This window comes from Gracilimonas sp. (assembly GCF_035704785.1).
In the GTDB taxonomy this organism is placed as follows: Bacteria; Bacteroidota; Rhodothermia; order Balneolales; family Balneolaceae; genus Gracilimonas.
On the sequence record NZ_DASSWP010000030.1, the window covers coordinates 1 to 57,671 of the forward strand.

Consider the following 57,671-nt stretch of genomic DNA (forward strand, 5'->3'; position numbering starts at 1 on the left):
GCGTTATCGAAGAGGGTTATTCGGCTCGGATGCTGTGAACGAAATGCTGGAGATCATCAAGAATCACGAAACGGTGACGATGGTGTATGCCTCCAGAGATGAGGAATATAACAGCACGGTTTTGTTGAAGGAATTTTTGGAAGATTTGTTAGACAAGTAGTTTTTAATAGCCTCATAATTCAGTAAGGGCGCATCGCAATGCGCCCTTACTGAATTATCTCAGACTTGTTCAAGCGTCTCGCTAGATTTTTAATGATACTTTACTTTGACTGATTGTGCTTATCAAAACACCGCACAAACGAGACGCCTGCGCTAGATGTTTGGGATGATTTATTATTCACCGTAGGGGCAATTCATGAATTACCCCTACGGTAGTAATTTCTCAGTTTCGCGATTTAGCATTTCTATTATTGAGCCGGGGATACTTCCGACGGGGTAATCGGGGATCTCTTTCACTTCTCCCACCAAAATTCGTCCGGCATGCCCCATTCGTTCATGGGGAAGACAGAAATAATCGTACATACCGGCCTCATCTAATGTTAAGAACCAGGTTTGTCCGGAGGTGAGCATTCCTGAATCAAAAGATTGGGCTGTTTCAGGAATTCGTTGTGGACGACGATTATCAGGATGATAAGCTGTAACCGTATGTAACCCCTCCACCACTTCAAACCGGATCACATCTCCCGGCTGAACCTGCAATACAACCGGCTCAAAGCGGGCATCTTCTGCTGTTCCCAACACTTTTACGGTGAGGGTGTCCGTCGGTAGCGCATAGGTTGAAAATGAAATTCCGAATACAAAAATCAGAAATACGACATTGAAGAGTTTCATGATCTCATCATTTAAATTTTACCGTAGGGGCAATTCATGAATTGCCCCTACGGTACTACATATTCTTTAGCATGGCTTCAATAATATCTACTGCTTCATCCATGGATTGATTTAAGCCCTCCACCCTTTTGGCAATTTTACCTTCGGTATCCAGAACCGTAACCAGGTTGGAGTGGGCAAAATGTCCGTCACTCGTTTGTTGGTATTTTACGCCCATCATAGTGGCCAGCATTTTTATATCTGTGTGTTTGCCGGTGATGAAATGCCACTCGGGGAGATCAAGCTGTTCATATTCGGCATATTCCTTCAACACTTCGGGCGTATCGTTTTCGGTATCAAAAGAAACAGCTAGTACATTTGTTTTGGCCTGGGCTGATTCATCCAGAGAGCTGAATAATTTCCAGGTATCCTGAATTAAGATCGGACAAACCTGAGTGCAATTTCCGTAAAACAGCACCACGATCACCGGTTCACCCTGAAAATCACTGAGCTGAACCAAATTGTTTCTGTGATCAACGAACTCAGAATCCAGGTGATACAGTGAATGATCTGCGTGGATCGCTTCTGCTTTTAGGGCTTCCTTTTCAATTCCGTGGTTACCATGTTGTGCAACTGCTTCAAGAGATAAAATCCCCAAAAAAGCCAACGTATATGCAATTACTGATTTCATAGTGTTTCTCCATTGATACTTGTTTGGGAGGATGATATCGGTTCATTATAAGCACAGCGAAATCCGACCATCCCGGTTGTTATTTTTGGATTGAAGCTCATCCTGGTAATATATCTTATGGAAGCAGCATAACTGTACACGCTTCCGAGAGTATTCATTCTTCCCACCGTACCACAATCCAGCGAAAGTTCATCAGCAATGATGGGTCTGAAATCCTCCACCCATTCCATGACCAATCCAAACTGATCTTTAATGCCTTCGGTATTTTCAATTCCTGTTGATCCGACTTCAGCCAGGTTCTTTACATCTATTCCGGAGTACCAGTTGATAAGTCCGCTGCTGAATTTGTTCATCTTCGCTTCGGAATCAAATTCCATCAATTGGGCTGAGTATTCCCATTCATTCAAGGTTGGTAGTCGTCCGCCTCGCTCGGCACAGTAGGCATTGGCCGTATACCATGAAACTCTTGTTACGGGTCGATTCACACCAACATTTTCATATCCCGGATCCAGGTCAGATCTCCATTCTCTTAAATATCCTTTATTAGTAAAAATGGGTGGAATTTCAGAACGCCTCCATTTGGGATTATTTTTTAAAAACTCAACGTATTGCTCGTTGGTAACGGCTGTCTCATCCATGTAAAAAGAATCAACAGCAACCTGTTCGCCTTCAACTTCCGGTAAAACAGAATGAAAAGATCCCGCCGGAACAAGCACTCTTGCCGTTTGTGAAGACGCAATCTCAGGCATGAAGACCATCATCACAGCGATTGTGATAATGGAAAAAGTGAATATGTTCGTTTGGGATCTCATCGTTGTAATATTATTTCCTTGTTAAACCATCGGGGCGAATGCGATTCGCCCCGATGGTAATTTTATTCAGATTTTCAAATCTAATACTGGTTCAAGCGTCTCGCTTGGACGTAAACCTGGCACAAGCGAGACGCTTGTGCCAGATCTTTTTCAATTACCTAATTCTTACGAGGACCAGCTTTTAGCGTACCGGTAGCACCTTTTTCAGCGTCCACGAATTCATGATCGATCAGGATGTATTTACCTTCTTCAGGCACGATCATATCCATGGTAGCTGAACCGGATGCACCCAAAAGTACGGTCTGCATTCCGCGCATTTCGTTGAATGGGTGTCCTTCTAACCACACTTTGTCAAAGATTCCGCCAATTACATGGAAACTTGATGTTCCGCTCGGGCCGTTATTGCTAACGTGAAATCTCACACGTTCGCCTGCATTTGCTTTCAGCGGCTGGTCGTGGAGTATAGTTTGGTGTCCGTTGAATACTACATGTGATGGATTGTTATTAGAAGCCGCTTCGAAATCGTAAGTATATAATTCACCTGAACCTTTTGTAAGGTAATACTCACTTTGAACGATCACATACTCGCGATCCACTTCATAATCAGTTGGATATCCGTCTTTTGGTGATACGACAACCACACCGTGCTGGCCCATGGCAGTGTGCATCAACACACTTGGAGTACCGCAGTGATAGATGTAGGTACCGGCATAGTTTGCGATCCAATCAAATTTGATGGTTTCGCCAGGGCCAATTGTTCTCCATTTGTCATCTTTAGCAACGGTTCCTGCATGAAAATCCATAGAGTGAGGCATCGGCATGATGGCGGATGAGTTTTTCTGATAAGGATTTGCAGCTACCTGATTCATAAATGGAGAACCGCCTTTCGCTGGATCTGTGATAGTAACTTCTTCATCCGAACGATTTTTCATAGTAAAAGTAATTCGGTCTCCTTCACGAACATGAAGCACCGGACCGGGAACGGTTCCGCCGAATGTCCATGCCTGATAGCGTACCCCTTCAGCCACTTCAATTTCCTGCACGATAATATCGATGCGGACTTCGTGATGTTTGTTGCCTTCATAATCCAGCGGGGCCAGATTTGGCAGTTGAGTCAGGTAATCTCCTACTACTGGAGGCCCATCATAATCTTCAGTGTAAACTTCAGCTTCGGGCATGCCGAAAGTCATTCCGTCTAATTTGTACTCTTTGGTTTGAGCGAACAACATTGAGCTCATTCCAAAGATAATCATTCCGACCAAGAGGGTGATTTTTGAGATTGCGCGTTTCATAATTTTTGTATTTAGTTAATTATTAGTTTTAAGAGAATTTTATCTTAAATAAGATCAAAACATTTATTTGCTACTTTTGAGATTAAAATAAACCCACATTGTGAATTTAAGATGAAGATGTCTTAAATATTTTCAATGCATTCCCTGCCATTAGAATGCCGCGTTTATGATTCTGCTTTCAAGATATTTATTCATTCTATATTAGCTTTGATGGTGGCAGAAAAAATCTTTCTTTTAATTAAAATGTAACCCAACTATCCCAAATGGTATCTAATCCATAAAGCTATTTAAGAATTAATATCATGCTTAAATCGATAAAAACAGGTTCTTCTTTTAAAGAGTATTCATTTGTTAGTGCACAGAAATTCTCTGATGTATCAGATTCAGAGATCATTAAGCGGGTTAGCTCAGGGGAAATTCATTTATTTGAAGTGATAATGAGACGGTATAACCAGCGGCTCTACAGGATTCAGCGTTCATATATTTCGGATGAAGAAACCATTAAAGACATCCTTCAGCAAACTTATATCAACGCATTTGAGAACCTGGATTCATTTCGTGGAGAATCACAATTTTCAACCTGGCTAACCCGAATTGCCATTAACGAGGCATTAAAGTATTTAAATAAGGAAAAACGCTATTCAAAACTCCAGCTTTTGCATGAGAAAACCTTGAAGAAAGAAGATTTCCAAAACCTGGGTCCCACCCCGGAAGAAGCTGCTATTCAAAATGATTATAAGGAACTATTGGAAGACGTTATTGATACACTGCCCCCAAAATACCGCTCTGTATATATAATGAGAGAAATTGAGGATATGAGCACAAAAGAAACCGCCGAATGCCTCAACATTTCGGAATCTAACGTGAAAGTAAGGCTGCACCGAAGCAAGCATTTGATTCAGGAGGCGTTGAACCAAAAACTAAGCGAAACCGAAATCTTTGATTTTATGGGCAAACGATGCGACATGCTGGTTTATCAGGTTATTATGCAGATTTCACGCCATATAAATAAAGCGTAACTGAACTTGTAAACCATCCCTTATATTTCACTTTCCACTTTTTCCATATTCCGATGGAGCGCCGTCATAAACCGATCTATTTCTTCCAAGTGAGTACGCACGGAAAGTACAGTGAGCCTGAACCAGAATTTGCCTTTTATTTGCGTTGTGGATAAAAATATCTCCCCTTCCTCCAGTATCGAGTAATGCAGCTTCCTATTAATTTGGTCAAAGTTTTGTGATTTCAAAGTGGGCTTCCACCGAAAGGTAAAAGTAGTTAATTCCGGCTCAGGACTTACCTCGATATCCTCAAGCTGCTGCAATTTATTCCAGGCATATCTTGTCAGTAATAGTTTTTCCTGAAGAGCACTTCTGAAGGCGCTTATCCCATGCAATTTCAGAGGAAACCATAATCGCAATGCCCTAAAATGCTTACTTAATTCGGGAGACACATCGGCCGGAGAATATAATGTCCGTTCCGCTGTTGTATCTTGCATGTAGTTAGCTTCAAAGTGATGAGCTTTGATCAAGTGATCTACATTTTTGACTACCAAAGCTCCTGATCCATATGGCAAGAATAGCCCTTTATGAGGATCCAAAACCACTGAATCGGCCGTGGAAATCCCTTTCAATTTTTCTTTTCCTTCTCTTATTAACAGAAAGAATCCGCCATACGCTGCATCCACATGATACCATATTCCCTGACGGTGCGCAATGTTTCCAATCTCTTCAAGAGGGTCAATAGCTCCCATATCGGTAGTTCCCACTGAAGCTACTATAAGCCACGGAATCAACCCGTTTGCTTTGTCTTTCTTGATAGTTTTTTCAAGCTCATTTGCCTTCATTCTGAATTTTTCATCCAATGGAATATGCCTTTTTTGGCACTCACTAAGCCCACAAATTTTTAATGCCCGATCCACACAATGATGAGTTTGGTCACTCATATAAACTACTGCGTTTGAAATATCTGATGCCTTCAATCCGGCTTCCTCTCTGGCTGCGTGTACCGCTGTTAAATTGGCCATGCTTCCTCCCGATGCCAAATATCCGCCTGCCCCTTTTGGATAACCAATCATGTCAGACATCCATTTTATAAGCCTGTTTTCCATAGCTACTGCTCCCGGCGAAGCGAAAAACACTCCTGCATATCTATTCGTAACAGCAGCAATATAATCTCCAACCGCACTTGAGAATAAACCGCCTCCGGGTATATATCCAAAATGATTCCCTGATGCGGGATTGAGTCCCTGCGGCAGCACCTTTGATTCTACAAAATTCAGGATTTCATCTATACCTACCCCTTCTTCACTCAGAGTTTCGTTCAATATTTCTTTTATAGTCTCAGGATCGTGTTTCTTGTATGCTTTTTGTGAAGAGAGGGATAAATAAAAATTTTCTGAAAACTTATTGCCGGCCTTATTGATTTGCGCTTGCTCTTCCCGTGTTGTTTCGAGCACTCCTGATTTCTCCTGTAATTCCCTGATCCGTTTTTCCATGTAATTTTTTGTGATGAAATTTCCCCGCTAATATATAAATGAAAATTTACAACCGATTTAAAGACATATAAAAACCCCGGATCTTATTATAACCCGGGGCTTAAGTAATAAGTCAGTATTTTGACCTTAGGCACCCGGTTCTGCTAAATTTGTGCCTGATTTTAACTCGGTAAGTTTAGCCAATACATAAGCGGAAATAGCCATCACGATATCCCGAACAGCTACATCTGCATGGTGCCATGTGAGCAGCAGGCTTAATGCTATCATCAACAGCCAGGCGGATACAATGTATGCTCCCAGGCGGGTATTCGTAAAAACAATAATACCGGCTATGATCTCTATCACTCCCACAATCATCATGAATGTAGCAGGCTCAAAAGGCAGTATCCCCGCTATTGATGGAGAAAGATAGGCGCTCCAATCTGCCAGTAAGTTCAAAAACTTATCTGCCCCGGCAGCAATGGGTACTATGGTGAACGTATATTTAAGTAATAACTGAAGATTTACGACGCTGTTTAATTTGTTTTGATTAGTCATAGTTCTTTATTTAGGTGAAAATTTCAGGTATTAGATCATTCCCAGGCGGGTTTGGTTACATTTTTCAAAACACACAGTACTATCATTATGAATAAAGATTTACCTGCAGAAGCTATAGCCGAACAAATTAGACAAGCCTGCATCAAGGCTGCACAAGAAGGATTTATGGATGCATCCATGAGTGGACTTTGTACGGAAGGTGCTATGGAAGCAGCAATAAGTGCTATGCAGTCCCTTGATCTGGAAAAAGTTCTCAGGCTAAATTCATGAAACAACCCATCATCGGATTTCACAAAGATGAAGTTGGAGACTGGGTGGCCGATCTGAAGTGTGGGCATACGCAGCACGTTCGGCATGATCCACCCTGGCAAATACGGCCGTGGGTAATTACTAAAGAAGGACGTAAATCAAAGCTGGGCATGGAATTGGACTGCAAAAAATGTGACGATAATTAACTATTTTTTGGCCTTTAAATCTCTAAAACACGAAAATGAAATACCTTCTTTTAAACTTTCGTGTTTTAGTGGCAAATGAACAACAACACCCACACTAAAATGGTGACATTATGAGCTCTTCCGTTTTCTTACGAACCGTTGTATGCGGATTTATCGCAACGTTTGTCATGGCTATGGTGGCTTTCTTGCAGGGTGCCATCGGCATGCCCGTTATTGATGTAGGACACATTCTCACTGAAAGCTTTAATCATGTTTATGAATCAGAACCATATCACATTATTTTTGGGAACCTTGCTTTTAACATCATCGGCATTGGACTAGCTATAATCTGGGTGGTTTACCTGCAAAAACGAATTCCCGGGAACTGGCTGATTCAAGGTATAATATACGGGGTGATCATTTCTGTGATCGCCGGATTGATTGTTTCTCCCGTAGTTTCGATTGCAGCCGGTGAATCCTTTGGTATTTTTTATTCTGAAACCTGGGTACCGGGTAAGCTCATTCTTGCCGGGTTACTGATGCATGTTATATATGGATTAGTTCTTACTCAGTCGCTGAAGGTTGCGGGAGTTGGAATCCAATCTCCCTCCTAAGAAAAACAAATTCCAGCTGTCACACCATCTATGCTTTCCGACAGTTTTGACAATTTCAGGAAAACTTTGCTTTTCTGAAGCGACAGGATATGAAGAGGGAACGTTCCTTCACACCCAAATAGGATACAGTCCATTATTTATAGGTCACCAAACTTAATTACCGCCTGTTTCTGAGAGATTTGACACATCCTAAACTCCTATTACAACCTGTTATAACAACTGATATCTTTCTCCCAAATACCGTTAACATACTCTTCACAATAAAAGCGTATGTATTAGTATGATATCTACGAACAAAACAACATTATTATCGAATTGGCATACCATGCACTGGGTAGGATTATCCAAGAGATATTCCTGGCAGTTATGGCTATTTGGTATCAAGCTATCGTAAGCGGTTGTTTTATGACCACATTTACGACTATAGCAGAATACTCAAGACTAAAATATGAAGAGCTTTCTGTACCGGCTACCGGAACTATGAGTAACGAATCCGACAAGTTTGCCATGACCGAAATTATCCTTCGCCCCAAATTGGTTATTATGGATGAGAATCAGAATGATAAGGCACTTCGAATTTTAGAGAAAGCCGAAGAAGCCTGCCTGATCACCCGCTCCATAAAAACTGAAGTAAAACTGGAGCCCGAAGTGCTGGTTGCCGTGGGTGGGTGAATTAACAACCTTGGAGCGTGCGGCAGCTCCTCCAAACGTTGGGAATGCCCTTGTAGCAAATACCCGAACGCTGCGAGGTCCGATGGACGCTCGCAGGTTCTACAATTTATGCCACGAAATCATAAAATGAAAAATACCTTTTTTGTGCTTTCGAGTTTTAGTAGCAAATCAAAAATCATCAATCTTAAATCAAAAATCCCATGTCATACCATTTTAGTAAAACATTAGATCTTGGCTTTGATGAAGCCATTGAGAAAACCACTGCAATTCTTAAAGAAGAAGGCTTCGGTGTGCTAACCGAAATTGACATCAAGGAAACGCTGAAGAAAAAGCTGGATGTGGATTTTCGCAAATATCGGATTTTAGGAGCATGTAATCCACCTAATGCATACAAGGCGCTGCAGGCTGAAGGTCATATTGGATTGATGTTACCCTGCAATGTGATTGTTCAGGAACATGAAGACGGTAAAGTAGAAGTCTCGGCTGTTGATCCGGTCGCCTCCATGCAGGCTATCGATAATGAAGGGCTTGGTCAGGTTGCTCAGGATGTTCGTAACATGCTCAAAAATGTGATCGACCGGTTATAAGTGCTTTCTGAAATTGCCAAAAATACCCTGCTATTTTCTTTTCAAAGAGATACATTCATCAGAATTGTATCTCTTTTTAATTTAAAATCAGCTCTCTGCTTGTGAACACTCTTGGAAATATTGTTTGGTTTATTTTTGGCGGACTTTTCGTAGCCATTGAATATGTAATTTCGGGCGTGATTCTATGTCTCACCATAATCGGAATTCCTTTTGGAATACAAACTTTCAAGCTGGCTAAACTTTCCCTGTTCCCATTTGGTAAAAAAACGATCCTCAATGAAAAAGCCGATGGCTGTCTTTCACTCACCATGAATATCCTTTGGATACTCATCGGGGGAATTTGGATCGCTGCCACTCATCTCATTTTTGGGGTGATATTATTCATCACCATTATTGGAATTCCATTCGCTAAACAACACTTTAAACTGGCTTCGGTTGCGTTGCTTCCTTTCGGGCGTGAAATTGTGAAGCTTTAATTTAGTCCTGTTCTAAATATCAGCATTTATAATTATTTACAGACCATTGATTCCTTTTTATGATACATTCCAAAAAAAGGAGTAATTATGAAATCTCTCTCATCTAAAATACTGCTTGGGTTGGCCCTTCTTTTGATCGTGTTGCAGTTTTTCGGTTCCGATACTTCTGTTCCGGAATATGACGGTTCAAAAGACTTCCTGACGATTCACCAGCCTTCACAAGAAATATCGACCATCATACAAAGTGCTTGTTACGACTGCCACTCCTATCAAACCAATTATCCGTGGTACTCAAATATCGTTCCTGTTTCATGGTGGCTACAGGATCATATTGATGAAGGGCGGGATGAATTCAACTTATCGCTATGGGCAGATTACCCCGCCGATCGCGCTGACCACAAATTAGAAGAAGCCATTGAATTGGTGGATGCAGAAGAAATGCCCCTTCCCTCCTACACGTGGATTCATTCTGATGCCCGGCTAAGTGATCAAGAGCGCCGGGAATTATCCGCGTGGTTTACTTCTCTGAGGGATGAGTTACAGGATCAAGCTGATTAGTATTTATCTCTTGCTTCTAAGATGTTTGAAGTATAATCAGGTACATCCATCAGACGGCTCTTTGCAGGATTTAATTACCTGATCCTTAAACAGCCGTCAGATGGAGCTTTGTAAAACTTGCTAGGCCATCAGGTTTTAGCCTTTGTTATACGTGACCACTCTTTTCCAGTGCAGCGATATGAACAGGCAAACCGCCAGTATTTCGAGTATCCTGCCGGCAAGGGCAAAAGAACTCCCTAATCCATATCCCGAAAAAGCGACCGATAAAATTCCGGTATTCAGGAAGAAAACCATTAGCCAGGCAACGTATGTGTTACCTCGGCCTTTTGATTCCAGGAATCGCGGCAATATCCAATAGGCAACGCCGAGGGTGAACTGGATGATCCATCCAAAGATCAGAAACTCAATGTGGATTGGGAGAATGAACCAAATGATCGGACTGATCAGAAAGGCTTTGTTAATGAGCATTAACGCGCCAATGCTTACCCCGATTAACAGGTAAATCAACGACAATCGGATCATAAATCTCGAAATAAGTGGCATGTCAATGGTCAGCTTTTCGTTGTTGACGGCGCTGTTTTTTGGAAAGCACACGCGGCCAGATCTCGATCACATAACAAAGAATTCCAATGAATTGTGTCACTGCAGATACAACCAGCAGGTATTTCCACATTGCCAGCTCTGAAGTATTTACAAAAGGCTCAGAGATGATTCTCAATACCAACCCGACATTCAAAAATCCATACGCCATCCACGACCACTTTTGATGCTGAAGCGATTCCTCTTTCACTCTCCCTGGGAACATCCATACAGAAACACCCATAATTGTTTGTGTGATCCAGCCAACCATAAGGCTATGCCAGAATAACACAGAGAGAGAAGGAAACGTTAGCGCATTGATCTGCTGAGCAACACCAAATAAAAGTGCGATCAGAAACCAGACCATACCGGTTTTAAGAAAAATTCTCGTGATTAAAGGCATGAATCAGATCGGTTAATCTTTTTAAACATTCAACTTCTGTTCAATTGCATCCAAAATATACTGACAGCAATTATTGGTAAAATTGCTGTAACAGTCAATGCGGTATATATCCAAATTCCGCTGAGTGATTCCGGCCATAAGCTCGTCATAAAGATCAAACTAAAAAGCAGAACAGAGACCGCTAATAGCACTCCGTAAAAGTATTTCTTTGGGAGACTTTCCTTTTCACTTAGAAAGGCAATTAATCCGGTAGTTAAAGCTCCCAATAAAGTTACATGAAGATAAAATATGCGGATGCCATGGTCGGACAGCCATAGATCGGCCGGTGAAACTGATGCAATAAGCTGCATTATGCCTTTCAATGCAAGAAATCCAAGTGGCCAGATCCAGAGCGATAACTTCCCACGCTGTGTTTTCCAGGCAGAATAAACGAACAGTAAAACACCTTCAGCGATCAGGATCCCACCCATTCGGGCTGCCACCGACATATTGATACTGACAAACGATTCCGGGATGCCATATGGAAAAGTGAGTGGTGCTCCGAAAGCGATCAAACCCACCAAAATACATGGAGACAATGCAAAATCATCGGCTTGCATTTTCAAAGATCTTGCGATCAAACCAATAAGCACTAACAATACCCATCCCTCCACAAAAACAGCCAGAAAGAAATGGGTAAGTGCTTTTCCAAACAGTGGGCCGCCAATTCCGACGATCTCCACGAATCCAACTCCCCATGCACCCAATGAGCTAATGAATAGCATCAGCAATGCAACTTCAAACCAGACATTTGGATTAAAATTGTGTTTGTTTTTTCGCGTGATAAGGTATCCGGCTATAAAGCCATACCAACCAATCATCACTATGCCGGAAATAATGGCCGATAATGGAAGATTTGCACCTCCGATCTCCACAGGCTGATAGCCCCACAGCAAAAATGCCGGAAAAGACAGAAAGCCAAAGATCAGGGAAAACCACAGGGAGCTTTTCATGAACCTCGCTCCAAATGCGGCATGGTAACCGGGTACAGAATCCAATTTTATGAAATACATGGGAAATAAGGCTGCCCAGCCAAAAAACATTAAATGCGAGTGAGCATAACGAATATTCTCCAGGTTCAGATCCAGAGGAAGCGGCACAATAAATCCCAGGCGATAAAGGAATCCGGTCAGGCCTGCCAGCACAAAACTGAACATCGCCCATTGCCAGATCCCCGAATCTTTGATCAGCAATTTCATGGACATAATTTCTTTAAAGTTGATTTGCTGACCAAAAATACCTGTTAATCATAAAGATTGAATGAAGATTCAACCGACTACCATGAGTTTGTGTTCAAGATCTTCGAAAAATGTTGCTAATCTTGTCTTCTGAAGTTCTACGGCCTCTTTTATTGAGTTCAGATTTTCATTAGGATAAGCTGTTTTCTCTGCAATTTCGAGACAGTAATTCATTCCATCCTCAAGGTTATTCTTGAAACGTGTCAGTTTCTTGAATTCGGATTCAGGATCTTCACATTGGTTGATTAATTCTTTAAAGTAATCCACATACATCACCAATTCTTTGGCAAACATGTGGGGGCGATCTGCCGGAACCAATGCTTCACTTCGTCCGTAAATATGATCGATCATTTCCCGAAGAGAATACTGCCGATCAAACCAGGCGATATTGGGCCCGGGACAAATTGCCTGAGGGGCACGATGTTCTTTCAAAATTCCCAGGCTTATCAGCGCTCCGTTTCCAAGATGATCACAAAGACATGCTTTTTCTAATACTTTGCCGCGTTGCTCCTCTTTCTTTTCATCCGGCAACTCACTTTCGTTGATCTGACTGATCTTGAGCAACTGATACTGACTGGAAGCTGTACAAATAGGACTTTCCGTAAATTCTGTGTTTGATTCCAAGAATCCCTTTGGACAAGGCGATCCGGGTTTTCCTTTTTCAATACGCTCTTTATGCCATTTTTCAGAACCCGTGTTTCTCACGTTATTAAATGGAACGCCTAATGGGGATACTCCACTCAAGTACAGATCTTCTTCCTTGGCATCTTGTAGAAGTTTCATGGTAGCCTCATCCACCGTAGTTGCTTCGGGAACCATTAAAAAAGGGCTGCCCCATCCGGTGGCATCCATTTCAAAATCTTCCAGTAGCCGGCGTGCTTCACCACTGGTTCCAATTCCTCCCTGAACGGTAAGCCGCGGTTCATTTAGAATCCATTTCGACTTAAATCCACCTTCACGATTTTCTTCATAAAAACCCTCAATCAAAGGTTGTATGGCAGAACTCAGCATCTCCCGCTTTTCTTTGAATTCCTTGAGTAAAGAAGGCAGTAAATAACCATCTGATGCAAAAGCATGGCCGCCACAATTCAATCCCGATTCAATACGATATTCAAACACTTCCAATCCCTTTTTAGCCAGATATTTTCCCTGTATCAAAGCTGAACGGAAGTCACTTACCTTAAGGATGATCTTTTTCTTGATCTCACCTTTTACATCCCGGTAGAAATCTTCAAATTCAGATAAATAATTATATAGTCTTGGATTAAACCCCGCTGAAAGGATCAGACTGGATGAAAGCTTACTGTTCGCATATCCTCGTAAAGCTGCACTTCCATCACTGAATTCCGATGTCATAGGCTGACCATTATTGGTATAACTGAATCCATCCACTTTGGCCATGATGTTAACATCGATGGAACCTGGCTTCATTCTGGCAGTAAGTACTGCCGCTAATATCTGTTGTTCTTCCTTTCCTGATATTTTTATCATTCTCTGATAAAGCTTTTTCAGCTCCGAACTGTCAGGCAACATCTCAAAATATTTTGTCTTCTCATTTTGCTCAAAGAACGACTGAGACTTGAGCTCCTCAAACTTTTGTTGAACGATATCCTGAACCATATTTAGATATGCGGTAATTCTCTTTGCCCTGCCGTCCACAGCTTTCCGAGAAATGTTTTTGTATGGAAACTCAAACAGGTTTGAATAATATTTCCTGATACGCTCAACAAGCAGATCATCCACGATCGATATCACCGAGTTGATCCCATAGGGTGCCACGCGGATTGGGGAATCAATAGAATGCCCGGTCCCCATTACCGGAATGGAAAAAGTGTGAAGTGAATTTTTCATAGAATTGTATTAAGTGAAATTTCGGGCAAAGAAAAACGACCTGCCCAAATTAATATGGACTGAATTTGTGAAGGAGTAATAAAGCACATCTTAAAAAAATAAGACAGGCCGACTCTTCTTCTAACCAACTGGAAGTTCAGACTGCCTTATTGAAGTCAATTAGTTTAAGCTTTTCTCAAGCTTAAGGGCTTTAGGGAAGAGAATGTTGTTCTCCAGGTGAACATGCTTGTGCAGGTCTTCCTGAAAGCCTTCCAGATTTTGGAATAACACTCGGTACGAGGCACAGGCATTTTCAGGAGGATTGAAGCCATTGGTTAATTCTTCAATCTTGGCCATCAGCTCTCCGGCTTTATCGTGCTCTTCTTCCAGAGCTTCGACAATGGCCGCTTTTACTGAACCGGTTTTTTTCTGAGTAACCAACTCTTTGATTTGGGGAAACAATTCTTCCTCTTCTTTCTGAAGGTGCCCCATCATTTCGCTTCGTAACAGACGAACATTCTGAAGTATATCTAATAATTCCGGATCCCTTTCTCCATGAACCCGGGCTACTTTCTCGGCATAAAAGCTGATCTCGGGGAGCATTTTCCGCACAAAGCTGTGGTGATTGTTCACGATGTAATCGGTCAGAAAATCGAGCGACCATTCGTTGTAGTTATCTTCGGTGTTGTCCGCCATATCCAAAGCGGCCAATTCAGAAACAACCTCTTCCAGATCGATCTTTTTAGAAGCGCATGCTTTTTCAAGGGTGCGTCCTCCACCACAGCAAAAATCTAATCCGTGTGAACGAAGAACCTGTGCTGTTCTATAATCTCCGGCAACGATCTCTCCTACCGGTTTTTGGGATAATGTTTGAGTATTCATAATGTTTTAAAGTTTTAAGAGTATTTTATCTTTTATTGAATTAAATTTTTTTACTGCCAGGAAAACTGTCCTTCTGCAGTTAGCCTAAAGTGTTTTTCTTTTCCTTCTTTTGCGATCCCGATCAGTGAGGTACGCTTAAGCATTTTCTCAATGGATGATCTGGTCTCGATCCAGCTTTCGTGAAGCGGGCAAGGCTCTTGCGATCCACATCCGGGAAGTCCCAAGGCACACTGTGTAAAAAGCCCGGGGCCGTCAATCGCTATCACCATATCATAAAGAGTTGCTTTCATTCCCTTATCCGAGAGTCTGACCCCACCATTCGGACCTTTATAGGATTCCATCAATCCATCGGCAGTAAGCTGTTGCAAAATCTTGGTCAGAAAATGGAATGAGATGTCTAACTCTTCACTGATCTCTTTCAGGGAATAAAACTCTCCCCCACTTTTCGAGGCCAGGTACAGGGAAGCACGCAATCCATACACGCAAGATTTTGATAGCAACATAACTAAAATCTATTTAAGAGTAATTTGTCTTAATTTAAGAATTATTGCTTTAAACCGCAGAATCTTTTTCGGTCATCAAACTGTTTGTGAAAACAATTTTTCCTTCGCTTTATTTCGGTGCAATTTCAGGTCAAAGGCCATACATACATTCCTTACAAATGGAATCCCGGCTTCCGTTACCTTTATCGTTCTTCCTGAAATTTGGACCAACCCATCTTGCTCAAGTTCTGATAAGCGGTCTTTGATTTGCATGAATACTTGTTCACTACCGCCAAATTCTGTTTTGAAACTACACATAATATTCAGGATCTGTTGCCGAATCATAAGGTCTTTATTATTCAGCAGATGGCCCCTGAATATGGGAATCTCTCCTCTTTCAACTCTTTGCTCGTAGCCCTTCAGGTTCTTTTCATTTTGAGCAAAACTGTACCAGCTGTCACTGATAGCTGACATTCCTAAGCCGATCATCGCCTTCGTAGTTCCGGCAGTGTAGCCCATAAAATTCCGATGAAGATCTCCATGCTGCATGGCTTCATACAATCCATCAGACCTCAAGGCAAAATGGTCCATCCCGATCTCCACATAATCATTCTCGTAGAACATGCGCTTGCCCAATTCATAAAGGGCTCGTTTTTCATCATCTTTTGGAAGATCGTCATCATTAAAACCCCGCTGACCATTCCCCTTCATCCATGGCACATGCGCGTAGCTATAGAAGGCGATGCGGTCGGGCCGTAGTTCATTGGTCTTGTTGATGGTGTTCTCAATGCCCTTTAAATTTTGATGTGGAAGCCCAAACACAAGATCGTGATTTACCGAAGTGTATCCGATCTCCTTCGACCAATCATGTACCCGCTTCACATTCTCAAAAGACTGAATCCGGTTGATGGCAAATTGCACGCGCGGGTCATAATCCTGAACACCATAAGAAACCCGCCGAAACTCAAGTTCATACAAGGCCTCCAGATGCTCTCTGGTAGTATTATTGGGGTGGCCTTCAAAACTGAACTCAACCTGTTCTGCTACTTCAGCTTCATCCAAAATTCCGTAGATGAGTCGCTTCAGGTTGTCGGGACTAAAGAAGGTCGGAGTTCCACCTCCCAAGTGAATTTCTTTTATGATCGGAGTAATGGGTAAAAAATCCGTGTAAAGTTTCCATTCCTTTAGCACTGTTTTGATATATGGGGATTCGACTTCATGCCTTTTGGTAATTTTTTTATGATATCCGCAAAACGTACACAGGCTTTCACAAAACGGAAGATGTATATATAATGAGATACCTTCATCGTACGATTCTGCAAATGAACTTATGAGAGTGGATTCCCAATCCTCAGTCTTAATCCCTGATTTATTCCAATACGGTACCGTCGGATAACTGGTATATCTCGGTCCCGGCACATTGTATTTTCGGATCAATTCGGTATTCATCATGCCTCATATTTTTTGGATAAGCTATGATACCAGATGTTTGTTAAGATTTGGTGAAAAAGAAATTTTGGATTTGAAATTTTGAATATTGAATAGATGAGCGAGGACGGATGACGGCGGACCGACGACTGGGGAAATGATTTATGATCATCTTGTAAATCCATTACAAAAGCGAAGGATTTGAAAAAATCTATATGCATGATGATGCACTTTATCAATCATTCGCTAATTCAGGCAATCGAGTTTGATTAAGCAATGGGACTAAGTGACCCCAACGGAATCGTCGGGAACGATCATAAATTACTTACATTGCTTGAATAAAATTAAAACAGCCCAACTCATTTACAGTTTTTCTTAATGAATTTACTTTTTAGCCTATTCCTTTCTGCCATGAATACTATGAGCGTTGAGATCATGATCCTCTTGCTCATCATTGCGTTGGTGGGGGGAGTCTGTATTACTACTATTGGTCCGGGCGGTATTTTTGTAACCATCGCCCTTTTTGCCCTGCTCCCCCTTAATCCAAGTACCGTAGCTGGTACTGCAAGTGCTACTCTCATTGCCACGGGTATTGTAGGAAGTTTGGGATATCTGCGTTCGGGTGAATTGAAAGGGAAGATTGCCGGAAAAGCAGCCGGTGGTTTGAGTTTGGCATCTGTGATCGGTGCTTTTGCTGGATCTCAGATCAATACCTTATTAAATGCTTCTACTTTCGCTGTACTGTTGGGACTGTTTGTGTTATTCACCGGAATTTTGATCCTCTACCGACAGAAGAAACAGCTTAAACCTGATAGCCGGCTACAGATCGATTCTTCCAAAGGTCTGGCATGGCTGGGCGGAGTAGGTATTGCCGTAGGATTGCCGAGTGGATTGCTTGGCGTGGGTGGACCTGTTCTCGCAGTTCCGTTGATGGTAGTACTTGGTGTACCTATGTTACTCTCTGTTGCCCTTGCTCAGGTTCAATCCATTTTCATCTCAGGCTTTGCCACAGCTGGATATATGATACATGGCGCAGTGGATTGGTATCTCGCTCTCTTCCTGACGGTGCCTTTATTGATAGGAACCATCTCCGGGTGGTATATTGCACAGCGCATTAAAGCCAGCAGGCTGAAGGTATCACTAGCGATTGTTCTCATCGCCCTCGGAATATATCTCGTAGCCGGCGGTGCTACTCCGGGTGGGGCTTGACTAGCCATTGGGACCGGGTGGTCTCGACTAGCATTCCCAACGGGGTCGTTGGGAACGAGGGAAAGTCATCCTCAGGGTGAAGCTTGATCAAATCCTTCTCCCTTTGATGTACCTTGTTCGATGTTGGAAGTTCCTACCCCCAGATCTTCAACATAAAGAAAACTATTACGCCAGTTACCGAAACATATAACCAAATTGGAAAAGTCCACCGGGAGACTTTTTTATGGGTTTTAAATTTCCCGCTCAAGGAAAAGTAAAAACTGGCCAGCACCAGCGGTACCACAAAAACAGAAAGAATAATGTGACTTATCAATATTATAAAGTAGACAGGCCTTACAAATCCCTCTCCCATGAACTTAGTATCTCCAACAAAATGATGATACACTACATAGCTCACCAGAAATAAAGAGGAAGTCACAAAGGCCGCCAGATTGAAACGCATGTGCTTCTGGAAATCACGCCGTTTGATCTCACGAAAGGCAAGCAGGAGAAATATGGTACTCAATGAATTCAAACCTGCATTTACTGCCGATAGATTTTTGATCCAAGGTACAGGAGTTTCAGCTCCCTCCTTAAAATAGATAAGCCAGAACAAGAAAAGTACAGCAATAGCGCTGATCCCTATTATTAAAGACAAGGCTTTTTTCGCACTGATCTGTTCTAATATTTTGGAAGATTCAGGAAGAGTATAATTTTCATTCATTGTTTTTTGCTTCTATATGGTTGCTAACCAAAGGTAAGGCAACAAAAAGAGAATTCGTTAATTTTTCGTTTCCTTTCTCGGCATTTTTGTCAAATGTGTACTATCTTTTCAGCCATTGAATCCCACGCGGATTCTCAAGTCACCGCCAGCCTATTTAGAATTGTTTTAAATAATAGGTTGTTTGTCCTTTTTGTTCAATTTCCATTGAAAAAATTGATAGATTTGCGCGGCTTCTGAACTGGAGCTTTATTGCTCTATACGTAAACCTAAATAAGCAATCTTTATGGCGCAGATTTTCCCCAAGTGGACAAATCAGGTTCCCCGAAAAATTTTAATTGGATTAATCGTTGTACTTAACGCACTAATTTTTGGTGTTTGGTATTTCTTTTCCCCTGAATACACTGACGTTGGCTATGCTCCGGAACAACCGGTTCCTTATAGTCATAAACTACACGTAGATCAGCTTGGGCTTGATTGTCAATATTGTCATACAAATGTTTTTGAATCAAAGTTCGCGAACATTCCTGCCACTCAAACTTGTATGAATTGCCACAACCAGATCAAAACAGATAGTGATAAACTTGAATTGGTGCGCGAAAGTTGGGAGACTGGTAAATCCCTCGAATGGGTCCGGGTGCATAACCTTGCTGATTATGCCTATTTCAATCACTCTGCTCACGTTACTGTAGGTGTTGGGTGTGAAAGCTGCCACGGCAGGGTCGATAAGATGGAAGTTGTGTATCAGGCTGAGCCACTTAGCATGAGCTGGTGCCTGGATTGCCACAGGGAGCCCGAAAAATATATACGTCCCGTTGATGAAGTTACCACCATGGGATATGAAGTTGAAAATCAGCTAGAGCTTGGAAGAGAATTGGTAGAGAAGCAAAATATTCATGCTCCAACCTACTGCCAGGGTTGTCATTATTAATAATGAAGGATTCAGAAATTACAGATCAACAAATGAGCGAAGAAGTCAAAGAAAATACATATTGGAAGAGCTTAAGCGAATTAGCCAATAATAAAGAGTACCAAAAATTTGCTGAGCGTGAATTCCCTGAAAATGCCACTGAACTGACCGATGGGGTTTCCCGCCGCGGATTCCTCCGTGTTATGGGAGCTTCCGTAGCTTTGGCAGGATTGGCAGCTTGTCGCCGTCCGGTTCAAAAAATATTGCCATACTCAAAACAGCCTGAAGATGTGGTGGAAGGTGTGCCTTTATTCTATGCAACCGCCATGCCTGTTCAAGGTAATTTGGTTGGATTGATCGCTGAAAACAACGAAGGACGCCCAACCAAGCTTGAAGGAAATGACCTTCACCCTGCCAGCAAAGGCGGAAGCAGTATTTACAATCAGGCGGCCATTCTCGGCCTTTACGACCCTGACCGCTCTCGTTTTCCCTTATATAATGGGAATAAAGCTTCCCTAGAAGATTTTGAAGCGTTCGCAAGTTCTCATTTTGCAAATACCAGTCAGCGGATCGCTTTTATTTCTGAAGCCAATTCCTCTCCTACCTATAATAGTATAAAGGAGCAGGCGCTTTCGAAATTCAACAATGCTACCTGGGTTACTTACGAACCTTTCGGTGAAGATAATGTACTTGAAGGGAATAATATTGCTTTCGGAAGCAGGTTACGCGCTTATTACAATTTTGAAAGTGCAGATGTCATTGTCTCCCTGGATGATGACTTCATGAGCTCGACACATCCAAACAGTGTTGACTATGCCAAGCAGGTTTCGGCTCGCAGAAAGGTGACCGATACCAATGGTGAAATGAATCGTATCTACGCCGTAGAAGATTCTTTCTCCCTCACCGGTTCTTATGCTGATCATCGTTTAAAGATCAAGGCCAGCCAAATGGAGGGATTTACCTATGCTCTCGCTGCCGCGCTTTCCACCCGAATTAATGGGTTAAATACTTTCAACGGATATAGCAACGAATTTTCTGATCATCGATGGATCACCGTTCTTGCCGATGAGTTGGCAGCAAACGCCGGAAGTTCTACTCTGTCAGCAGGAGCTCAGCATAAACCTGAAATACACGCCGCAGTGGCAGCGATCAATCAGGCCTTAGGTAATGTTGGAAACACGGTTAGCTACCTTGAAATTCCTTATACCGATGCACAGAGCAGCACCGCAGCTTTCCAAGAGGTGGTAGCTGAAATGAAAGCCGGCAATATTGATACGGTTGTTATGGTTGGTGTGAATCCTGTTTACACCGCTTCTGCTCTTGATTTTGGGAGCGCCCTCTCCAATGTTGAAACCGTGGTCAATCTTTCTGATTACGTAGATGAGACTGCCAAGAAATCAAACTGGCACGTAAATCATGCCCACTTCCTGGAAGCTTGGGGTGACGGATATTCTTATGGCGGAGCGCTTTCAGTTATACAGCCTCAGATTCAGCCTTTATTTAATGGGCTGAGTGGCATCGAATTTTTAAACACTATTGTAAACGGGTCTTTGGAGCAGGGTTATTCCCTTGTTCAGGATACCTTCCGCGGATTTTTCAGCTCCGGTTTCAACAACCGCTGGACCAACATCCTGCACGATGGTATTGCCACGACGAATAATTTTAATGCCGTAAATGTACGGATAAGCTCCGATTTTGCTTCTGCAATGAATCGGGCTACATCAAATATATCTTCAACTTCGGGTATTGAAGTTGTTATTCGCCCTGATGCTACTTTATATGACGGGCGTTACGCAAACCTGGGCTGGCTTCAGGAACTTCCTGACCCCATGACCAAGATCACTTGGGATAATGTGGCCCTTATGAGTCCTGCAATGGCAAAACGATTAGGTATAGAAAAGCCGGGTCCCGGAAATGATGCCTTTGATGTAGTTGAGATTACGGTTAATGGAAAAAGTATTGAAATTGCTGCCTGGATTCAGCCCGGTCACGTAGATGATTCCATCACTTTAACAACCGGCTATGGCCGTAAGGGAATTGGTCGCGTTGCTAGTTCTTACATTGATTACACCGCTGGCGGCGTTGATGTGTATCCGTTGAAAGCAACTTTAGATATGTTTTTTACAGCTGCTGAAGTTTCAAAAACCGGAGAAACCTACGAAATTGCCTGTGTTCAGGATCACCACAGTCTTGAAGGCCGCGATATGTATCGTCAGGCCTCCCTTTCTGAATACAAAGAAAATCCGGACTTCGCCTCTTTTGAATCGGTTCATACTTATCCCGTTCCGGGAATGAAAGAAGCGGCCGAAATGGGTGAAGATGAGCCTATTTCACTCTTTGACGAGCAAACCTTCCCTGATTACGAACCACAATGGGGAATGGCTATTGACCTGAACTCTTGTTTTGGTTGCGGAGTGTGTGTGATCGCTTGTCAGTCAGAGAACAATATCCCTGTGATAGGCAAGAAAGAAGTTAAACGCGGCCGTGAAATGCACTGGATAAGAAATGACCGCTATTACGTTGGTGATGATCCAAATTCACCGCAAGCCGTTCACCAGCCGGTCCCTTGCATGCACTGTGAGTTGGCTCCTTGTGAGCAGGTTTGTCCTGTTGCGGCAACCACCCACAGCCCCGACGGCATGAACCAAATGACGTATAACCGCTGTATCGGAACTCGTTACTGCGCTAATAACTGCCCGTACAAAGTGCGTCGTTTTAATTTCTTCAACTATCCCAAAGAATATTTAACCACCGGTGACGATCCCGATATCATCCAAATGGCGATGAACCCGGAAGTTACCGTACGTTTCCGCGGTGTAATGGAAAAATGTACGTATTGCGTGCAGCGTGTTAACCGTGCTAAAATTAAAGCCAAGATAGAAACCGGTTCAGTAATACCGCCGGACGGTGCAGTTAAAACAGCTTGTCAACAAGCTTGCCCTGCCGATGCCATATACTTTGGTGACATATCCGACGAAGATACCGAAGTTGCCAAAATGAAACGCAATCCACGAAACTATCAGATGCTCGAGGAACTCAATACACGTCCGAGAACATCATATGTAGCTAAACTTACGAACCCGAACCCAGCTTTGGCTTAAGATATTAATCAGGAATACATCCAAAACATGAGTAAATACCAATACGTACCGGAACCCACTCTTGTAAAAGGCGATCACGACTTTGCGAGCCTTACACGACTGGTTACTGATATTAATTTACGACCCACTCCCAAAGCATGGTACTTATGCATGATCGGGGCTAATGCCCTGCTTATGGTTATGGTTGTGGCCATTGGGTATCTAATTTGGGAGGGAACCGGAATCTGGGGCCTTAACAATCCTATTGGTTGGGGTTGGGCTATCATCAACTTTGTATGGTGGGTTGGTATTGGCCACGCCGGAACGTTGATCTCAGCTATCCTTTTCCTATTCCGACAGGACTGGCGTACTGCCATTAACCGTTTTGCGGAAGCGATGACCATCTTTGCGGTAATGTGTGCCGGAGTATTTCCGGCCATTCACGTTGGACGTATCTGGGCTATCTACTGGGTATTCCCAATTCCTAACCAAATGGCTATGTGGCCCAACTTCAACTCTCCCCTTCTTTGGGATGTGTTTGCCGTTTCTACATACTTCACCGTATCCTTTTTGTTCTGGTACGTTGGCTTGGTTCCCGATCTTGCTACCATCCGCGACCGTGCCACTGATAAGGTTCGAAAGGTTGCTTATGGAATCTTCGCTTTAGGCTGGACCGGCTCAAACCGCCACTGGTGGAATTATGAAAAAGCATACATGATCTTAGCCGGATTAGCTACTCCACTGGTACTTTCTGTTCACACTATCGTATCCTTTGACTTTGCTGTTTCTTTGATACCGGGCTGGCACACCACCATCTTCCCTCCATATTTCGTTGCCGGGGCTATTTTCTCCGGTTTTGCAATGGTGCTTACGCTGATGATCGTTGCCCGCAAGATCTACGGAATGAAGGATATCATGACCGATGATCACATGGAGAAAATGAATATTGTGATATTGGTTACCGGCTCCATGGTAGGTTTTGCCTATATGATGGAATTCTTCATCGCCTGGTATAGTGGCGTTGAATACGAAAAAGCTATTTTTATACTGAGAGCAACCGGTCCTTATGCATGGGCTTACTGGGCTATGATGACCTGTAACGTGCTCTCTCCTCAGTTCTTCTGGTCTAAGAAATTACGCCGCAGTGTCGGGTTCACTTTCTTTATCTCTATTGTGGTAAATATCGGTATGTGGTTTGAACGATTTGTAATTACAGTTACTTCACTGGCAAACGATTACCTGCCATCAAGCTGGGGTTATTATTCCCCTACTATCTGGGATGTTTTGACTTACGTTGGAACATTCGGCCTCTTTTTCACCATGTTCCTGCTGTTCCTGCGCTTCCTTCCAATGGTTGCACTTGCAGAGATCAAAGCGGTAATACCACAAGCCGATCCTCATAACTATGATGAGGAAACCGGTGAATTCCATAAGCCAAAAATAGAAGTACCGAAACCTCAATCTGGGAAGGTTTAACAATTATGAGTACGACTGATCAAAATAATTTATACGGAATTGTTGCTGAGTTTAAAACTCCTAAGCAACTTATTGATATTGCCAAAAAAATGGTGGAATCAGGCTACAACAATTTTGATACCTTCAGCCCTTTCCCCATTCATGGAATGGATAAAGCCATGAAACTTAAAAAATCGAAATTGGGCTGGATTGTACTTATATGTGGTTTAATCGGTTTTACCGGTGCTATCGCCATGATGTATTATATGGCTGTAGTTGACTATCCGATGAACATTAGCGGTAAGCCATTTTTCAATGCACCCGCCTGGGTTCCCATCACTTTTGAATTGACCGTATTGCTATCATCTTTTGGCGCTGTATTTGGGATGTTTTACCTGAATGGGCTTCCAAAGCTTAACAATCCTCTTTTTAATGTAGAACGCTTTAAAAAAGTAACTGATGATAAATTCTTTGCCTGCATCGAAGCTGACGATGATAAATTTGAAGCTGACGAAGTAAAGAAACTGTTTAAGGAAGCCGGAGCTACCCATATCGAGGAAGTTTATGAATAAAAAGAACACGCAAATATCATTTCCAGGAATGAATTTTAAAGGAATGTTTAAGATTGCGGGCATTGTTGCGCTCGGAGTCTCCCTCTCGGCTTGTCAGGGGCAGCTTTCAGAAAAGCCGCCTATCCATCCCAATATGAACATGGATCAACAGCCTAGAAAAGAAGCTCAGGAAGTTAACAATTTCTTTGCAGACGGCCGGTCCATGCGCCCCCCTGTAAAAGGGACTGTTGCTCGCGGATTAGCAAAATTAGATACCGAATATTACGAAGGCGTTGATGAGAACGGAGAATATATCGAACGTATTCCGGTTGATCTCACCCGATCTTTCCTATATCGGGGTAAAGAACGCTATGAAATTTTTTGCACTCCTTGTCACGGCCAAACCGGTGCGGGTAATGGTATTATCATGGAGGGAAATTATGGATATGTTCCGGCTCCTTCCTACCATGATCAACGTGTGAGAAACCTTTCGGATGGCGAACTTTATTCCGCTATTTATAACGGTGTGCGAACCATGCCTTCTTATGCTAGCCAAATTGATGTTGAAGACCGATGGGCCATTGTAGCTTATATCCGTGCGCTTCAGGAAAGCCAGAATATCAGTGAGGAGGAACTGCAACAGTATGATGTTGATATCGCTTCCCTGAATTCAAAAGCAGCTGAAGAACAAGCAGTAGCTGATTCTATTGCAGCTGCCCGGGAAGCCAGTTCAAAAGGACAGGAACCGACTATCGAACTTGGGCAGGAAGCTATAACAGCCAATGCCTGTGGAACCTGCCACAGTGAAGACGGTACAGCCGGCATCGGACCAACATGGGCCGGATTATTCGGAAGTGAAGGTGAGGTTATCACCGAGGGTGGTGAAACCATTACTGTAACAAAAGATGAAGACTACATTCGGGAATCGATTGTTGAGCCGAACGCCAAGAAACCTGTTGATTTTGCTCAGGGCGTGATGGCCTCCTACAGTTACCTATCTGATGTTGAGATAGAATCCATTATCCTGTACATAAAAAATCTTGAAAACTAAGAACTTTGCTTAATTCACTTACACAATGAGTCATAAGCCTACAATAACAGATTCTTTACAATTTCCAGCTGACAGCAAAGTTCCTCGTGCCTTATTTGGGATCGGTACAGTTGGTCTTATTGCTACCATTATAGGTTACTTCTTTGATGCCAATCAGTTTTTCTTTTCGTACTTAGTCAGCTTTACTTTTTTTACAGGCATAGCATTAGCCGCATTGATCATGGTTATGCTTCACCATATTACCCGTTCCAGCTGGGGAGTTCTTTTTAGACGAATTGCAGAAACTTTATCCGCCAATTTATGGATATGGGCTATTTTTATCCTTCCGGTGATTCTCGGTATCCATAATCTATACCACTGGAGTCACCCCGAACTGTTGGACTACTCAAGCTCCGAGTTTGACAAGATCATATCCGGTAAATCGGCTTACCTGAATTCAACTTTTTTCATCATCCGCCAGGTCATCTATTTTGTGATCTGGGGATATTTGGGCTATAAGCTTCACAAGGTATCCGTTGAAATGGACAAAACCGATGACTGGGGTCTGACATATTTACTTCGAAAAGTAAGTGCCCCCGGCATCTTGCTATTTGCACTTACTGTAGCTTTTGCAAGTTTCGATTGGTTGATGTCGCTTGATCCCCACTGGTTCTCTACCATGTTCGGCGTGTATTTCTTTGCGATCAGCTTCCAGGCATTATGGCCTGTAATGATCTTACTTGTGTTTTATATGCAGCGGAAAGGACTTCTTGCCAATACTATTCGTCAAGTGCATATCTACGATCTGGGTGCCTGGTTCTTTGCCTTCACCATATTTTACGCTTATATCGCTTTTAGTCAGTTTTTACTTATTTATTACGCGAATATTCCGGAGGAAACCATTTGGTATTTCCATAGATTGGAAGGCGGATGGGAGTTTATAGCGTACAGCTTGTTAATCTTCCGCTTTGCCGTGCCTTTCCTGATTCTCCTGAATCGTGAGGCCAAAAAGAATAGAACCATTCTTGGTGGAGTTTCAGTATTGGTACTCATTATTCACTTTGCAGAAATTTATTGGATAGCGATGCCGGCTTTGTACGACCATGGCATTAGCTTCAGTTGGATGGATATCACAGCCTTTCTTGGATTAGGAGGCCTGTTCTTTGGATTATTCTTCCATACTTTCAAGAAACACAGCATGGTTCCAGAAAATGATCCTAAATTGGATGACTGTCTCTCTAAATCGTATCATCAATAATCGAATTACCGATGTCAGAAAAGTATAGTTCAGAATTTAAAGCTAAAGTAGCACTCGAAGCCGTATCACAGAGTCGTTCTGTAATTCAGAAGATCGCTGAAAAGCATGACATATCTGAAGAAGAGGTGATCTCCTGGGCAGCACAATTAAATGAAGATGCTGCCAGTTTATTTGGTGCAGAAACAACCCATGTTGATGACGGCGGTGAAGTTGAAGATGTTGACATCACTACTAATGATGAGGAATTTGCCGCAGCTGTTTCCCACGGAGTGATGAGCGATAACCTGAATTACGGTAAACTCATTTTCTGGTCTACCCTTGGAGCTTCTCTTGTAATAATTTTTGTTATAGGATTGGTTTATTTTTCTCAGTATAGCTTATTTGAAGCACAAAAAGAGGCTTCTTCAAGAGTAACATATTCTGATTTCAGTGCTTTAGTGGCTGAACAAAAACAAGAATTAAACAGTTTTGGTGTAGTTGACCTCGAAGAAGGTATCTACAGAATTCCTATTGACAGCGCTATTAACAGAATAGCCATAGAAGACTAAAATAATCATGAGACTTTTTACACTGTTAGCTCATATGTTGCTTGCAGTGTTTCTGACTTCACAGGCTGCTTTGGCGCAGTTAAACCGTGAACAACCGGATGCATTGCAAGATCTTGGCATCGATGAACATTTGGGAGATATCATCCCTCTTGATGCCAAATTTGCAACTTCAGAAGGTGACAGTGTTCTTTTAAATGAACTTCTTGAAGAAGGTAAACCGATTTTATTGAATCCATTGTATTACGAATGCCCCATGTTGTGTGGGTTAGTTTTGGATGGAACAATCAACGTAATTGAAGAACTGGATTGGAAACCCGGTAAAGATTTTATTGTTATATCTGTCAGTATTGATCCGGATGAAGATACTGAACTTGCGGCTCGGTCTAAACAAAATTACCTGAGCCAAATGGATTCAACCACCAAAGCAGGGTGGTATTTTTTGACCGGCAACAAGACACAGATTGACAAAGTAGTTGAAGCCGTTGGGTTTCGATACAAAGAAATTGAAGGCACAGGTGAATATGCCCACAGTGCAGCAATTATACTCCTGAGTCCTGATGGGAAAATAACCCGTTATCTGTACGGTATTTCCTATGATGAATTTAATGTTCGCAGTGCTCTATATGAGGCCGCAGATGGAAAGATTGGAAACACCATAGACAAAATTGTCATGTACTGTTATCAATATGATCCTGATTCCGGTAGTTATACGCCGGTAGCAATTAATATTATGAAGCTTGGTGGCTTGGCTACGCTGATATTTCTCGGTATATTCTTGGGTTCGCTTTGGCTTCGCGAAAAACGCAAAAAACAAACCTCAAAAACTGATATTAACTAATGGGCAGTTTATTCGATTTTATGCTTCCGGAGCTTAAATCTCCATTAACAGGAGCAAGTACCGATGCAGTGATGGCTTTCATCCACATTGTAAGCTTCATTATTCTTGCCGGTGTCACGATCGCATTGATCTATTTTGCGATCAAGTATAAGCGCAAGTCTGAAGACGACGAAACGCCACTGATCACCCACAACAATAAGCTTGAGATCACTTGGTCAGTAATACCCCTTCTTCTGGTATTCATCGTATTTGGATGGGGATATAAAGGGTGGCTGAATCTTAAAACCCCTCCTGATAACGCTTACGAGATCCATGTTTCTGCTTACAAGTGGGGATGGACCTTCAGCTATGAAAATGGTGCTCAGGTTGGAAATGAAGTTCATGTACCCGCAGGTCGCCCCGTTAAATTAGTGATGCAGTCAGAAGATGTATTGCACTCCTTTTTTGTACCGGCCTTTCGTATTAAGCAAGATGTGCTCCCTAACAGGTATACCACAGTATGGTTTCAGGTAGAAGAGCCGGGTGAATCTCAGGTTTTTTGTACGGAATATTGCGGAACCTCTCACTCTGATATGTTAGCCACTGTAGTGGCTCATACTCCAGATGACTTTGAAAGCTGGCTTTCAGAACAAGGTTCAGGCAGTGGAGGAACACCCGTAGAAAGGGGTGAAAACCTGATTAGTATTCAAGGGTGTGTAACCTGTCATTCTGTTGATGGTTCAGAGAAAATTGGCCCAACTTTCCAGGGACTATTTGGCCGCGAAGAAACGATGACCGATGGAACTACTCTGACCGTTGATGAGAATTACATTAGAGAATCTATTTTGGATCCCGGAGCAAAAATTGTTGAAGGATATCAAAACCAGATGGTTAGTTACGAAGGTCGCTTAAGTGACGAAGACATCTCCGATATTATTGAATACATTAAAACTTTAGAAGATTAATATGTCAACAGCTGAAGTAACTCCGGAATCTACCGGAACAAAAAAGACATTAAAAGTAAAACGGTACAAGCCGTCCGAAGACCCCAAAAATACCTATTTAACCGATGAAAAAGGTCTATGGGCTTGGATGACCACTGTAGATCATAAAAAGATCGGGCTCATGTACCTGGGCTCAGTTACTTTCTTTTTCTTATTAGGCGGTATTTTAGCACTTCTTTTAAGGACAGAACTTTTAACACCTGCCAAAACCTTCATTGAGGCCGATACCTACAATCAGTTCTTCACGCTCCACGGAGCTATCATGGTATTCTTTGTGCTAATACCCTCCATCCCTGCCGCGCTTGGAAACTTTGTACTTCCTATGCAGCTTGGAGCAAAGGATGTAGCGTTTCCGAGGCTCAACCTCGCCAGTTTCTATATCTATGTTATTGGAGCCATTTTTACATTCATTGCTCTTGCAAATAATGGATTAGACACCGGCTGGACCTTCTACACTCCTTACAGTACCGAATCTTCATCGAGTGTAATATGGGTAACGCTTGGGGTTTTCATACTTGGATTTTCATCCATATTAACCGGTACTAACTTTATTGCCACCATTCACAAGTTACGGGCACCCGGTATTACCTGGGGTAAACTTCCTTTGAATTTATGGGCATTATATGCCACAAGTATTATTCAGGTACTTGCTACTCCTGTATTAGCTATTACAGTTTTGCTTCTTACTATGGAGCGTGCTCTTGGAATAGGAATTTTTGATCCGGCTCTTGGCGGTGACCCGGTTTTATTCCAGCATTTCTTCTGGTTCTACTCTCACCCCGCTGTATATATTATGATCGTGCCTGCCTTTGGGATCATCTCTGAAGTGATCACTACCTTCTCCAAGAAACATATTTTTGGATATTGGGCGATCGCACTTTCATCCCTAGCCATTGCCTTTATTGGATTCCTCGTATGGGGACACCACATGTTCACCTCAGGTCAGTCGGCTGTAGCAACCACCGTTTTCTCATTCCTAACTTTCTTAGTGGGAATCCCGACCGGTATTAAGATCCTGAACTGGGTTGCTACCTTATACAAAGGTTCTATTCAAATGAAATCTCCGATGATCTATGTATTCAGCTTCTTGTTCATATTCTCTATCGGTGGATTTACAGGGATCATGCTTGGAGCACTTTCAGCCGATATTCACCTTCACGATACCTATTATGTGGTAGCCCACTTTCACTATGTGATGATGGGTGGTACCCTGATTTCATTTCTTGCCGGACTCCACTATTGGTGGCCAAAAATGACAGGGAAGATGTACAACGAATTTCAGGCTAAGATTGGAGCTGCTTTAATTTTCATCGGCTTTAACACGACCTTCCTTCCGCAGTTCATTATGGGATCGCAGGGAATGCCTCGACGATATTATAACTACATAGATCAGTTTACCATATTCCACCAAACTTCAACTATCGGTTCTTATATACTTGGAGTTGGATTCTTACTGATCGCTTACTACTTAGCAAAATCATTAATGAGTGGTGAAAAAGCCGGTTCAAATCCATGGGGAAGCCGTGGTTTGGAATGGCAGGCAACATCACCACCTGATTTCCACAACTTCGATCACACTCCGGTGATCATTAATGGTCCTTATGACTATCACAGGCCTATGGAAGAATTCCAGCTTGGCTTGGCGAATGAAGACAAAGATCACTGATGAAAATTGAAGCTCGGAAAAGAGTAGAAAACAAAAAAATGCAAACCAACAAAACACAACTCGGGAAGTAAATGGCGAATCATTCGACTTCACACCCTACGCATGTGCATCATCACTTTGTTGATTCCGATCAGCAATTTGATACCGCAAAATTGGGTATGTGGGTGTTCTTAGTAAACGAAATCTTATTTTTTGGCGGGTTATTCTGTGCCTATATCGTTTATAGAGCATGGTATCCGGAACTATTCCAAATGGCTGCACTTGAGCTCAATACCTTTTGGGGAGCAGTAAACACTGTTGTTCTTATCGGTAGTAGTTTAACGGTAGCTATGGCCATACGGTCTGCCCAGAAAGATCAAATGAAAGGGTTAAAAATAAACCTTCTCATAACTATTGGCCTTGCAGTGGTATTTATGGTTATTAAAGGCTTTGAGTATGCCCATAAGTTTGAGCTTGGCATTTTCCCGGGTGAGTATTACACCTATGAAGGTCTTGATCATCCACAGGCAGCTATTTTCTTTAGTATCTATTATATGCTGACCGGTGTTCACGCTTTGCACGTTTTGATCGGTATCGGCTTGATCTACTGGATCTACCGAAGAGCAAAGAAAGGAGAATTTAGCAGCGAGTACTATACTCCTGTTGAGATTACAGGACTTTACTGGCACTTGGTTGACCTTATATGGATCTTCCTCTTCCCGCTACTTTACCTCATTGAATGACAGACTTTATCCTAAACGATTTTAGACTATGAGCACACATAATCACGAACATCATATTTCTACAGCAGGCCAGCTTTGGGCCGTTGGAACCGCACTGTTGATCCTGACCATCATCACGGTGGTAGTCGCAAAATTTGTTGCGATTCCCCCACCCTTTGATGTGGTCACCGCTATATCCATTGCTTTGATAAAAGCATTTTTGGTAGCTGCATTTTTTATGAATTTATATTGGGATGTAAAATTCAATGCTATGCTTTTAATCACGGCTGTAATATTCTTCCTTTTAATGATCTCCATTACATTACTTGATACATTGTATCGAAATGATGTAGTGCCTTCATTTTGATCAAACAGATTTATAATCAGTGTAAAAGCCCTTCAGAAATGAAGGGCTTTTTTTATGCCTTTTAATACCCTCTGTTCTGAATCCTGTCTGCTGATTGTTATATTCTCAGTGAACCAAATCTTTACTATATGAGCTTATCAAAAACAACCTTAGGACCTTTTGAATTATTTACCATTGAAACCGGTGATTTCCGCTTAGATGGAGGCGCCATGTTTGGGGTTGTTCCAAAGACCCTTTGGTCTCGAGATCTTCCTGCAGATGAAAAAAACCGAATTCCAATGACCATGCGTTGTCTTCTTATCAGATCAAAAAATACCGGTAAGTTATACCTTATCGATAACGGAGCCGGAACTAAGTTCAATGATAAAATGGAAGACATCTATCAGCTTGATCAAAGCAACAAAAATCTGGAGAATTCATTTAAAGAACATGGATTCTCTTTTGATGATGTAACCGATGTTATTTTTACCCATCTTCATTTCGACCATTGCGGAGGAACCAGCTTCTATAATAATAGTGATGAACTGGAGCTGACTTTTTCGAATGCAACCTACCATGTTGTTGATACTCATTGGAAAAATGCTAACGCTCCGAATGCCCGTGAAAAAGCCAGCTTTCTTCCGGAAAACATTACACCTATCAAGGAATCCGGAAAGCTTAACCTTGTTAAAGAAAACCATGAGTATGAGCCGGGATTATCTGCTGTAGGTGTTAATGGCCATACCATTGGGCAGCAACTCCCAAAAGTTGAGGTAGATAGTGAAACTCTGGTTTTTGTAGCTGACTTACTGCCTACCCATGTACATGTTCCTATTCCCTGGGTTATGGGTTACGATATGTATCCTGTTCAAACGTTAAACGAAAAAGATGCGTTTTTAAAAATTGCAGCCCAGAAAAACTGGAACCTTTATTTAGAACATGATGCTCATAAAGAAATAATTCGTATTCAATATGAAGATGGTCGGTTTTCAGTCTCAGATAGTTTAACACTTAGTGACCTTTAAGGCGCAATAAATAATATTCAACGGGGTTTTACAACACCCTGTCTCGCTTATAGCAATCAATGGAAAAAACCGGACCACATAACTCAACCGATAAAGTTCAGAAGCTACTTCATTCAGCTTTTGATACCCTTCTTTCTAAAAGAAGCGGGACCATTTTGCTTCGGTCATTTCTGATACTATTTGCCGGATTTACAGCCTTGATCATTGCCGAGAATGTTATCTACCTTTCTATTGTCACAAAGACCACGCTGCTATTTTCGATCCTGATCGCTTCGATTACCTCCTACCGGATGGGAAAGAAGGCTTCCAAATCGCTTGAATTCACTGAATTTTATCGTGAATTCAGCCGGAAAAGCAAGCTTCCTGAACTCAAGGATACTCTTGATCTTGAAAAATCCGGTGGCGGAAACCGCGCGCTGATTGATGCTGCTGTTTTACAGAATCTTAGTAAAATTAAAACCGACAGGCTGGAGAATTCTCTCTCTGAATACCTAAGGTCCTCCGAAAGTTATAGCCACTATAAACAGTTTTTGAATTTAGGAGTTGCTGCATTTATAATTTTAGGGATCACTTCTTTTAATTTTAATAATGCTGCCCAAAGAACTTTTACGTTTTGGAAAGGCTATGAAAAACCTAATCCATTCAGCTTCACTATATCTCCCGGTGATATCACTTTAGAACAAGGAACTCCTTTTAAAGTTGATATCGCATTCAAAGGAGAGCTTATTCCCGAAAATACAGTGTTAAGGATTAAGACCTCGGTTGAGGAAGAATACCGAACCCGTGTTATGGAACATTCTGGAACCATCTTCAGCTCTATTCCTCAGAAGCTGAATAATGATCTGGAATATTATATAGAAATGGATGGCTATAAAAGTGAAATTTTCAGTGCCAATGTGCAACTCAGGCCCAGATTCACACAACTTCAAGCTGCTATAATTCCTCCGGTATATACCGAACTCGATTCATCTATGATCTCTTATCCTGTTTCTCAGATCAGGGCATATCAGGGTTCAATATTAAAGCTTTCCGGTGAGCTTAATAAGGAAATTTCATCTCTACAATTATATTCAGGAAATGAATTTTTAGATCTACCCACCAATCAGGACAGTACCTTCACTTACGATCTGGAAATTGAAGATGCCGATACCTTAAGGTTCTATATTGAAGACAAAAAAGGGCTTACAAACAAAAACCCTTTCCAGATAATTGTATCTCCACAGCCTGATGAATATCCCCTGGCAGAGATAATAGAGCCTGAACAAAATCTACAGGAAGTTAATCCCGAAGAGATCAACCTCCTTTATCGAGCTACTGATGACTTTGGACTTACTGCCGCAGCTTTGAGTTATGAACTCAGAAGAGCTTATACGGAGGAACCCGTAACGGGTACAATATCGCTCAACACTCCTTCAATAGGTAGCTTGAATTCCTACGTTTGGAATCTGAACGAACTTAATTTAAAACCGCTGGATGTACTTACATTTTCGATTACTGTTCAGGACAATGACGAATACAATGGATATAAATCTTCCAGTTCACAGTCCATCATTCTCGAAGTACCTTCACTCGTTGACTATTTTGAAGATATCGATCAAAAAGAAGATGAGATTGAAACAGATCTGACTGACATCTCTAAGGCTTTTGAACAGACCCAGGAGCAGTATGAACGCTTTAAAGAACAGATGAAGAATGATCCTGAAAGTACAGGATATGAGGAAAAACGAGAGCTAGAACAGGTTCAAAAGCAGCAGGAAGAGGTTCAAAAAAGAATTGAAGAACTGAACCAGAAATTTAAAGAGCTTAAAGATGAACTAAATAAAGACGATATGCTTTCTGAAGAGACTCAAAAAGCATACGATGAGCTTCAAAAGTTAATGGAGGAAATTGATGACCCTGCTTACCGGGAAGCCTTGAGAAAATTGCAGGAACAGATGGCACAAATGAGTCCTGAGCAGATGAGAGAGGCCATGGAGAACCTCGAGTTTAACGAAGAACTCTATAAAGAACGACTGCAACGAACCATTGAATTATTCAAGCAAATAAAATTAAACTCTGATTTGGACAAACTTGTCAAGTCTTTTGAGGATATGGCCCGAAAAGAAGAGGAACAGGCCCAAAGCGATCAAAATCAGCCCACTGAGCTAATAGATGAGCAACAGAAAAGGTCGCTTGAAGAGATTGAAAAACTCAAAGAACAAGTAAATTCTCTTTCTGAAAATACTACAGAGAATAATCAACAAGCAGTTAACGAATATCAGCAAAATACCAATGAAGAGTTAGATCGTTTATCAGAAGAAACAAAAGAGGATAACGAATCAGCATCAGAAGCAGAAAAGCAAGAATCTGAATCAGATTCTGCAGATAAAAATAATTCGGAAGAACAAGAAGGAAACCGACAACAGAGATATCAGAAATTGGCTGAAGACACTCAAAAGCTCATGGACAGTATATACCAAAACCAAATGAATATTAATATTGCAGGACTGCGATATGTGTTGTATTCCCTTCTTAATTTGTCGCTTGAGCAGGAGGACCTGACAACGCTTGCTTCTTCCACTGAAAACCGAAGTCAGGCATATGTAACTTATGCCCGGGATCAAAGTAATGTGGAAGGTATTTTTACTTCCATCTCGGATTCCCTTTTTCAATTGTCATCACAGATCCCGCAATTCTCAAATGACATCAACAAAAAGAAACTTGAAGTTAAAGAACGACTTCAACGATCGCTTGAACAAATGTCGGAACGTAACAGGAGTCAGTCATCTGTTGCATCAAGGCAGGCTTTAGGTGGAATTAATGAGATCTCATTCATGGTAGCCAATCTGTTGGAACAGCTTCAAAATTCTGAAGGTGAAGGCGGAGGTGGTGCGGGAGGGATGTCGATGCAGCAAATGATCGAACAGCTTCAACAATCCGGAGAACAGCAGCAACAGCTAAACCAGATGATGCAGGAAATGATCAATGATATTCAGGGAGACCGGCTTTCTCAGGATCAAATGGAAAGACTGGATCAAATCGCCAGACAACAGAATCAAATTCGAAAACAACTGCAAGAGCTACAGCAAAACGGTGATTTTAGCGGAGATAAAATCGGCAGTGAGCTAGAGCGAATGATCGAAGATATGGAGGATACTATCAATGACTTGCGGGGTGGTGCTACCGATCCAATTTTGATCGAAAGACAGCAAAATATTCTATCCCGTATGCTTGACGCGGAACAAGCAATGCAAGAACGTGATGAAGAAGATAAAAGAGAGGGATCTATAGCTGAAGATCTTAATAGAAGCACCCCCCCTGAATTGACGCTTGAAGAACTCGAAAAGCAAATACAAAATCGCCTTAATGATCCAAATTTCACTAAATATTCTCCGGATTATCAGCGTTTGATCGAAAACTACTTTGAACTGTTGAAACGACTTCAAGAACGTGAGATCCAGTAAAGGCTTTACCGTTTTATTCGGTCTTTTTTAAATAAAAATTACAAACCTCTGTTATAAGCGATCAATTGCTCGTACACCTCAAGCACCCCTTCAGTCGCTTCTCTTGTGACAGTATCTACTTTATCTCTAATAAAGCTTTTAGCATTAATTGGCGCAAAAGATTTACCAACTATACTTAGACCCGGTATATCTCCACTGCTATCGCCTATATAAGCTATTTCATTTAGATCAATTTCTAATTTCTCACTGAGAAACCGTATCCCTTCTCCCTTATTCGCTTTCTTTAAAATGATATTGACAGAAACATCGGTAGCGTGGACCTCAAACATGGGATATTTATCACCAACATGGTTCAGAACTTCCTGATGCATTAGCGTAATTTTTGATGTATCAGGGTTAACTAATCCGGCATCGGTATATTTGGCAAACTCAGGATAAGTACCCTTATAATTTTTAATAAGCGTTCCTTCTAACCATTCCTTGATCTCTGCAACTGCCTGTTTAGCCTCATTATCAAAATGCGGATTCCAGGTGATCTCGTTGGTTTTAATATCATATATGCCTCCTCCACTTTCGAATAGCATTGGGAGATCTACATCAAGCCACTGCCCTATAGCTTCTACATATGGAAAAGGACGCCCGGAACAGATTGTTAGTGCAGGAATATTTTTATCCTCCTTACTCAGGCGGCTCAATTCTTTAATACGCGTAACCGCCTTCCAATCAGGACTGAGAAATGGATGTGTTACACAACCGTCTAAGTCTGTAATGAATAGCTTTATCATAGAAAAATATACCTATCTCCCAAAATCATCTTCAAGCCGCACAATATCTTTCTCATTTGAGGGGTGGTCAGCATATATATGTTGCCATATTTCAGCAATTACCCCCCAATTTTCAAGGCCTACCAAACGATGACGCTCTCCTTGCTTCAAGGTAATACGATCACCTGTATTATATTCCTTCACTTTCTTTTGCTCGTCCGTAATACTTCGAATTACTCCCACCGGACCGTTTAGAACCTGCCACAGTTCTGCCCTGCGATGATGGTATTGCCAAGACAATCTCTTTCCCGGTTCTACCAATAAGATCTTAGGGCTTAATCTTCCTGAAATATTGATCTCTCCCATTTCAACATCATTGAAATATGTTTCTATGAATTTTTTAGCCTGACTGTCATCAATTACAAAAAAGCCACCCCAGGGGCGATCAAAGTCCTGATCTGTAATTTTAAAACCCTGCTCTTTTAATTTCTCTTCAATTCTTTGAAACTGCCTTTCCTTTTCTGACATGCGTAGTTTATATAAAAGTTAATTAATCTGTTATTCTTTTCTGGAAGAGTATGAGGGAATGATCATTGAAATTACAATGAATAAAAGAGCTAATGCTCCCATCCATTGATATTGGTTTTTATAATCTGCGTATTCTTGAGATGCGAATTCACCTTTTTCAAGGTCATCCATGCGTGCTAAAAATGCATCGATGCCATCATTTCCCCGTTCTATGGAATAGTATTCCCCATTACCTTTTTTAGCTATATTTCTTAAAGTTTGGCTTTGAAGCTGGGTAGTTACAACCTGTCCATTATTATCTCGTTTATACCCAATGATCCTGTCGGTCCCTTCTTCGTATAAAGGTATAGTCGTTCCTTCATTTGTTCCTACACCTAAGGTATATATTAAAATATCTTCCGAGATCAATTTTTCAAGTGCCTCATCATAAGATTGCCCATGATCTTCACCATCAGAAATGATCAACAAGACTTTAGCGGCATCAGTCCCATTTTCTTCAAGCGCTGAAAAAGCCTCAAGAGATGTTTCCATCGCAGACTTAAAATCCGTTGCTGAACTTGGCATTTGTTCAGTATCCGCGATATCTAAGAACAGGCGTAATGCAGAATAATCAAGGGTCATAGGACTTTGGAGGTAGGCCTCTCCGGTAAAAACGACTAGTCCAACCCGGTCTCCATGAAGCCTTTCGATCAAACGATTTATCTCAAACTTGGCCTTTTCCAACCGGCTGGGGCGTACATCTTCTGCATTCATGCTTGCTGACAAATCAAGTGCCACCAACATATCAATTCCCTCCCTTTTGATCTCACGAACTTCAGTACCAATTTTTGGACCGGCAAAAGCCACAATTAGAAAAAATAAACCCGCAAGCATCGAAATATTTTTAAGGCGGTTCCCTAATGACCAGTACCCTTTTCTTAAGGAATTGAAAAGTTCAGGGCTAAAATACTTTTTCTGTAAATCCCGTACCCTAACCGATTTCCACCAAAGCAGTACAATGGCTACAGGTATTAATGATAACAACCAAAGATAAAGTGAGTTTTCCCAGATCATATTTTACTTTATTAAGCTATACTTAAGATAGAGATTTTGCGGCCTTAGTTGCAGTAATAAATTGATTAATAAATCAATGGTTTAATAGTCGCATCCTTTCTAAAGTTTAGGTCAATAAACTGGTCTACAAATTCTCAAATATCCAATCCTGGAATACTTCTTTAAATCGAAATGAAAAGTTGCGCCCGACATTTGAGCTCTCCTCATCATAGTCATAACACGGAGAGACAACATGAAAGTAATGGTTAGCTCCGGCTATGCTATAAGTAGTAAAATTTGAAGGTAAAGAATCCGGGAAAATCATATTTAACTCTTCCATAGCCCAGGATGGATATACACTTCCATCGCTTTCACCAAAAAGGAATAATGTAGGAATGGTTATTTCTTTAAGATATTGAGCAGGGTCAAAACCGAGTTTCATCTTCATATGACGCCATTTCTTGGTTATAGCTATCATTGAAACCCAGTTTTGATGCGATTGAGCTTTCTGTACTGCCTTATTATATGCTAACGTACTGTCCGCTCCATTGCACACGTACTCACTGTGATATTCATTAATAAGCTGCCGGGTAGGATCAAATGTAGGCCCTGCAACAGAGACCATAAATTTAACGTCTTCGGGTGCTGTTGCCGCAACAATTTGTGCAACCCATCCATCTTCACCATGTCCAATGATTCCTATACGGGTAGGATCAACTTCTTTACGTTGCTTTAAAAATGAGACAGCAGCCAATGCATCTTTTGCAAAATCACTCAAAGTAGCACGACTCCATCTGCCTTCGGAATCTCCAACTCCTCTGGGATCATAATAAAAAACACCTACTCCTGCTCTTGGAAAAACCGCTTCCAGGTTTTCCTCAATAAAAATTTCTCGCTGTGGATGAAAATCACCCCATTCATACATGCCTCCCATAAAAATAATAATGGGCACATTTTCGGCAGAATCAGGAAGAACCAAAGTACCACTTAATACATTTTCACCACTTCTGAATACTATCTGCTCTCGGGATATATTTTGTGCGTTTAATCCACCCTCCCAGAAAATCAGTGTCAATAATACCAATGAAATGCTGCTTGCTATCTTCATTTTGATAAATAGTCCTTATTAGTTGTACTCATTTTATTCAAAAATTCAATTTAGCTGAGAGAGGATTCTCTTGATCTGTTTAATATGACGCCGGGTGTGGATTATGTTAAAATGAACCCATTCCAATCGCGTTAAAAATCCATAAACAGGATGCTTAAATGCGAGACACAATTCACCGGGATCTAATTCCTGGCTCAATTCTGCTATTTTTTTTCGGTTTTCATGAAATTTAAAAATAAGATCCTCTTTTGATTTTTCTCCCTCGGTGGGAAGAATAACTCCGGAAGCCTTCATTTTCGTATCCGATTTCAAAAACTGTTCCCTCATCAACTCAAGATTGGCATCAACAGCCCGATCAATTTCTTTTGTTGTTTTACCGGTTAACAAGCGGGGTATCCCATATTCTGAACGATAAAGGTGTTCGAATACATCCGCAACCGACCATGTATCCTCTTCAGCCTTCATATTGAATTGCGGATCTGGAATCGGCTTAGTGATTCCGATCAAGTCCTCTGTATTTTCTAAAAGCTTATTTTTTAAATCCATGCATACTTATATGGAAATTGCCTGCCTAAGGTAATTGAATGGAAGCAAAATTTCAGAAAAAAGATCCTCTAATATCTTGCCTCTTAATCATTTCCTTTAGGAGTGAAGGCCTGAATACCGGTGATCTCACGGCCCAAGATCAGTCCATGAATATCGTACGTGCCTTCATAGGTATTCACAGATTCCAGATTCATAACATGATGAATTACACGGTATTCCCCAACAATACCGTTTCCGCCATGCATATCTCTGGAGATGCGTGAAATTTCGAGGGCTTTTCCACAATTATGGCGCTTTGCAAGGGAAGTCATTGAAGGATGGTCACGCCCTTCATCTTTCAGCTTGCCTAATCTTGAAACAAGCATTTGCATGGAAGTGATGTCGGTAAGCATGTTTGCCAGTTTCGTTTGTATAAGCTGATTGGCAGCTAATGGCTTCCCAAATTGCTTGCGGTCTAATACATATTGACGTGCCCGCTGATAACAGAACTCAGCAGCTCCAACTGTTCCCCAGGCTATTCCGTATCGAGCTGAATTCAAACACATGAACGGCCCTTTAAGTCCTTTTATATCAGGAAACGCATTTTCATCGGGTACAAACACATCATCAAAAACCAATTCACCGGTCTCAGATGCTCGCAAACTCATTTTGTATTTGGTGTGCGGAGCTGAAAATCCTTTCATGCCTTTTTCTACCAAAAAGCCTCTTATAACACCTTCTTCCTTTGGGTCTTCTTTTGCTTTCGCCCAAACTACAGCAACATCCGCTATGGGTGAATTAGTGATCCACATTTTGGCTCCGTTCAACTTCCAGCCTCCATCAGTCTTTACAGCCGTGGTTACCATAGAACCCGGATCTGAACCGTGATCAGGTTCTGTCAATCCAAAGCAGCCTATCATTTCTCCGGAAGCCAGTTTTGGAAGGAATTTTTGCTTTTGTTCTTCAGTACCAAACTCTGAGATCGGGTACATCACCAATGACGATTGCACGCTCATAAATGAGCGGTAACCGGAGTCGACTCTTTCCACTTCCCGGGCGATCAAACCATAAGCCGTATAGCTTGCTTCCGATCCGCCGTACTCTTCCGGGATCGTCACGCCGAGCAATCCCATTTCTCCCATTTCACGGGCAATACTTTGGTCAAAATATTCTTCGGTATTTCCTTTGAGTGCTCGCGGCTCCAATTTCGATTGGGCATAATCACGAGCCGTTTCCATGATCAGGCGGTCTTCTTCATTTAATTCTGATTCAAAAAGAAAAGCATCGTCGATGTTGAATAGATTTTTAGGCATGGGTTGATTTTTTTATCTATTTAGATGATGGTGAATAGTAAGAAAAATATGGTTCATGCAGAAAATGTTTGTCCGGATTGTATCATCACATGATAAAGTAAAAGACAAAAGCCTGTACCTCATTTGAAATACAGGCTTTTGGGTCTCCAACAACAAACACCGGAGAAATATTATGCGAGTGTCTTCTTCAACTCTCGTGCAATGATCAAGCGCTGAACTTCTGAAGTTCCTTCGCCAATCGTCATAAGCTTGGAGTCTCGTAGAAAACGTTCAACATGGTATTCTTTGGTATATCCGTAACCACCATGGATTTGAATAGCATCAAGTGCAGCCCGAACAGAAAGCTCGGAAGCAAACAACTTGGCCATAGATGCTTCGGTGGTGTAAGGCTTGCCAGTGTCTTTGAGCCATGCTGCTCTAAGTACTAATAATCTGGCTGCTTCAATTTCAGTGGCCATGTCCACCATTTTACCTTCTATGTACTGGAAATTACCTATTTCAGTACCAAACTGCTTTCTTTCCATAGAATACTTCAGCGATTCTTCCAATGCGCCTCTGGCTATTCCAACTGAAAGGGCTGCAATTCCAACACGACCCCCATCCAAAACTTTCATTGTATCAACAAATCCCTTTCCTTCATCGCCAAGCAGATTTTCGACAGGCACTTCCACGTTCTCAAAAACTACTTCCGTTGTGTCAGATGAGTTCATTCCAAGTTTATGCATACCAGGACCCGGATTTACTCCATCCCACTCACGCTCTACTATAAATGCAGAAATTCCTTTGGTTCCTTTGTTGGGATCGGTTTTGGCAAGTACAACATAGGTATCTCCCACAGAACCTTGAGTGATAAATATCTTTGAGCCATTCAGAATATATTTATCTCCTTTTTTTATAGCCGTCGTTTTCATTCCCGAAGAATCACTCCCTGAGCCTGGCTCTGTCAAACACCAGGCTGCCAGTTTTTTACCAGAAGTCAATTCTGGCATGTATTTCATTTTCTGCTCGTGGTTTCCTGCCAAAGCAATATGCCCGGTTCCAAGTGAAGTATGAGAAGCTACCGTTAGTGCCAGAGAGGCATCCCATCGGGCAATTTCTTCAAGCACCAGGCAGAAACTGACCACATCAAATCCGCCGCCTCCGTACTGTTCATCATGGTAAATCCCAAGCATGCCCAATTCACCAAGTTGCTTAACTATTTCATGGGGAAATTCTTTGCTGTTATCTCTCTCCATAATGGTAGGTGCTACATTGCGCTCAACGAATTCCTTAACGCTGTCACGGATCATTTTTTGATCGTCTGTAAGCTCAAATGATAATTCTCGGTCTAAAACGGTATCCATGTTCTTATAATACTATCTATTTATAATTGTTTTGTGGAAACGCTTCCAAGATAACGGTTTGTTTATCTAAAATCGTTCAGAAATGTGTAAAATTGTACTCTGCCCAAGTTTTAACCTGAGTAATGATCTGTACCGGAAAAGATAAGGCGTTCAGTGAATTAGATTTTTTTGCTTCAAAAAAGGTCATTCATCCAAATTTTGCTGCCAGTACGCCTGAACAACTTTATCACCAACTAAAATTTGATCCACTACCTCCATTCCCTCAATGACCTCTCCTATTATGGTATATCCCGTATTTAAGTGAGGTTTCCATTGATGCATTACAAAATACTGACTCCCTTCTGTATCTCTTCCTGCACTTGCTATACCTACCCTTCCTCTTTTATACTCTTTTTCAGAAGCTTCAGTAGGGACAACATAATCAGGTCCGCCAAAACCATCACCGGTTTCTACATCTCCACCCTGAATTACAAAATTTGGAACAACCCGGTGAAAAGCTATTCCATCATAAGCTCCGGCAATGGTAAGGCTATCCATCCCTGAAATGGTTGCCGGTGCAGAAAGTACATCCATTGCTATTTTAATAGTGCCTTTTTGGGTTTCTAATACCCAGACCGGCCCGTATTCAAGTTCAGCAAGTCTTTGCCAGTTAGGGTTTCTGAAATCTTTGGAGATACTTTCCACCTCCGGAATCTCCCATCCTTGCTGGCGGAAAGTACTGTTTAGGGCTGTATTTCCAATTTTTGCTAATGAATCGATAAGTGGCTTAGACTGCTCTTGAAAATGATCCCTCAATAATTGTCCAAAAGCCTGATATACTTCCACATCTTCCGGTAATTTATACGTATTAATCAGTGCCTCCAATTTAGAATAATCATTGTCATCAACTAAGTTTGATTCCCTTAATAGTCCTGTAGTCACATAGGTGATGGATCGATCTCCCTTCTCCAAAAGCCTGAAGGCCAGTTCTTTTACTCTTTCAGAATCTATCATAGCTCTTTGATCCTCAGTCAACTCTCCCCACCAACCGGATAAAGATTGAGCAGCAAATAAGGTCTCCATTCTATTTTCACTGGAAAAATATGGCTCTAACTCATTCAGATACGTTTCAGGATCATATTCCTCTTTATAAATGTCCAGTTTCTTCACCAGTAAATATTCATTTCCTTCAGAGAGCGAATCAGCCAGCTCCAGATAATTGGACCTTTCAGTTAGTGCGATTATGCCCGAAAGCCGAATCGAAGCCTCCTTCTCCTCATTATCGACCACGCTTGATATAATTACCTGATCAAAATCACTCGTCTGTTCGGGATGATCCTTTATTTGGCTTAGGGCTACTTCATTAACAACAGGATTTGAGTGCTCTAAAAGCTGACTATACAGACCTTCTAATTTCTCACTCCAGCTAAGTTTACCGGAATGTTGAGCAAGCTCAATTGCCAATTGAACGTTCATATTTGATACTTCATCAATAGCTAAGCGTTCGAGAAACCATTCAGCATCCGTATTAAATAAGATCCCCGCTGCATATTGCTTTATAGCAGGCTGATCGGTCCACTCATAGGTTTCCCAAAGAGTTTGCTGCATTTCCGTGCTCTCTAATGCCCTATTATTTCTGTAATGCCCATAAAAATAAGCTCTGAATAATTCAGGCTCATCGATCACTGCAGCATAACGAAACAAAACCTTTTGAGATGAATCGTTTACTTCATGCTCAGTCATCAATCGACTAATGGCCAGTGCAGTTTCATATTCAAAATCTGTGTCGATAAAATTTTCGAAGTTTCGTACTAAAAAATCCAATGAAGCCTGATCTCCTTGTTTACCTAATACCAAACTGATTCCATTTCGAAGTGAAGCGCGGGTATTCCAAAGATCTCGCAGCCTCGATAATTGATCCTCTGAAAGCTCCTGATTACTTAGAGCACTCCATGCAACAGGGGTATTCTGATACTGCACTTGGGTTATTAAATCATCAATATTGTCCACCGGAGTACTTATTAATCCCCGCCAAGCTTGCTCACGAACAAAAGAATTTGGGTGGTCAGTGAATGTTAAAAGAGAATCAGCATTTCTTTCAAAGATGTGCGTATATAATTCCGGATAATCTTCAGTTAGTAGCGTGGCATAAGCCGATTCCCTTTCGCAACCTAAAAACACTGTAAGCATGCTACACACCATAAAAATAACACACATATTTTTTACACATTCACTATTGAACTTCATACACAAACTCCTTTTATTACACATATATTTTACATTAAATACAGACGACCATGGATAATGCACATTTAACCCGAAAGCAACACGAATTTTTCAACTTCATTGTAGATTATAAAAAAGAGTACGAAGTATGGCCAACTTACCGTGAAATTGCAGATCATTTTGGATATGCATCACCAAATAGCGTTACCCAAAATATACAGGCGTTACTCAAGAAAGGCTATTTAGTTAAACGCAATGATGAAGAATACGATCTGCCTGCGGAAAAGAAAAGTCTGTTAGGTGAATCTGAGGATCAGGAAGGAGGTATTCCTGTTCGAGGCCTAATCGCTGCCGGTTCATTGCAAGAAGCCGTTGAAGCTAACCTTGGGAGCATCACCATGGAAACTCTGTTTCCCGACCTGGAGGACTTATTTGCTCTCAGAGTCACCGGTTTTAGCATGAAAGATGTTGGGATATACGACGGAGATTTTGTTCTTCTCATGGATACAGATGTCAAGAATGGTGACATCGGTGCAGTCTTATATGATGGAGAAACAAGCCTGAAGAAAATCTACTGGGATGATAATGGTTTACGGCTTGAGCCGGCAAATCCCGAATATGATGATATTTTTATTGAACCGGATGTATTTGAAGAAGTTCGAATTATTGGAAAATACATCGGACACGTTAACCGCCAAGGGTTCCAGCGAGCGGTCCCTAAAGTGGCTTAATGCTTAAGATCAACTGCAAGAGTTAAGGCAACGGAGAATCATCTGGTATATGGGTAGATAGATCTTTGTCATCTAAAATAGTCGTTTTCTTGTGAGGCACTTTTAGTCCTTCTTTAATAGTTAAAAAACGGCCATTTGCACCATCTCTGGCCTCATAAAGCTGAGAGTCTTTTATCCATGCACGTCCGCCGTCATGCTGCAGTCTTTTTGTATTTTTATATTTAAAAGCCTGTTCGTGTAAAGATGGTAATTTTTTCATGATCTGTGATTTATTTTCTTTTCCATACAATTTAAGTGAAGTTTATGAATTAATCAGTTCATATTTGCTTTGTTTTGTACCAAGTAACCCTTATCTTTTCAAGCTCTGAATCAAACGCAAAAGAAAGAAATTAAACAATTATGTACGCTATAGTTGAAATCGGCGGACACCAATACAAAGTAGCAGAAAACGACGTGCTGTTTGTTGACAAACAAAATGCCGACGGTAAAAAGCTTACATTTGATAAAGTGTTGCTGATAAAAGATGACAAAGGAAATGTAAATGTTGGGACTCCGGTTGTAGAAGGAGCAGAAATTTCCGCCACTATTTTGGATACTGTTAAAGCTGATAAAGTATTAGTGTTCAAGAAAAAACGTCGCAAAGGATATCAAAAGCTGAATGGACACCGTCAGGTAATGTCTCAAATTCAAATCGAGAGTATTTCCGCATCCGGTGGTTCCAAAAAGAAAGCAGCTAAAAAAGACGAAGCACCTGCGAAGAAGGCAGAAGCTAAAAAATCAGCCCCTAAAAAAGAGGAATCTGCTGATTTGAATTCAATGACTGTAGCTGAACTTAAAGAACTTGCTAAAGAAAAAGGCCTTACAGGATACTCAAGTTTGAGAAAGGCTGAACTCATTGAAGCTTTAAAATAATTATCACTACTAAACTCTTACTGTTATGGCACATAAGAAAGGTCAAGGTTCTACTAGAAACGGACGTGATTCCAACTCAAAACGACTTGGTGTAAAAAAATTCGGCGGAGAATTTGTTCGTGCCGGTGGTATCATTATTCGCCAACGAGGCACTAAATTTCACCCGGGTGAAAATGTAATGCGCGGTGGAGACGATACACTTTTCGCAACATCTGATGGCACCGTAAATTTTGCTGTTCGCGCAGGTGGCCGTAAGCACGTAAATGTAGATCCTGTAAACTGATCCTCATTTTAGAAATTTAAGAGCCCCTCATATAATTTATGTGAGGGGCTTTTTTTGTATCTTAGATCTATGCAAAATCCAAAGATTCCAGGTTTCGATATCCCGGTACATAATATTTATTGTATTGGTAGAAATTACGAACAGCATGTAAAAGAAATGGGAAGCCCCATTCCAAAGATGCCCTTGGTTTTTGTAAAACCTTTAGGCACTATTTGTTACAATGACACCACTATTTCTCTTCCCATACAAAGTAATGATGTTCATTTTGAAGCTGAGGTCGTAGTTGCGATCTCCAAATCCGGTAAAAATATATCCCATGGTTCAGCCATGGATCATATTGCGGGATACGGCGTTGGGATCGACTTAACAGCTCGGGATATTCAGAAACTGGCCAAAAAACAGGGGCACCCATGGTCTATAGCAAAAGGATTTGATGACTTTGCACCTATAAGTGAATTTTCCCCTGTCTCTGAAATTGAAAATCCGGATAACATGGATATTAAACTTTTCCAGAATGGATTTGTTAAACAACATGGCAATACTTCGGAAATGATCTTCCCTATCCCGAATCTTATCACTTTCCTTTCTAAGATATATACGCTCCATCCCGGAGACCTTATTTTTACAGGTACACCTGAAGGAGTTGGCCCTGTCAGCTCAGGAGATAAACTCGAAGTACTCCTGAATAATGGAGTGAAATCTTTAACTGTTAACATCGGGTGAATCTTGCGGCTGTTTCTGATCCTAATAATTTTTCTTTTTTCATATGTACCAAATGTCTGGTCACAAGAATATCTCTGGCCAACTGACTCCGGACAGTATCTTAGCTCCACCTTTGGAGAAACCCGGTCTGCCCATTTTCATGCAGGATTAGATATCAAAACATGGGGGCGTGAAGGTTACCGGGTTTTCGCCTCAAGAGACGGGATCTTATATCGGTTACTGGTAACCGAACGGGGTTACGGGAAAGCCATCTATTTAAAACATGCAGATAACACCTATACTGTATACGCACATCTTCAGCGATTCAATGATGAATTTCAGGAGATCGCAGATTCGATCCGCCTAAAAGATTTTTCTTTTGAGATGGACGCTCAACTGGATTCTCTTGGTATTTTTATAGAACAAGGAGATATTATTGGTTTCACGGGCTCCTCAGGAATTGGACCACCACATTTGCATTTTGAAGTACGTGATTCTTTAGATAACCCAATTAATGCACTTACCACAAATTTGGCCGTGAAAGACGATCTGTCTCCCATCTTTTCATCTTTAATAGTTGAACCACTTACTGAAGATAGTCGGGTAAAAGGAAAACCTGTTTCACAATACATCCGCTCTCAAAATAATAATGGTGACTATGATTTCGGAGAAATTGATATTTCAGGAGAAGTTGGATTAGCCGTTAATGTATACGATAGAGCAAACGAAGTTCACAATGCTTACGCTGTACATTCACTCACCCTGTTGCATGATTCGGACACTCTTTTTTATCAAGAACTCAATTCGTTTAATTTTTCTGATGACCGTGAAATGTTCTTAGATCGTATTGCTCCATTTGGTTCTGACAGAAGAGGTCATCAGCGACTTTACGGAAAAGAGGGTCATAACAATCCCTTTTATTTGATCGACAAGCCACAAGCACAGATTCTGCCGGCTGATACAGCTAAAAACTACACTATTGTTGCTTCAGATTATTTTGGAAACAGATCAACAGCAACCTTAAGAATTTCACCTTCTACAAAGGAAAACACGGCTTCACCTGTCACCTATTTACCAATTGAAAATTGGTATTGGCATGAAGATTGGGCATCACCTGATCTGATCCATACCATTGACCTCAATGAAGATCTGAAAGGATTAAAATGGACTGATTCCCAAATAATAGTACAAAAAGATGAGTCACCTGATATTCAGTTTTCCAGACTAAATCCTGAACAAGCTCAAAAGATATACACTCCAGGTCGGAAATTATCCCTTCGGTTTAGGAAAAATGCTTTTTTTGACACTCTCACAATTGCCACTTCTTACTCTTTGATGAACGAAGAAATACATATTTCAATACAACCGGAAATGCTTGCTACAAAATCAGATTTTCACGTGGCCTTTTATTTGGGGGAAATGTTTCAAAAAGAAAATAAATATCGTTTATTCAGAAAAAAACGCTCAAATGGTGAGCTGTCGTATATAGAATCAGAGCTGCGTGGGAAAACAGTTCACGCCTATCCCTCTGAACTTGGAGAGTTTATAATAATTCCTGATAACGAGGCGCCAAGTATCTCAAACTTGAAGATTTATCAAACAGAATACGGTAAATGGCTCGCCACTGTTGATGTAAAGGATGAGCTTTCAGGTATAAATTCAGCTTCAGCCGTATTTACCATCAATGGCATGCGAGGAATTGCTGAATATGATTATGAGGAGGAACTACTTATTTATTACCATCCCGATTTTACACCTAATAGCATAAATACGGTTCTCATAGATGTTGAAGATAAAGCCGGAAATAACGTTTCTTTTTCACAAGAGCAGACTATTACCGGCTTTTAGCATACCTACAAATAAGCTATACAGCTGATCTCAACAAGCACATTTTTTGGTAAAGTTTTAACAGCTACTGTTTCTCTTGCCGGAGGATCTGTTTCAAATCGTGCACCATAGACTTCATTAACTGCCGCAAAATCTCCCATATCTGCTAAAAATATGGTGCATTTTAAAACATTGGAAAAACCAATACCCGCTTCAAGCAATACAGCCTCAAGATTTTTCATTACTTGTTCTGCCTGTTCTGCAGCCGTATTACCCACCAATTCCATCGTTTTGGGGTTTAATGGGATTTGCCCTGAACAATAAAGTGTCCCATTATAAGAGGTTGCTTGGCTGTAAGGGCCGATTGCTGCCGGAGCTTTGTCTGTTGAATGTATTTTTTTCATCGAAAAATTCTATAAGTTTAGTTCAAATTATTAATCAAAAGCATGTTTGCTAATAAATTGCAGAAAGCAACACATATGATTATTTTCATCAACATATAAATTTGTTCTGATTACAACCAAATTCAATCTATAAACAAAATGAAAAAGCTACTTAGTAATTTAATTCCCGTAATCCTTTTCTTTGGGATACTTTCAGGTTGTGAAACTTCCAGCCCTGCTATTGACCAAGCCCAGGTAAATATTTATACCCAAAATTTTGACAGTGCCCATGCCGGACTCGATAGATTCATTGAGCAAAACCCCAATAGTGGTATTGGTTTTTACTACAAAGCCCTTGCTTATGCTCAGGAAGCTGTAACAGTAGAACCCCCAAGTGACAGAAAACCTTATTACAGAGACTTTAGAGAAAATATTGTTACTGCAAGAGAATTTTTTGATGCTGCTGAAGAAAAGCCCGAAGAAGCAGGTGATGTTAGCAACTTGATCCTCAATAATTGGGGTAGAGAGCATAACGCCTCACTTGATTATGCTACTAACGACAGCGTAATGGCTTCGGTAGAAGAGCCCTTAAAAATTGCTGCTTCACACCTTGAGAATGCGATCATCATAAATCCTGACAGTACTCTTTCATATGATGTTTTGTCTCAAATACATTTTATGGATAATAATTATGAAAGTGCTGCTGAGGTGTTATCACAATCTATGGAGTTAAAAGATCCACCACCTGCTGATGATTATGACAGACTTGGAGCTTTTTACACTCAACTCGGTGAAACAGAAAAAGCTATCGATGTTTTAAAGGAAGGACTTGAGCTGTACCCCGACAGTGTAAGCCTTACACAGAAACTTGCTGATAACTATATGACCGCAGGTGAAAGAGAACTGGCAATAGAAGTGCTAGAGGACCTGATTGAAACCGAGCCTCAGAATCCACAATACCATCTTGCACTGGGTACTATAGTATTGACTGAAACTGACAGTTTTACCGGTCAAATTTCAGATCTATATGATGAAATTTATGACTTAAAGAGTGAGTTAAGAAACGCATCCGGCAGTAAAGCAGAAGATCTCAGAAGCCAGATAGAATCTTTAGAGCAAGAGATAAATAAGAATATTGACCAAATTCAGAGGTTGAATGACATTGCTGAACAAGAGCTTCTTAGAACCATCGAGTTAAGAGCTGATGATGCAATTGCCTACAATGCATTAGGTGTATTATACAACAACAAAGCGGCCATACTCTTTGGACAAAGAAACTACTCTGACGATATGGATCTAGTGGATCAATATGACACACAAGCCAAAGAACAGCTTACAAAAGCTATGGAAAACTACGAAAAAGCTGTTGAGCTGAATCCTGATAATACATCTGCCTGGCGTAGTCTCTCCAGCATTTATATTACATTAGACATGCAGGAAAAAGCAGAAGAAGCGCTTGATAAAGCAGGCATGTAATTGCAGTTATACTTAAAACAAAAAAAAATGAATATATCATCCTTTACCCGGCTTACAGGCTTACTTCTTGTGGCCGGGTTTTTTTATTCTTGTAGCTCATCTCAAGCCAATATTGATGATCTGCTTGCTAACAATAATTACGAACAAGCAATTACAGAAATAGATGACCGGTTACAGGAAGACCCCTCTCAACCCGGCCTCTATATACAAAGAGCAAAGATAAGTGCAGAACTAGCCAGCGATACAGAACCAGAGTTAAGAGCAGAATTTTATTCAAATATTGCTAACGATTTTGAATCAGCTATGGAATATGGAGCAAGCCCCGCCCAGCTTTCTACTATTGACAGTCTGCGTCAACAATACTGGAAAGAGGAACATAATGCCGGATTGCGTATTTCAGAAAATGAAGCGCAATCTGAAAGATTTCAGCGAGCTCAAATTCATTTCCAAAATGCCCTAATTCTAAGACCCGATGCTATAAGTTCATATCAAAACCTCTCGGTTGCTCAATTTAATCTTGGAAATTTAGATGAAGCTATCACAAGTTTAGAAACAGCTCTTAATTTTACTGATGAACCATCAGCTAAAATCTATGAAAATCTTGGGTATCTGTACCTTGAGAAAGGGAACCCAACTCAAGCTGCTTACTATTATGAATTGGCTAATACCAATCTAACTAATGACCTTAATTTAGCTTTTGGATTGATCAATGCTTACATATCAAGTGGCAATAGTAAAGCAGCAGCAGGTATGCTGGAATCACTTGTTGATGAAAATCCACAAAATGCGAACCTGAGGAACGTATACGGTACTCAGCTTTATGAGCTAACATCAGACATTTTGGATGATCTTAAGACAGCTTATTCCAATGAAAACGCATCTTTAGTAGAACGAAAAAGAGTGGAAGCTGAAAGAATGGGTGAAAATGCGGAAGAACAACTGGTGGAAGCTTTCAAAAGAGATACTTCTAATACCGAATACCTGGAAAGTTTAGCTGTGTTTTATAATAATCTATCAGCTAAATATCTTGGATTGGCAAATGCTTCATTCGAAGACGACAAGAACTCTCTTCGCAATAAAGCTTATACACTTATTGACTTTGCTATCGAGTATTACGAAAAGTTGACTGATCTCGATCCAAATAACTCTGAGTATAATGATAAACTCGAAGTACTTCAGACATTAAAAGAACGCCATAATACTTCTGCAGCAAATTAATTATGAAATTTAATACCAAGACTATTCATGCCGGTCAAAAGCCTGAAGAAACTTCAGGTGCGGTTATGCCCCCCATTTTTCAAACATCCACATACGCTCAGGAAGCTCCCAACAAACATAAAGGATATGACTATGCAAGGGTAGGAAATCCTACAAGAACTGCTCTTGAAAAAATGATTGCAGGATTAGAAGGTGCTGATGAGGCAGCTTGTTTTTCAAGCGGTGTTGCAGCAATGGATGCACTAATGAAGATGCTCCGCCCGGGTGATCACGTTATAACAACTAACGATCTATATGGCGGTTCTTATCGCTTATTCACAAAAGTATTTGAGCCTTATGGTATCAATTTTACTTTTGTGGATATGACGGATCTGGAAAATGTTAAATCATCCATTACAGAAAAAACAAAACTGATGTGGATCGAAACCCCAACTAATCCTTTACTCCGGGTTGTTGATATAAAAGCATTGGTTGATCTGGCAAAACCAAATGGCATTCTAACGGTTGTTGATAATACTTTTGCCTCCCCATACCTTCAAAGGCCATTAGAACTTGGAGCCGATGCTGCCCTTCATTCAGCAACAAAATACCTGGCCGGCCACTCCGATGTCATTCACGGTGCTGTTGCCAGCTCCAATCAGGAGATCATGGAGAACCTTCGGTTTCAGACCAAAACATCCGGAGCTGTTCCAGGCCCTATGGACTGCTATCTAACCCTAAGGGGTATCAAAACCTTGAGTGTTCGGGTTCAGCGTTCAGTTGATAATGCTAAAAAGATCGCTCAATTCCTCGAAGATCATAATAAAGTTGCTTCCGTGTTGTATCCCGGACTTAAATCACACCCACAGCACGAACTCGCTAAAAAACAAATGGATGATTTTGGTGCTATGCTTTCATTCACCCTTAAGGATGACTCCATAGAAGCTGCCGTAAAATTCATGAGTAACACCAAGATCTTCACCCTTGCAGAAAGCTTAGGTGGTGTGGAATCACTGATCAGTCACCCGGCATCAATGACTCACGGTTCAATCCCTAAAGACGTTCGGGAAAAAGCAGGATTAAAAGACTCTCTTATCAGAATATCCGTAGGAATTGAAGACTCTGAAGATCTGATAGAAGACTTAACTCAGGCATTTTAGGATCACATCATTCCCAACTCTTTAGTATTTTTTTGGTATAAGAAAAGCGCTTACAGAATTTCAAATTTCAAATATTTTTTATCATGCGAGATGTAGTAATAGTATCAGCAAAACGAACTCCAATGGGCTCCTTTGGCGGAAGTCTTTCATCATTTTCAGCTCCGGAGTTAGGTGCTGCAGCCATCCTGGAAGCAGTTAAATCAGGAGGCATTAAGCCTGATGATGTTCAAGAAGTATTAATGGGTAACGTGTTATCAGCAGGAGTAGGTCAGGCTCCCGCCCGGCAAGCTACTTTAAAAGCGGGATTAAGCCAGCGCACTCCTTCTACCACTGTAAACAAAGTGTGTGCATCCGGCATGAAATCTATAATGATAGCCGCAGACCAAATTCGTTTGGGCGACGCGGATATTATCATAGCCGGTGGAATGGAGAGCATGAGTAATGTACCCTATTATCTTCCCAAACAACGGTTTGGCGCAAAATACGGCCACACCCAAACAGAAGACGGAATTGTTAAAGACGGACTTTGGGATGTTTATAACGATTACCTGATGGGTAACGCCGGCGACCTTTGCGCAAGAGAATGCAACATCAGCCGTGAAGAGCAGGATGAATATGCCATCACTTCCTACAAGAGAGCCATTGAAGCTACCGAAAAAGGTTATTTCAAAAATGAAGTGATCAAAATGAAGGTCAAAGACCGAAAAGGAAATGTTACTGAAGTAGAAAAAGACGAAGAGCTTGATAAGGTTCGTTTTGAAAAAATCCCTCAGCTTCGCCCTGTTTTTGATAAGGAAGGCACAGTTACAGCTGCTAATGCATCAAGCATTAATGATGGTGCTGCCGCTGTATTGGTTATGAGCGCCGACAAAGCAAAGGAACTCGGACTTAAGCCTCTGGCTAAAATACTTAGCCATGCAAGTGCTGCAAAAGCACCCGAATGGTTCACTACAGCTCCTGCCGATGCCATCCCTATCGCACTGAAAAAAGCCGGACTTTCAAAGAATGATATTGATCTGTTTGAGATCAATGAAGCCTTTTCAGTTGTTGCTCTCGCTAATAATCAGATATTGGAGTTGGATCCTGAGAAAGTAAATATTCATGGAGGAGCAGTAAGTATTGGTCACCCTTTGGGATGTTCTGGTGCACGAATTATTGTTACTCTGATCCATGCGCTTAAGAGAACAAAAGGCAAATACGGTTGTGCCGGCATTTGTAACGGTGGTGGCGGAGCCTCTTCCCTGGTTCTTGAAATGCTTTAATAATATTTGAGCCTGCTTTTTTGAGCAGGCTCATTTTTTTTGTTGACATTATTGGTTCTCCAACATATCATTACACCAAACAAAAAATCAGATCTGCTATTATATAGAAAACCGTTACTATTCATCTTTTTCACATTTAATAACAAAGGTTCTCTATACCCATCTATACAGGTCAATTTCAACACTAAATACTATATCTTATATAGGAATACTGCTACAAAATTTTAAGCATCAACCATACGTAAACTGTAAATAACTCACTCGTATATTTAACAAGCTGCTTTTTATCAGTAGTTTGCTTTGCTTATTAATAACCAATGAGGCTCAGACCCGGCAACCCGTTAGATGTTTCTATCCGTATATATACTCTCAGTGGAAAGCCGGTGCGACATTTTTGAAAATTAACTCATAGATACAAGTCCGTATGCCAGTATTTCATGGGATGGCCGTGACCGGGATTATGATCGCCTGGGTAACAGTACCTATATTTATGTGCTTCAGGTTACAACAGATACCCCGAAAGGAAGACAAATAGCATAACAAATCGAAAAGCTCGTAATTATACAATAACATCGTAACTTAATATTGAATCACTTATATTTATATAAAATTTTAGTTTTATGAAGAAAACAATAGGCTTAATTACAGCAGGATTATTATTTCTATTACCTGCTATCACAAATGCACAGGTCGCCATTACGGCGGTACCCTTCCTGCAAATTGAACCGGATTCCCGTGGCGCAGGTATGGGTAATACCGGTGTAGCCATAGCTGATAACGCTTCAGCTTTATTCTGGAACCCGGCCGGTTTGGCTTTTCAGGATGAAACAAAGCAAGCCAGTATCACGCACTCTAATTGGCTGGCTAACTTTAACGTAAGTGATCTTTTTTATGATTACGTAGTAGGTAAGTATTATATAGAAGGCATTGGAACCATCGGTGCCCATCTAACCTATCTGAATTTGGGAGAGCAAGCTCAAACTGGGGAAACTAGTCCTGATGTTATTTCCAGATTTAACAGTTATGAAGTTGCATTAGGAGGCTCATATGGTTACCAGGTAAATGACAACTTCGCCTTGGGAACCAGTTTACGGCTTATATACTCAAGCCTTGCAAGTGGAGTTCAAACGTCTACTACTATTAGTGCTCAAAAAGTAAATCCAGGCAGCAGTGTTGCTTTAGATCTTGCATTCTTATACAGAACAGATCCATTTGATGTAGGAGGACGCAATGCCCGATTTAGCGTGGGGAGCAATCTTTCTAATCTTGGTCCCGGTATTCAGTACACTGATAATGCACAAAAAGATCCTCTACCTACTGTCCTTCGATTTGGCTGGGCGTTTGACCTCGACCTAGATGATGCGGGTATTAACCGAATTACTATTGCCAACGATATCTCCAAAATAATGGCCAGGACCGATCAGTTTGAAGTTCAAGTCGGAGATTCAACTATCACTAAAACTAAAGCGGTTGGGCCTCTCGAAGCATTATTCACTTCCTGGGGAAGCTTTGAACGTTTTGACGGGCAAAGAAATATCGATGTTGGCCTGATGCAACAGTTTATGATCGGCGCCGGAATTGAATATTGGTATGCTGATCAATTTGCACTCAGAGGCGGTTACTATTTTGAAGATCCTCAAAACGGCGATCGTGAATATATCACCTTTGGTGCCGGCATCCGGTACAATCTGTTAGGTGTGGACTTTAGTTATATAAAAACGCTTGAAACTGATCACCCACTTGCCAATACCTTGAGGTTCAGTTTGCTCATCGACTTTTAATGCATGCATAATTTAAAGGATTTCTTTAAGAGCATGTTATTTTTTAGCATGCTCTTTCTGTTTTACAATCATAATATTTTGGCACAAAATGTTTCTGTACAACGTACCCATGCTATTTCCAGTCAACAACCACAGCTAAGTGAAGATTTGAATGCTATCGGGACTCTGAATATTATTGCTATTATGGTGGAATTCCAGCCCGATAGTAATCGCCTTACATCAGGCACAGGAATATTCGGGACGGACGGAATGGAAGGCCTTCCCTATCTCCAAAATGCCTCAGATTTTCGGGTCGAGCCTCTGCCCCATGATATTAACTACTTTGAAGCCCACCTGGAATTCGCAAAGAACTATTACGAAAAATCTTCCGATGGCCAATTAACTTTAAACTACCAAGTACTTCCAGATATCTACCGTCTCCCCAAAAAGATGGAAGAATATTCGCCAATTGGAGAAACATTTACTTACGAAAAAATAGCTGAACTTGCCCGCGATGCCTGGCAACAAGTTGAAAACGGAGTGAATTTCGACAATACCG

The 57,671-nt window shown here is 41.3% G+C and carries 58 protein-coding genes (1 of these 58 running past the window's edge); 34 read left to right on the top strand and 24 right to left on the bottom strand.

What is annotated here, in order from left to right; all coding sequences use genetic code 11:
- Nucleotides 1-366 precede the first annotated feature (366 nt).
- The 4 genes from VFM80_RS01520 to VFM80_RS01535 all read right to left on the bottom strand — a co-directional run bounded on the left by VFM80_RS01520 (nt 367) and on the right by VFM80_RS01535 (nt 3,605).
- Complete coding sequence (locus VFM80_RS01520) at nt 367-831, bottom strand: cupredoxin domain-containing protein (protein ID WP_395068852.1); 465 nt, start codon at nt 829-831, stop codon at nt 367-369.
- Between the two features lie 55 nt (nt 832-886).
- Nucleotides 887-1,501, bottom strand: coding sequence for an SCO family protein (locus VFM80_RS01525; protein ID WP_395068854.1), 615 nt, complete (start codon nt 1,499-1,501; stop codon nt 887-889).
- Complete coding sequence (locus VFM80_RS01530) at nt 1,498-2,313, bottom strand: formylglycine-generating enzyme family protein (protein ID WP_395068855.1); 816 nt, start codon at nt 2,311-2,313, stop codon at nt 1,498-1,500. Before VFM80_RS01530 ends, VFM80_RS01525 begins: the two co-directional genes overlap by 4 nt.
- A gap of 158 nt (nt 2,314-2,471) precedes the next feature.
- Entirely contained in the window at nt 2,472-3,605 is a 1,134-nt protein-coding gene (locus tag VFM80_RS01535) for a multicopper oxidase domain-containing protein (RefSeq protein ID WP_395068857.1), read from the bottom strand.
- A gap of 302 nt (nt 3,606-3,907) precedes the next feature.
- Here VFM80_RS01535 and VFM80_RS01540 point away from each other — a divergent pair, with 302 nt between their 5' ends.
- Nucleotides 3,908-4,624, top strand: coding sequence for an RNA polymerase sigma factor (locus VFM80_RS01540; protein ID WP_395068859.1), 717 nt, complete (start codon nt 3,908-3,910; stop codon nt 4,622-4,624).
- A gap of 20 nt (nt 4,625-4,644) precedes the next feature.
- Here VFM80_RS01540 and VFM80_RS01545 read toward each other — a convergent pair whose 3' ends face one another.
- On the bottom strand, nt 4,645-6,099 hold the full coding sequence (locus tag VFM80_RS01545) for a pyridoxal phosphate-dependent decarboxylase family protein (protein ID WP_395068860.1): 1,455 nt from the start codon (nt 6,097-6,099) through the stop codon (nt 4,645-4,647).
- Between the two features lie 126 nt (nt 6,100-6,225).
- Nucleotides 6,226-6,636 (bottom strand): hypothetical protein, encoded by a 411-nt coding sequence (locus VFM80_RS01550; RefSeq protein ID WP_395068862.1) that lies wholly within the window; start codon nt 6,634-6,636, stop codon nt 6,226-6,228.
- Between the two features lie 87 nt (nt 6,637-6,723).
- Here VFM80_RS01550 and VFM80_RS01555 point away from each other — a divergent pair, with 87 nt between their 5' ends.
- The 7 genes from VFM80_RS01555 to VFM80_RS01585 all read left to right on the top strand — a co-directional run bounded on the left by VFM80_RS01555 (nt 6,724) and on the right by VFM80_RS01585 (nt 9,977).
- Nucleotides 6,724-6,906, top strand: a complete 183-nt coding sequence (locus tag VFM80_RS01555; RefSeq protein ID WP_395068864.1) for an acetyltransferase — start codon at nt 6,724-6,726, stop codon at nt 6,904-6,906.
- Nucleotides 6,903-7,091 carry a DUF3565 domain-containing protein gene (locus VFM80_RS01560; RefSeq protein WP_395068865.1) on the top strand — a complete coding sequence of 63 codons (189 nt, stop codon included), beginning with the start codon at nt 6,903-6,905 and terminating at the stop codon, nt 7,089-7,091. Before VFM80_RS01555 ends, VFM80_RS01560 begins: the two co-directional genes overlap by 4 nt.
- Before the next feature lie 110 nt (nt 7,092-7,201).
- A complete protein-coding gene (locus VFM80_RS01565; protein WP_395068867.1) occupies nt 7,202-7,684 on the top strand; it encodes a hypothetical protein in 483 nt (160 codons plus the stop codon).
- Between the two features lie 366 nt (nt 7,685-8,050).
- A complete protein-coding gene (locus tag VFM80_RS01570; RefSeq protein WP_395068869.1) occupies nt 8,051-8,356 on the top strand; it encodes an OsmC family protein in 306 nt (101 codons plus the stop codon).
- 200 nt (nt 8,357-8,556) lie between these two features.
- Nucleotides 8,557-8,943 (top strand): DUF302 domain-containing protein, encoded by a 387-nt coding sequence (locus tag VFM80_RS01575; RefSeq protein ID WP_395068871.1) that lies wholly within the window; start codon nt 8,557-8,559, stop codon nt 8,941-8,943.
- A gap of 101 nt (nt 8,944-9,044) precedes the next feature.
- Entirely contained in the window at nt 9,045-9,419 is a 375-nt protein-coding gene (locus VFM80_RS01580; protein WP_395068873.1) for a YccF domain-containing protein, read from the top strand.
- 87 nt (nt 9,420-9,506) lie between these two features.
- Nucleotides 9,507-9,977 (top strand): heme-binding domain-containing protein, encoded by a 471-nt coding sequence (locus tag VFM80_RS01585; protein WP_395068875.1) that lies wholly within the window; start codon nt 9,507-9,509, stop codon nt 9,975-9,977.
- Nucleotides 9,978-10,112: 135 nt separating this feature from the next.
- Here the strand turns inward: VFM80_RS01585 and VFM80_RS01590 are convergent, their stop codons facing one another.
- From VFM80_RS01590 to hemN, 7 genes are all read right to left on the bottom strand, one after another.
- Nucleotides 10,113-10,445 (bottom strand): hypothetical protein, encoded by a 333-nt coding sequence (locus VFM80_RS01590; RefSeq protein WP_395068877.1) that lies wholly within the window; start codon nt 10,443-10,445, stop codon nt 10,113-10,115.
- Between the two features lie 76 nt (nt 10,446-10,521).
- Nucleotides 10,522-10,959 carry a hypothetical protein gene (locus tag VFM80_RS01595; protein ID WP_395068879.1) on the bottom strand — a complete coding sequence of 146 codons (438 nt, stop codon included), beginning with the start codon at nt 10,957-10,959 and terminating at the stop codon, nt 10,522-10,524.
- Between the two features lie 29 nt (nt 10,960-10,988).
- Nucleotides 10,989-12,197 (bottom strand): hypothetical protein, encoded by a 1,209-nt coding sequence (locus VFM80_RS01600; RefSeq protein ID WP_395068881.1) that lies wholly within the window; start codon nt 12,195-12,197, stop codon nt 10,989-10,991.
- A gap of 69 nt (nt 12,198-12,266) precedes the next feature.
- Entirely contained in the window at nt 12,267-14,087 is a 1,821-nt protein-coding gene (locus VFM80_RS01605; protein WP_395068883.1) for a hypothetical protein, read from the bottom strand.
- Nucleotides 14,088-14,246: 159 nt separating this feature from the next.
- The gene (ric, locus tag VFM80_RS01610) at nt 14,247-14,948 is read right to left on the bottom strand and encodes an iron-sulfur cluster repair di-iron protein (RefSeq protein WP_395068885.1); all 702 of its coding nucleotides are present in this window, start codon (nt 14,946-14,948) and stop codon (nt 14,247-14,249) included.
- A 50-nt stretch (nt 14,949-14,998) separates the two neighbouring features.
- Entirely contained in the window at nt 14,999-15,451 is a 453-nt protein-coding gene (locus tag VFM80_RS01615) for an RrF2 family transcriptional regulator (protein WP_395068887.1), read from the bottom strand.
- 75 nt (nt 15,452-15,526) lie between these two features.
- Nucleotides 15,527-16,879 carry an oxygen-independent coproporphyrinogen III oxidase gene (gene hemN / locus VFM80_RS01620; protein WP_395069004.1) on the bottom strand — a complete coding sequence of 451 codons (1,353 nt, stop codon included), beginning with the start codon at nt 16,877-16,879 and terminating at the stop codon, nt 15,527-15,529.
- A gap of 357 nt (nt 16,880-17,236) precedes the next feature.
- Here hemN and VFM80_RS01625 point away from each other — a divergent pair, with 357 nt between their 5' ends.
- On the top strand, nt 17,237-18,067 hold the full coding sequence (locus VFM80_RS01625) for a sulfite exporter TauE/SafE family protein (protein ID WP_395068889.1): 831 nt from the start codon (nt 17,237-17,239) through the stop codon (nt 18,065-18,067).
- 133 nt (nt 18,068-18,200) lie between these two features.
- On the opposite strand, the gene VFM80_RS01630 is transcribed toward VFM80_RS01625, so the two are convergent.
- The gene (locus tag VFM80_RS01630; RefSeq protein ID WP_395068891.1) at nt 18,201-18,770 is read right to left on the bottom strand and encodes a DUF420 domain-containing protein; all 570 of its coding nucleotides are present in this window, start codon (nt 18,768-18,770) and stop codon (nt 18,201-18,203) included.
- 283 nt (nt 18,771-19,053) lie between these two features.
- Between VFM80_RS01630 and VFM80_RS01635 the strand changes: the two genes are divergently transcribed.
- The 14 genes from VFM80_RS01635 (at nt 19,054) to VFM80_RS01700 (ending at nt 36,601) form a co-directional block, all read left to right on the top strand.
- Entirely contained in the window at nt 19,054-19,698 is a 645-nt protein-coding gene (locus VFM80_RS01635; RefSeq protein ID WP_395068893.1) for a cytochrome c3 family protein, read from the top strand.
- Nucleotides 19,699-19,730: 32 nt separating this feature from the next.
- Complete coding sequence (locus VFM80_RS01640) at nt 19,731-22,778, top strand: TAT-variant-translocated molybdopterin oxidoreductase (protein WP_395068894.1); 3,048 nt, start codon at nt 19,731-19,733, stop codon at nt 22,776-22,778.
- A 27-nt stretch (nt 22,779-22,805) separates the two neighbouring features.
- Nucleotides 22,806-24,233 carry an NrfD/PsrC family molybdoenzyme membrane anchor subunit gene (gene nrfD, locus VFM80_RS01645; protein ID WP_395068895.1) on the top strand — a complete coding sequence of 476 codons (1,428 nt, stop codon included), beginning with the start codon at nt 22,806-22,808 and terminating at the stop codon, nt 24,231-24,233.
- A gap of 5 nt (nt 24,234-24,238) precedes the next feature.
- Nucleotides 24,239-24,784, top strand: coding sequence for a DUF3341 domain-containing protein (locus tag VFM80_RS01650; protein WP_395068896.1), 546 nt, complete (start codon nt 24,239-24,241; stop codon nt 24,782-24,784).
- Nucleotides 24,777-25,814 (top strand): c-type cytochrome, encoded by a 1,038-nt coding sequence (locus VFM80_RS01655; protein ID WP_395068898.1) that lies wholly within the window; start codon nt 24,777-24,779, stop codon nt 25,812-25,814. The genes VFM80_RS01650 and VFM80_RS01655 overlap by 8 nt, the downstream gene beginning before the upstream one ends.
- A 25-nt stretch (nt 25,815-25,839) precedes the next feature.
- Nucleotides 25,840-27,051 (top strand): hypothetical protein, encoded by a 1,212-nt coding sequence (locus VFM80_RS01660; RefSeq protein ID WP_395068900.1) that lies wholly within the window; start codon nt 25,840-25,842, stop codon nt 27,049-27,051.
- Between the two features lie 11 nt (nt 27,052-27,062).
- Nucleotides 27,063-27,599, top strand: coding sequence for a transposase (locus VFM80_RS01665; protein ID WP_395068902.1), 537 nt, complete (start codon nt 27,063-27,065; stop codon nt 27,597-27,599).
- A gap of 7 nt (nt 27,600-27,606) precedes the next feature.
- A complete protein-coding gene (locus VFM80_RS01670) occupies nt 27,607-28,437 on the top strand; it encodes an SCO family protein (protein ID WP_395068904.1) in 831 nt (276 codons plus the stop codon).
- Nucleotides 28,437-29,381 carry a cytochrome c oxidase subunit II gene (gene coxB / locus VFM80_RS01675; protein ID WP_395068906.1) on the top strand — a complete coding sequence of 315 codons (945 nt, stop codon included), beginning with the start codon at nt 28,437-28,439 and terminating at the stop codon, nt 29,379-29,381. The genes VFM80_RS01670 and coxB overlap by 1 nt, the downstream gene beginning before the upstream one ends.
- 1 nt (nt 29,382) lies before the next feature.
- Complete coding sequence (gene ctaD, locus VFM80_RS01680) at nt 29,383-31,086, top strand: cytochrome c oxidase subunit I (RefSeq protein ID WP_395068908.1); 1,704 nt, start codon at nt 29,383-29,385, stop codon at nt 31,084-31,086.
- 71 nt (nt 31,087-31,157) lie between these two features.
- Nucleotides 31,158-31,808: a cytochrome c oxidase subunit 3 family protein gene (locus VFM80_RS01685; RefSeq protein WP_395068910.1), complete on the top strand. Its 651-nt coding sequence runs from the start codon at nt 31,158-31,160 to the stop codon at nt 31,806-31,808.
- A 28-nt stretch (nt 31,809-31,836) separates the two neighbouring features.
- On the top strand, nt 31,837-32,154 hold the full coding sequence (locus VFM80_RS01690; protein ID WP_395068911.1) for a cytochrome C oxidase subunit IV family protein: 318 nt from the start codon (nt 31,837-31,839) through the stop codon (nt 32,152-32,154).
- 128 nt (nt 32,155-32,282) lie between these two features.
- Complete coding sequence (locus VFM80_RS01695) at nt 32,283-33,158, top strand: MBL fold metallo-hydrolase (RefSeq protein WP_395068913.1); 876 nt, start codon at nt 32,283-32,285, stop codon at nt 33,156-33,158.
- 59 nt (nt 33,159-33,217) lie between these two features.
- The gene (locus tag VFM80_RS01700) at nt 33,218-36,601 is read left to right on the top strand and encodes a DUF4175 family protein (RefSeq protein ID WP_395068915.1); all 3,384 of its coding nucleotides are present in this window, start codon (nt 33,218-33,220) and stop codon (nt 36,599-36,601) included.
- Nucleotides 36,602-36,639: 38 nt separating this feature from the next.
- On the opposite strand, the gene VFM80_RS01705 is transcribed toward VFM80_RS01700, so the two are convergent.
- From VFM80_RS01705 to VFM80_RS01740, 8 genes are all read right to left on the bottom strand, one after another.
- The gene (locus VFM80_RS01705; RefSeq protein WP_395068917.1) at nt 36,640-37,386 is read right to left on the bottom strand and encodes an HAD family hydrolase; all 747 of its coding nucleotides are present in this window, start codon (nt 37,384-37,386) and stop codon (nt 36,640-36,642) included.
- Nucleotides 37,387-37,398: 12 nt separating this feature from the next.
- Entirely contained in the window at nt 37,399-37,893 is a 495-nt protein-coding gene (locus VFM80_RS01710) for a phosphoheptose isomerase (RefSeq protein WP_395068919.1), read from the bottom strand.
- A gap of 30 nt (nt 37,894-37,923) precedes the next feature.
- Nucleotides 37,924-38,946 carry a vWA domain-containing protein gene (locus VFM80_RS01715; RefSeq protein WP_395068921.1) on the bottom strand — a complete coding sequence of 341 codons (1,023 nt, stop codon included), beginning with the start codon at nt 38,944-38,946 and terminating at the stop codon, nt 37,924-37,926.
- A gap of 124 nt (nt 38,947-39,070) precedes the next feature.
- Complete coding sequence (locus tag VFM80_RS01720; protein ID WP_395068923.1) at nt 39,071-40,033, bottom strand: alpha/beta hydrolase family protein; 963 nt, start codon at nt 40,031-40,033, stop codon at nt 39,071-39,073.
- Between the two features lie 45 nt (nt 40,034-40,078).
- On the bottom strand, nt 40,079-40,579 hold the full coding sequence (locus tag VFM80_RS01725; RefSeq protein ID WP_395068925.1) for a DinB family protein: 501 nt from the start codon (nt 40,577-40,579) through the stop codon (nt 40,079-40,081).
- An 83-nt stretch (nt 40,580-40,662) separates the two neighbouring features.
- Nucleotides 40,663-41,871 (bottom strand): acyl-CoA dehydrogenase, encoded by a 1,209-nt coding sequence (locus VFM80_RS01730; protein WP_395068927.1) that lies wholly within the window; start codon nt 41,869-41,871, stop codon nt 40,663-40,665.
- Between the two features lie 170 nt (nt 41,872-42,041).
- Complete coding sequence (locus VFM80_RS01735; protein ID WP_395068929.1) at nt 42,042-43,214, bottom strand: acyl-CoA dehydrogenase family protein; 1,173 nt, start codon at nt 43,212-43,214, stop codon at nt 42,042-42,044.
- 183 nt (nt 43,215-43,397) lie between these two features.
- Nucleotides 43,398-45,383 carry a peptidylprolyl isomerase gene (locus VFM80_RS01740; protein WP_395068931.1) on the bottom strand — a complete coding sequence of 662 codons (1,986 nt, stop codon included), beginning with the start codon at nt 45,381-45,383 and terminating at the stop codon, nt 43,398-43,400.
- Nucleotides 45,384-45,490: 107 nt separating this feature from the next.
- Here VFM80_RS01740 and lexA point away from each other — a divergent pair, with 107 nt between their 5' ends.
- Complete coding sequence (gene lexA, locus VFM80_RS01745; RefSeq protein ID WP_395068933.1) at nt 45,491-46,150, top strand: transcriptional repressor LexA; 660 nt, start codon at nt 45,491-45,493, stop codon at nt 46,148-46,150.
- Nucleotides 46,151-46,172: 22 nt separating this feature from the next.
- On the opposite strand, the gene VFM80_RS01750 is transcribed toward lexA, so the two are convergent.
- A complete protein-coding gene (locus VFM80_RS01750) occupies nt 46,173-46,409 on the bottom strand; it encodes a hypothetical protein (protein WP_395068935.1) in 237 nt (78 codons plus the stop codon).
- 140 nt (nt 46,410-46,549) lie between these two features.
- Between VFM80_RS01750 and rplU the strand changes: the two genes are divergently transcribed.
- The 4 genes from rplU (at nt 46,550) to VFM80_RS01770 (ending at nt 49,895) form a co-directional block, all read left to right on the top strand.
- Nucleotides 46,550-47,062, top strand: coding sequence for a 50S ribosomal protein L21 (rplU, locus tag VFM80_RS01755; RefSeq protein ID WP_395068937.1), 513 nt, complete (start codon nt 46,550-46,552; stop codon nt 47,060-47,062).
- Nucleotides 47,063-47,087: 25 nt separating this feature from the next.
- Nucleotides 47,088-47,345, top strand: a complete 258-nt coding sequence (rpmA, locus tag VFM80_RS01760) for a 50S ribosomal protein L27 (protein ID WP_395068939.1) — start codon at nt 47,088-47,090, stop codon at nt 47,343-47,345.
- Between the two features lie 69 nt (nt 47,346-47,414).
- The gene (locus tag VFM80_RS01765) at nt 47,415-48,068 is read left to right on the top strand and encodes a fumarylacetoacetate hydrolase family protein (RefSeq protein ID WP_395068941.1); all 654 of its coding nucleotides are present in this window, start codon (nt 47,415-47,417) and stop codon (nt 48,066-48,068) included.
- 3 nt (nt 48,069-48,071) lie between these two features.
- A complete protein-coding gene (locus VFM80_RS01770; protein ID WP_395068943.1) occupies nt 48,072-49,895 on the top strand; it encodes a M23 family metallopeptidase in 1,824 nt (607 codons plus the stop codon).
- Between the two features lie 5 nt (nt 49,896-49,900).
- Here the strand turns inward: VFM80_RS01770 and VFM80_RS01775 are convergent, their stop codons facing one another.
- Nucleotides 49,901-50,278, bottom strand: coding sequence for a RidA family protein (locus VFM80_RS01775; RefSeq protein WP_395068945.1), 378 nt, complete (start codon nt 50,276-50,278; stop codon nt 49,901-49,903).
- 138 nt (nt 50,279-50,416) lie between these two features.
- On the opposite strand from VFM80_RS01775, the gene VFM80_RS01780 reads away from it, so the two are divergent.
- The 6 genes from VFM80_RS01780 to VFM80_RS01805 form a co-directional block, all read left to right on the top strand.
- Complete coding sequence (locus tag VFM80_RS01780) at nt 50,417-51,733, top strand: tetratricopeptide repeat protein (RefSeq protein WP_395068947.1); 1,317 nt, start codon at nt 50,417-50,419, stop codon at nt 51,731-51,733.
- 27 nt (nt 51,734-51,760) lie between these two features.
- Nucleotides 51,761-52,951: a tetratricopeptide repeat protein gene (locus tag VFM80_RS01785; protein WP_395068949.1), complete on the top strand. Its 1,191-nt coding sequence runs from the start codon at nt 51,761-51,763 to the stop codon at nt 52,949-52,951.
- Nucleotides 52,952-52,953: 2 nt separating this feature from the next.
- Nucleotides 52,954-54,090, top strand: coding sequence for a cystathionine gamma-synthase (locus VFM80_RS01790; RefSeq protein WP_395068951.1), 1,137 nt, complete (start codon nt 52,954-52,956; stop codon nt 54,088-54,090).
- An 83-nt stretch (nt 54,091-54,173) separates the two neighbouring features.
- Nucleotides 54,174-55,352: an acetyl-CoA C-acyltransferase gene (locus tag VFM80_RS01795; RefSeq protein ID WP_395068952.1), complete on the top strand. Its 1,179-nt coding sequence runs from the start codon at nt 54,174-54,176 to the stop codon at nt 55,350-55,352.
- Between the two features lie 620 nt (nt 55,353-55,972).
- Nucleotides 55,973-57,133 carry a type IX secretion system outer membrane channel protein PorV gene (gene porV / locus VFM80_RS01800; protein ID WP_395068954.1) on the top strand — a complete coding sequence of 387 codons (1,161 nt, stop codon included), beginning with the start codon at nt 55,973-55,975 and terminating at the stop codon, nt 57,131-57,133.
- 33 nt (nt 57,134-57,166) lie between these two features.
- On the top strand, nt 57,167-57,671 hold the 5' portion of the coding sequence (locus VFM80_RS01805) for a T9SS type A sorting domain-containing protein (protein ID WP_395068956.1). 2,657 nt of this gene lie beyond the right edge of the window; the window shows 505 of its 3,162 coding nt (coding positions 1-505); the start codon lies at nt 57,167-57,169; its stop codon lies beyond the right edge, outside the window.

What these genes read in the sequence shown, in the direction of transcription:
- ctaD (WP_395068908.1), top strand. Translation starts at nt 29,383, where the DNA reads ATGTCAACAGCTGAAGTAACTCCGGAATCTACCGGAACAAAAAAGACA.
- coxB (WP_395068906.1), top strand. Translation starts at nt 28,437, where the DNA reads ATGGGCAGTTTATTCGATTTTATGCTTCCGGAGCTTAAATCTCCATTA.
- VFM80_RS01775 (WP_395068945.1), bottom strand. Translation starts at nt 50,278, where the DNA reads ATGAAAAAAATACATTCAACAGACAAAGCTCCGGCAGCAATCGGCCCT.
- lexA (WP_395068933.1), top strand. Translation starts at nt 45,491, where the DNA reads ATGGATAATGCACATTTAACCCGAAAGCAACACGAATTTTTCAACTTC.
- VFM80_RS01525 (WP_395068854.1), bottom strand. Translation starts at nt 1,501, where the DNA reads ATGAAATCAGTAATTGCATATACGTTGGCTTTTTTGGGGATTTTATCT.
- VFM80_RS01730 (WP_395068927.1), bottom strand. Translation starts at nt 41,871, where the DNA reads ATGCCTAAAAATCTATTCAACATCGACGATGCTTTTCTTTTTGAATCA.
- VFM80_RS01780 (WP_395068947.1), top strand. Translation starts at nt 50,417, where the DNA reads ATGAAAAAGCTACTTAGTAATTTAATTCCCGTAATCCTTTTCTTTGGG.
- VFM80_RS01550 (WP_395068862.1), bottom strand. Translation starts at nt 6,636, where the DNA reads ATGACTAATCAAAACAAATTAAACAGCGTCGTAAATCTTCAGTTATTA.
- VFM80_RS01565 (WP_395068867.1), top strand. Translation starts at nt 7,202, where the DNA reads ATGAGCTCTTCCGTTTTCTTACGAACCGTTGTATGCGGATTTATCGCA.
- VFM80_RS01665 (WP_395068902.1), top strand. Translation starts at nt 27,063, where the DNA reads ATGTCAGAAAAGTATAGTTCAGAATTTAAAGCTAAAGTAGCACTCGAA.
- porV (WP_395068954.1), top strand. Translation starts at nt 55,973, where the DNA reads ATGAAGAAAACAATAGGCTTAATTACAGCAGGATTATTATTTCTATTA.
- rplU (WP_395068937.1), top strand. Translation starts at nt 46,550, where the DNA reads ATGTACGCTATAGTTGAAATCGGCGGACACCAATACAAAGTAGCAGAA.
- VFM80_RS01520 (WP_395068852.1), bottom strand. Translation starts at nt 831, where the DNA reads ATGAAACTCTTCAATGTCGTATTTCTGATTTTTGTATTCGGAATTTCA.
- VFM80_RS01625 (WP_395068889.1), top strand. Translation starts at nt 17,237, where the DNA reads ATGAATTTACTTTTTAGCCTATTCCTTTCTGCCATGAATACTATGAGC.
- VFM80_RS01605 (WP_395068883.1), bottom strand. Translation starts at nt 14,087, where the DNA reads ATGAAAAATTCACTTCACACTTTTTCCATTCCGGTAATGGGGACCGGG.
- VFM80_RS01685 (WP_395068910.1), top strand. Translation starts at nt 31,158, where the DNA reads ATGGCGAATCATTCGACTTCACACCCTACGCATGTGCATCATCACTTT.
- VFM80_RS01530 (WP_395068855.1), bottom strand. Translation starts at nt 2,313, where the DNA reads ATGAGATCCCAAACGAACATATTCACTTTTTCCATTATCACAATCGCT.
- VFM80_RS01725 (WP_395068925.1), bottom strand. Translation starts at nt 40,579, where the DNA reads ATGGATTTAAAAAATAAGCTTTTAGAAAATACAGAGGACTTGATCGGA.
- VFM80_RS01535 (WP_395068857.1), bottom strand. Translation starts at nt 3,605, where the DNA reads ATGAAACGCGCAATCTCAAAAATCACCCTCTTGGTCGGAATGATTATC.
- VFM80_RS01715 (WP_395068921.1), bottom strand. Translation starts at nt 38,946, where the DNA reads ATGATCTGGGAAAACTCACTTTATCTTTGGTTGTTATCATTAATACCT.
- VFM80_RS01695 (WP_395068913.1), top strand. Translation starts at nt 32,283, where the DNA reads ATGAGCTTATCAAAAACAACCTTAGGACCTTTTGAATTATTTACCATT.
- VFM80_RS01765 (WP_395068941.1), top strand. Translation starts at nt 47,415, where the DNA reads ATGCAAAATCCAAAGATTCCAGGTTTCGATATCCCGGTACATAATATT.
- VFM80_RS01630 (WP_395068891.1), bottom strand. Translation starts at nt 18,770, where the DNA reads ATGAATGAAAATTATACTCTTCCTGAATCTTCCAAAATATTAGAACAG.
- VFM80_RS01545 (WP_395068860.1), bottom strand. Translation starts at nt 6,099, where the DNA reads ATGGAAAAACGGATCAGGGAATTACAGGAGAAATCAGGAGTGCTCGAA.
- VFM80_RS01555 (WP_395068864.1), top strand. Translation starts at nt 6,724, where the DNA reads ATGAATAAAGATTTACCTGCAGAAGCTATAGCCGAACAAATTAGACAA.
- nrfD (WP_395068895.1), top strand. Translation starts at nt 22,806, where the DNA reads ATGAGTAAATACCAATACGTACCGGAACCCACTCTTGTAAAAGGCGAT.
- VFM80_RS01570 (WP_395068869.1), top strand. Translation starts at nt 8,051, where the DNA reads ATGGCTATTTGGTATCAAGCTATCGTAAGCGGTTGTTTTATGACCACA.
- VFM80_RS01640 (WP_395068894.1), top strand. Translation starts at nt 19,731, where the DNA reads ATGAGCGAAGAAGTCAAAGAAAATACATATTGGAAGAGCTTAAGCGAA.
- VFM80_RS01690 (WP_395068911.1), top strand. Translation starts at nt 31,837, where the DNA reads ATGAGCACACATAATCACGAACATCATATTTCTACAGCAGGCCAGCTT.
- VFM80_RS01735 (WP_395068929.1), bottom strand. Translation starts at nt 43,214, where the DNA reads ATGGATACCGTTTTAGACCGAGAATTATCATTTGAGCTTACAGACGAT.
- VFM80_RS01790 (WP_395068951.1), top strand. Translation starts at nt 52,954, where the DNA reads ATGAAATTTAATACCAAGACTATTCATGCCGGTCAAAAGCCTGAAGAA.
- ric (WP_395068885.1), bottom strand. Translation starts at nt 14,948, where the DNA reads ATGAATACTCAAACATTATCCCAAAAACCGGTAGGAGAGATCGTTGCC.
- VFM80_RS01785 (WP_395068949.1), top strand. Translation starts at nt 51,761, where the DNA reads ATGAATATATCATCCTTTACCCGGCTTACAGGCTTACTTCTTGTGGCC.
- VFM80_RS01710 (WP_395068919.1), bottom strand. Translation starts at nt 37,893, where the DNA reads ATGTCAGAAAAGGAAAGGCAGTTTCAAAGAATTGAAGAGAAATTAAAA.
- VFM80_RS01635 (WP_395068893.1), top strand. Translation starts at nt 19,054, where the DNA reads ATGGCGCAGATTTTCCCCAAGTGGACAAATCAGGTTCCCCGAAAAATT.
- VFM80_RS01655 (WP_395068898.1), top strand. Translation starts at nt 24,777, where the DNA reads ATGAATAAAAAGAACACGCAAATATCATTTCCAGGAATGAATTTTAAA.
- VFM80_RS01600 (WP_395068881.1), bottom strand. Translation starts at nt 12,197, where the DNA reads ATGAAATTGCTGATCAAAGATTCGGGGATCTGGCAATGGGCGATGTTC.
- VFM80_RS01660 (WP_395068900.1), top strand. Translation starts at nt 25,840, where the DNA reads ATGAGTCATAAGCCTACAATAACAGATTCTTTACAATTTCCAGCTGAC.
- VFM80_RS01705 (WP_395068917.1), bottom strand. Translation starts at nt 37,386, where the DNA reads ATGATAAAGCTATTCATTACAGACTTAGACGGTTGTGTAACACATCCA.
- VFM80_RS01585 (WP_395068875.1), top strand. Translation starts at nt 9,507, where the DNA reads ATGAAATCTCTCTCATCTAAAATACTGCTTGGGTTGGCCCTTCTTTTG.
- VFM80_RS01750 (WP_395068935.1), bottom strand. Translation starts at nt 46,409, where the DNA reads ATGAAAAAATTACCATCTTTACACGAACAGGCTTTTAAATATAAAAAT.
- VFM80_RS01795 (WP_395068952.1), top strand. Translation starts at nt 54,174, where the DNA reads ATGCGAGATGTAGTAATAGTATCAGCAAAACGAACTCCAATGGGCTCC.
- hemN (WP_395069004.1), bottom strand. Translation starts at nt 16,879, where the DNA reads ATGAATACCGAATTGATCCGAAAATACAATGTGCCGGGACCGAGATAT.
- VFM80_RS01720 (WP_395068923.1), bottom strand. Translation starts at nt 40,033, where the DNA reads ATGAAGATAGCAAGCAGCATTTCATTGGTATTATTGACACTGATTTTC.
- VFM80_RS01540 (WP_395068859.1), top strand. Translation starts at nt 3,908, where the DNA reads ATGCTTAAATCGATAAAAACAGGTTCTTCTTTTAAAGAGTATTCATTT.
- VFM80_RS01670 (WP_395068904.1), top strand. Translation starts at nt 27,607, where the DNA reads ATGAGACTTTTTACACTGTTAGCTCATATGTTGCTTGCAGTGTTTCTG.
- VFM80_RS01740 (WP_395068931.1), bottom strand. Translation starts at nt 45,383, where the DNA reads ATGCTTACAGTGTTTTTAGGTTGCGAAAGGGAATCGGCTTATGCCACG.
- VFM80_RS01615 (WP_395068887.1), bottom strand. Translation starts at nt 15,451, where the DNA reads ATGTTGCTATCAAAATCTTGCGTGTATGGATTGCGTGCTTCCCTGTAC.
- VFM80_RS01575 (WP_395068871.1), top strand. Translation starts at nt 8,557, where the DNA reads ATGTCATACCATTTTAGTAAAACATTAGATCTTGGCTTTGATGAAGCC.
- VFM80_RS01590 (WP_395068877.1), bottom strand. Translation starts at nt 10,445, where the DNA reads ATGCTCATTAACAAAGCCTTTCTGATCAGTCCGATCATTTGGTTCATT.
- VFM80_RS01700 (WP_395068915.1), top strand. Translation starts at nt 33,218, where the DNA reads ATGGAAAAAACCGGACCACATAACTCAACCGATAAAGTTCAGAAGCTA.
- VFM80_RS01650 (WP_395068896.1), top strand. Translation starts at nt 24,239, where the DNA reads ATGAGTACGACTGATCAAAATAATTTATACGGAATTGTTGCTGAGTTT.
- VFM80_RS01560 (WP_395068865.1), top strand. Translation starts at nt 6,903, where the DNA reads ATGAAACAACCCATCATCGGATTTCACAAAGATGAAGTTGGAGACTGG.
- rpmA (WP_395068939.1), top strand. Translation starts at nt 47,088, where the DNA reads ATGGCACATAAGAAAGGTCAAGGTTCTACTAGAAACGGACGTGATTCC.
- VFM80_RS01595 (WP_395068879.1), bottom strand. Translation starts at nt 10,959, where the DNA reads ATGCCTTTAATCACGAGAATTTTTCTTAAAACCGGTATGGTCTGGTTT.